Origin of the sequence: Salinivibrio sp. SS3 (assembly GCF_001722105.1) — a bacterium.
GTDB lineage: Bacteria > Pseudomonadota > Gammaproteobacteria > Enterobacterales > Vibrionaceae > Salinivibrio > Salinivibrio kushneri.
The window spans coordinates 230687-288357 of the sequence record NZ_MEBQ01000043.1; the positions used below are offsets into that span (position 1 = coordinate 230687).

Consider the following 57671-nt stretch of genomic DNA (forward strand, 5'->3'; position numbering starts at 1 on the left):
TTACCCACACGATCTCGCGCTAATCTGCGTAGATATTGATAACATAAAAGAGATCAATGATTTATATGGACAAGCGGTGCATGATCAGCTTTTAGTTGAATTAGCACAGCGTCTACAGCGCGTCAGGCAAACCGATGACTACATTGCCAAAATCAGCGATGACCAATTCGCGATTGCCGGCAGCGAGCTTTCACCGCTGAAAGCGGAGATCTACGCGAAACAGATCCGCAAAACCATTGAGCAACCTTTCTTCCATCACGCAGAGGAGATTATTGTCACCTGTGCCGTCGGCATTAGTTACCGTTACGATGCGTCCATGCCGGCTCAGGAACTGTTACGTCACGCAGACACCGCGGCCCATCGCGCTCGTCAACTCTCTCATCACAGAGTCGTGGTGTTCCAAATGGCCATGCGAGACCATCTGCATCAGAAAAAAGATACCGAGTACGCCATCCGCAAAGCGATTCAAGGTAACGAGTTGAGCTTACATTTTCAGCCGCAAATCGATTTAAACGATCACAGCATTGCTGGCATTGAAGCCTTGGTACGTTGGCAAGATACAGAGGGCGCGGTAATTTCTCCTGATACCATCGTTCGTACCGCAGAAGACACCGGGCTTATGCGGCAGTTAGGCACTTGGGTAGTTAATGAGGCGCTAGAAACCTATGCAACCTTGCTGGCGCAGCACTGCGCCCCTCCATTTATCGCGATAAATATCTCTGGGCATGAATTCCAAGACAGCTTCCTCGCCGATACTATTCTACATGCCATCGAACGCCATCAAGTCCCACCCGAACGAGTGCAAATTGAGCTGACAGAACAAGTTTTCATTGAAAACCTCAGCCAAAACCAACATACCTTACACACGCTCGCGGCAGCAGGCGTCTCCTTAGCAATTGACGATTTTGGCACGGGGTACTCCTCCCTCGCCTACCTTAAGCATTTCCCGGTGGACACCGTCAAAATCGATCGCAGTTTTGTCGCCGATCTGCCTCATTGCAAAGACGATATCGTGATTTGCCAAGCCGTCATTAAGATGGCGCAATTGCTGAAATTAAAAGTGGTTGCAGAAGGAGTGGAACGCGAAGATCAGCGTGACTTTTTGCTTGATCTGGGCTGTCGCTACGCACAGGGGCACCTTTACCATCCCTCAATGAATATCCATCAGTTAACGGCGCTCCTCACTCAGTCACAACCTATCACCCGCTTATTTAATTAATCGAAACTGTCACGCACACCATCAAAGCGCGCGCATAGCGCTTCCTTGCGCTGCTTCGGCCATTGCTTTATTTGCCATTCGCGCTGCATCGCCGTTCGCTTTTCCATCGGCTGCGATTGCCACGCCAGTGACAGCGGTCCTTTCCCTCTTAGCGCTCGCGCGCCTTTACCTTGGCGATGTTGTATCAACCGTCGGCTAACATCCGTGGTGACGCCACAGTAAAGCTGCCCTTGGCGCGTTCGAATCAAATACACAAACCAAGGCTTATTCATTGGTGTTATCGCTCCAAAACAGCCTCTAACATCTGACGTAGCTCCGCCACTTCTTGCTCTAACGCACTCACTCGCATCACCAAAGATGCATCAGTGGTAGGTTCTGACTCCTCCTGCGGTACTGAGTGACTCGGCGTATTCACACCGTCAGTAAATAAATGTTGATAACGCGACTCGCGCTTCCCAGCCTCACGCGGCAATTTTTTTATCCAGTTTGACGCAATCATGTCAGCCAGTGTGCGCTCAACATCTTCGACACGATTAAAAGCACAGAGGCGCTGTGTACGGGTTCTCAACTCCCCGGGCGTCTGAGCACCTCGCAATAACATGACACACAGGATCGCTTTTTGTGGCTCGCTGAGAGTGAGATCGCCAAATTGTGTATTACAGAAACGATGTTGATACTTGGAGACACGACCACCACTGCCCTCTTGCAGGCTCACCAGACGCCTCTCAATCAAGCTCTCTACGATGTCTAATACCTCTGAATCGGCCATCTCATAGACAGGCTCACGATTGCTTTTTTGATTCACGGCAGTGGTCAGCGCATTGAGTGTGAGCGGATACTGTTCTGGAGTGGTCACTTCTTTTTCAAGCAAACAACCAATGACACGTTGCTGATACGCTGAGAGTGTCCTTGACATAACGATGGTCCCATATAGTCGGTTTCATCGAGTTATATCAACTGAATGTCACGCAAGCAATCACTGCGCCGATAACCGCGCAATAATCCATCCAAGGCGACGATCACCAATACTGGTAGCGGGATCACACCTTAGTCATCGGGTTGTGCACCAGAGCGCCACCATCGGCGCACAGCTAATGATATACTTGACCAAAATGATGTATGTGGAGTGCACGACATGGGTCTGTTTAGTTCAAAGTCTACCCCGAGTCATGGCTTATCGATCGTCGCCAGAAACTGTAAAGTGGTCGGTGATATTGATCTTGAAGGGGATATTCAAATTGATGGGTTTGGGGAAGGGAATATCACCCAGGCTAACGCCGTTGTTATCTCAGCGTCTGGCCACTTTCGCGGTACCATCAACGCGAAGCATATCACCATCAACGGCTTGGTCGAGGGACAGTGCGATGCAGACGCTATCGATATTCTCTCTCAAGGCAAGATGAAAGGCGTCCTGAACACCGAGCAATTGACCATTGAAAAAGGGGGACTGCTTGCTGGTGAGAACCGTGCCACCCTCTCAACAGACACCGTGGTGCCATTGGCGGAGCAAGCAAGATCACACGATAAAACAAGCAACGACAAAAAAACACATCCATCCTCCTCAAAACAGTCGTAAGGAAGCCTGTGAATGCCCGACGCTAACCAACCAACGGTCAGCTTTGATAGCTTTTCTCCTGAGCTACAATGCGTGATCCGATACGAGCAAGCCCCTGAAGCCATGTACGCGATGATCGCTTCTGTCCATGACGCGTCCAGTGCCAGTGTCAAAGAGGCGTGGGAAAAACTGCCTGCCAGTGCGCAAAACATTCTCGACAACTATGATCAATTTCATGCACTCGTCGCCATAAGCCAAAGCTATGCTGGTATCGATGCACTGAGCGAGCTGGAAAAAGTGGATTTAAGTGATATGTCTGACGAAGAGCGTGATAACTACAAAGCGCAAATTCTTGATGATGTGCTCAGCTCTTGTGTTAAAGATTTATCGAAGCAACTGAAACAAGCACGCTTAAAGCCAGGATTAAAACGCGAGTTTCAAGCCATTTTCCAAAAATAAATAGGGCCAGTGACACGCACTGACCGCTATGATTCGCCCCCAAGCGTTGGGGGCTTTTTGTAGATTAAGCGGATTCACTGAGTGGCGTGGCCTTTTCGCGGCGTGCTCGCACAGAGGCGGCCAACTGATGGAGGACGCGCTCGGTATCTTCCCAACCAATACACCCGTCCGTAATGCTTTGGCCATAGGTTAGTGACTGACTGTCAGTTAAGTCTTGGCGACCTTCGACGAGATGACTCTCAATCATCACCCCAAAGATCGCTTTGTTACCGGCTGCAATTTGCCCCGCCACATCTTCGCTGACTTCTTTCTGCTTTTGATATTGTTTGCTGCTATTGGCATGGCTCAAATCAATCATCAATTTTTGTCGTAATCCAGCATCGGCCAACGCGCCACAGATCTGATCGACATCACCCGCGTAATAATTAGGTCTTTTGCCCCCACGTAAGATCAGATGACAATCCTCATTACCTCCAGTTGCGACGATCGCAGAGTGCCCATACTTGGTCACCGATAAAAACTGGTGCGGTGAACTCGCTGAGCGAATCGCATCCGTAGCAATCTTGATATTCCCATCTGTGCCATTTTTAAACCCAACAGGACAAGATAGCCCAGAAGCGAGTTCGCGATGCACCTGAGACTCTGTCGTGCGCGCCCCAATCGCGCCCCAACTAATTAAATCTGCCATATACTGTGGCGTGATCATGTCGAGAAATTCACCCGCTGCTGGCAAACCAGAATCTGCGATGTCTAACAGTAAGTGGCGTCCTAATCGCAGGCCATCATTGATTTTAAAACTGTTATCTAAATACGGGTCATTAATCAGGCCTTTCCAACCCACTGTTGTGCGCGGCTTTTCAAAATAAACCCGCATCACCACTTCCAGGTCGGCACTCAATGTCTCACGCAGCTGCTTAAGTTTTTTGGCATAATCACGTGCCGCATTAGGATCGTGAATAGAACAAGGCCCCACAACGACAACCAAACGATCGTCTTGGTCGTTTAGGATCTGATGGATCGCCTGACGCGCCGCAAAGACAGTCTGTTCCGCCGCGTCAGTTGCGGGAAACTTTTCCAATACAGCAATAGGCGGAAGAAGTTCTTTTATTTGCTCAATTCTTACGTCATCCGTTGGGTGTACACTCATGGGCTAATCCTGTGTTTGCATGTCGCGGGTTCACGTAGCTGATTACCACGTTTTCTTTGTTGAACTCTTACGCTAACCTGCCATATTCTTTTGTGCAAATATTTTTTTACGCAAAACACAAACATCAAATCAACAAAAATATTGACACAATCAGACCCGTGGATTAAGCGAACAACAATGTGCGCCGTAACTTAAATATGGGTGCAAGATCGGCGAAGTGATTGCACTGGTTGCGTTGAAGCTATTACACTGATGTTAAATGCAAATGGAGTAAATGCTGTGATCACACGCCTCAGTCAAGCGGCACTATTGGCCATAACCCTGACCGTACCCGCTGTCCATGCGACCAATTTTGATTACAACCATATTCAGGTCAACGTCCTTGCAAACCCGAGTGGGATTGGCGGGCTAGGACGCTTTGCATTTACCGAAGGCGCACACTTTGTCGCCAAAGGGGATACGCAGTTTGAAGGAGACTGGTACACCTCAGGCGGTGTGGGGTTTCATGCCCCAATTAACCAGTTTGTCGATGTGTATGGCGAGTTGGAAGGCGCTTGGTTTCGGCGACCAGACGACGACAAGCATGATACCGGTGATTTTGCTACTGTGATTGGTGCCGGATTACGTGGCTGGGTAGCCCCACCGATTGAAGCCAATCTCTATGTCGGTTCTATCATCTTTGATCAGGACGACACCACCAGCTTGGTGGAAATTGGCGGGCGCTTTCACTCCACTGAAACCTTGTCGCTCGGCGCAACGTGGCGTGCCAATGGCTTGGAACAAAATCGCTTGATTTTTTCTGTCAGATACCTGTATTAATAGCAAACGGTAACCATCTCACTCCCTTGTGTTGCCGTCCAGTGTGACCTCTCTCACTGGTTATATTGTCAAACTAAACTAAGTTTAAGGTATGGACGTAACCGCTATCAAAAGGCGGGCGTCTTAGTGCGTGGTGCAACTCCCACAGCGATGCTTGTTGTGATTGTGCGTGGGAACTGTCGGAGGGTATAACGATGGTGATGACTCAACGTATTGATGAATTTGAAAGAAAGATCCAAGAGGCCTATCAAGAAGGCAACATTGAGACTGCTCATCGCTTGGAAGAGCAAGTAACGATGTTACGGCGACGTCAACTCAAGCCTGCTGCTGATTTCCAAGCCGCCAGCCAAGTAGAAGATTTTCATGAAGTGTCAGACGGTGACTATTACGACAGCTGACCCCGGGCATCGGAACACATAAACATAAAAAAGCCTTCTCCACGGAGAAGGCTTTTCGTTTTTGCTGACTAAAACGAGTGTATAAAAGGGCTCAATCAGCAGATTATTGTGCAGCACGTTCACGGCGAACAATCCACGCCGCAGCAGTGATAAAAGCAACGACCAGTGCAGTTTCCACAGCAATTTTCCCAGTTTAAAAATGATAGACAGAGCGATACGTGTTTTCAGCGACTCAAACTGTTCAAAGGATAAGCGCTTTCCAACAGATGGGCGTAGTCTACGGATAACTCACTGTAAAATCAGCCATAGAATCGATCTCACGCAAAGAAAAGTGAGTTTTTTGCTCAACTCGACAGTTGAACGCATAAAATTTCATCACTAAACATTTTGCGGTGCGACAATGCGCAGCTTTCACTACCGCTGACGATTGCGACTAACAATTAAAGAGAAAACAATCGCCGGATAGCGAGGGAACAGATACCGCTGCGCTTATGGCGCAGCGAGCAGGTTAACGATTAACACTAAGTGACAAACGCGTTGTCACCACTGCGAGGTTAGGATTCTGGCTTAGGTTTCTTTTTGACTAAAGGCGCATCACCAGCAGGTACATTGGTGTAAAAGCTTCTATCACGTTTTTTAGGTGCTTTTTTCTGCGCTTTAGCCGGCTTTTTTTTATGTTTAACTGAATCCGACGGCTTTGATTTTTTCGCTTTTTGCTCTTTAAAGCCTTTGAACTTTCCTTCAAAGCCTTCAATCTTGGTGAAATCGAGTTTTTGCTGCAAAAAGCCTTCGATATTTTTAAAACTACGCCAATCTTTAGGTCCAACCAATGAGTAGGCCAACCCTTGCTGTCCAGCACGACCGGTACGCCCTACTCGATGGATGTATTCTTCCGCATGCTTTGGCATGTCAAAATTAATCACCAAAGACACATTCATTAAATCCAGACCACGCGATGCCACGTCCGTGGTCACCAATACCTCATGAAATCCACGCTCAAACTCGTTCATGATTCGGCTGCGTGTGGCCTGATTCAATTCGCCACTGAGTGCAATTGCTTGGTAGCCTGCCTGAGAAAAACGCTCCGCCAAACGCTCAGTATCAGCGCGTGTCGCAGTAAAAATCATGACTTGCTTATGCGCATTGGCTTTGACCAGTTGCTCAAGCAGCGCGTGTTTATGGTCGAGGTGATCACTCAGCACAAAGTGCTGTTCGATATCGCTATGTAACGCTTCAATTTCTCCTACGGCTACACGTTTAGGCGACTTGAGCATCCCGGCTGCGATATCAGTCACTTGCTGATGATCCAAGGTGGCAGAAAACATCAATGTCTGTCTTAAACGGTGATCAGCATGTTGGTTAACCGTGTCGAGCTGTGCTTTAAAGCCTAGGTCAAGCATGCGATCCGCTTCATCCAAAATCAGCATTTCCAGCCCCGACAAAGACAGATGGCGTTGTTCAAGATGATCGGCTAATCGACCTGGTGTCGCGACCACAAAGGTTGGCGATTGACGAAACACTTTCGCTTGCTCGTTAAAATTCTCGCCACCGAGTACCAAAGCCGGTTTGTGGTTAGTGCCGCTAGTCAGCATACGCAGCTGACCATACACTTGTTTTGCTAGCTCACGGGTCGGCGCCAAGATCAAAACACGCGGATCGCGACGACTGAGGGGTTTAGAACGCAACACACGCTGCATAGCTGGCAACAAAAACGCCAGGGTTTTCCCCGACCCTGTTTTTGAAGAGGCCAATAGGTCTTTGCCTGCCATTACAACGGGAATGGCTTGACGTTGAATGTCTGTTGGCTGTTCAAATCCACGGTGGGCAATAAGCGACAGTAAGCGTCTATCGAGTCCCAGATCGTCAAATTGCAAGGTATCACTCCAAAGGTAAATCAAAAGCAAAAGGCGTACACACGCCAATTAAGGCGGCGAATGCTATCATACTTTAGCAAAAAACACTGCACCAAAAATACTGATGGCACCACGAACAAAGGATCATACGAACATGAATGACACGATACGCTACCAGTGGCAAAAGCTCAGCTTGGTGGAGGCGCATACATACACACCTGATGGCCAGTACCACGCACATCACGTTGTGCGCCACCCCGGGGCCGTCGTGGTATTACCCCTGTCAGACGCTGGCAATATACTACTGCTCAAGCAATTTCGTCCGGCTATCAATCAATGGATTATCGAAGCGCCAGCAGGGACACTGGGAGCGAAGGAGCCACCACGAGACGCCGCCAAAAGAGAGTTAGAAGAAGAGACCGGTTATGTGGCAACTCGCTGGCATCCACTCGGCATCGCTCACCCTGTGCCCGGGTTTTGCGATGAAGTGCAGTATTTTTATATTGCCCAAGCGCTCACATCCACCGAGACGCAACTCGATGACGATGAGTTTATCGAGCCTTATTGGGTAAGCCCTTCCCAGTTACAGGCACTCGTTGCCAATGGACAAATCACAGACACCAAAACCTGCGCCATTATTCTTCGTGCCTTATGCAATGGATTAATCCCAACAATGGATGTCGAATGCCTGAAAAAATAAAGCACTAGGCCACAACTTTGTTAACAAGATGTTGACGACAAATTGAGCATCGATGTAGCGTAACAGGTATGACCAGATAACAAGGAGTGTCTATGTTCTCGTCTCCGTTAGCACGCGCTAATCAACATTTGTCGTTATTCGGCTTCTTAAAAGTGCCGATGATTGGCTGGTGTCGTCCTAAGATCCTCTCCATCGACGATAAACATGTCACAATGCAAATCCCACTGGGGCGGCGTACCAAAAACCACCTCAACAGCATGTATTTCGGCGCGTTGGCGGTTGGCGCTGATGTCGCAGGTGGCTTTCTTGCCATGGCGATGGCTGAGCAACGCGGGGTTAAAATTAGCTTAGCGTTTAAATCCGTCAACGCTGATTTTCATAAACGACCCGAGGATGATGTGGTGTTTACTTGTTTCGATGGCAACAAGATTAACCAGATGATCAGTGAATCAATCGAAACAGGTCATCGTGTTAATCAGCCTGTCACCATTGTCGCCACTTGCCCGAGCCTACACGGGGATGAGCCTATGGCGACCTTTGAATTGACGCTATCGGTCAAAAAAATCGACGACTAACCCACCATCAACGCGCTTATCAGTTCATTGTTTGTCACGTCTTCAGCCAGTCTATCTCCACAATAGACTGGCCCTACTTACCCATAAAGTATAATCAATCAGTTACATAACCCCCCAATACCATTGTGATTTTGGTTCTGAATTCACCATTACATTATTGACTTTACGCAACGCCGATAAAATCGCGAGGTTGCGATGAAATTCACCGAGTTATCAACTGTTTTTGTGGATGAAATTCAAGTTATACACAGGCGCTTTTATCTTAAGATTGAAACACAAAAAAAGCACCGTCAACACGGTGCTTAAGGTGGGGTTATTCAGGGTGATAGCGAATTTGATAGAAGATCCGATATAGCACGGGTACCACTATCAATGTCAGCACGGTGGCAAACCCGAGCCCAAACATGATCGTCACCGCCATCGGCCGGAAGAAAACATCCGGCAACAAAGGGAGCATCCCTAAAATAGTGGTAATGGCTGTCATGCACACCGGGCGTACCCGGCTTACCGCCGCATCGACGACCGCTTGATAGCGTTGCTTACCACTGGCCACTTCGATGTTGATCTGATCGATCAACACAATGCCGTTTTTAAGCAGCATTCCACTCAAGCTTAAAAAGCCCAAAAGCGCCATAAAACCAAACGGCGTATCTAACAACAGCAGCCCTGTGGTGACCCCAACCACCGCTAAGGGAACCGTGAGCCAAATGATCAATGACTCTTTCACCGAATTAAACAACAATATGGTGACCAGGAACATAAACAAATAACCAAGCGGCATAATGCTAAATAAGCCTTCTTTGGCCTCTTGGGAAGATTCATGCTCCCCACCCCACTCGATACTGTAACCTTCAGGCAGAGGAATCGACTCAATATCCGCACGCACGCGGCTTAGCAAGGTCGCCGCGGTGGTTTCCCGCAAGGGATCGGGATCAGCCAACACGGTGAGCATTCTTTTGCGGTTTTTACGCATGATAATCGGATCTTCCCAACGCATGTCGTAATCGAGAATAACTTGCTGTAATGGAATGTAGTCTTTCAATACCGGGCTCCATATTTTCATGCCTTCTAAGGTATTGATATTCACACGCTCCTCATCGGGCAACCGCGCAACGATCGGCATAAGGTTGGTCCCATCCCGGTATACACCAATCCGTTTGCCACTGAATGTCATTGTCAGTAACTCGTCGACATCTTTTTTGGTGATACCATAGCGTCGCGCCTGACTTTCATTAAACGCAGGCTCAAGAACTTTGGTGCGATTACGCCAATCATGGCGGATATTCACCGCATCAGGATCCTGATGCAATCGTGCTTCTACTTGTTTAGCAATTGCGCGTAACTTAGTGGGATCTGAACCAAAAATACGCGCTTCAATTTTCGAGCCAGTCGCAGGCCCTAAGGAAATAGGCTTCAGTTTAAGCTGCGCATCTGGATACTGGCTACGAACATGCTCACGCACCATGCCCATAGTGGGTTTAACATGTTCGTATTGGTCAACGCGGACGATCAGCTCGCCATAGGCGGCATATGTTTTCTCCGGTGAATAGGTCAACATAAAACGTTGCGAGCCTTGTCCGGCACTGGTAGAGACATAGTTGACGCCTTGTTGTTTACTCAGCCAGCTCGACACCTCATCCAAGGTGCCTTGTGTTGCACGAATATCAGTGCCCTCTGGCAGCCAAATATCGACCATAAACATGGGCGTGGTAGAGTCTGGGAAAAACGACTGCTTGAGGTGGCCAAAGCCATAAATACTGGCCCCCAATGCCACTACCATTACCAACAAGGTGATATAGGCGTGATGCATGCAGGCGGTAAGAAAACGTTTATACACCACAAACAGAATCCCGTTGTAGGGATCACTGCCCTCATCCCCTTCGTCGAGCGGAGTTTCTTTGAAAAACACGCTGGCAAAGAAAGGCGTTAATGTGATGGCGGTAAACCAACTTAACAGTAAGGAGATTAATAACACCGTAAATAAGGTGCCACAGTATTCGCCCGTTGCGTCTTCGGACAAGCCAATCGGGGCAAACGCCGTTACCGCGATCACCGTCGCCCCCAGCAAAGGCCACTTGGTTTGCGTCACAATATCGTGAGCCGCCTGTAGACGGGTTCGCCCTCGCTTTAAGCCCACGAGTATCCCTTCGACCACCACGATGGCATTATCCACCAACATCCCTAAGGCAATGACTAACGCCCCGAGAGACACACGTTGCAGGTTAATCTCAAAGTAGTACATGAATACAAACGTACCCAGTACCGTCAGCAATAACACCAAACCAATTAATAGCCCAGAGCGCAGGCCCATAAAAAAGAGCAGTACGATAATCACAATCGCTACCGCTTGGCCTAAACTAGAGACAAATCCGCTGACTGAGGTATCGACCTCATTGGGCTGGTTGTAGACATGATGGACATTGATGCCCACAGGCTGATCACTGTTTAACGCCGCGAGACGCTTATCCACCTTGTCGCCGACTTCTACCACGTTCACACCATCAGCGAACGATATCCCTACTTGTAGCGCTTGTTTACCGTTATACGAAATAATTTGCCGCGGTACTTCTTGATATCCACGCTTTACCTCGGCAACGTCGCGCAAATAAATTAGCCCTTGTGACCCTGCTTCAGTCAGAATTAAGTTACCCAGCTCATCCACGGAGGAAAACTCGCCAGTTGGGTGAATGCGAATATATTCATCACCCACACGCAAGGCCCCGGCGTTGCTCACGAGGTTTTGTGTCGCCAACAAATTAAACAAGGTATCCGGTGCGATCCCTAGGCTACTTAACCGCTGAATCGAGACCTCAATGAAGACTTGCTCTTGCTGCGTACCGCTGACTTGCACCTTGCCTACGCCATCAACAAGCTCAAGCTCGCGGCGTAAAAAGTCGACGTAGTCTTTCAGTTCGCTGTAGCCGTACCCTTCGCCAGTGACGGCTAACATGATCCCAAACACATCGCCAAAATCATCTTTCACCTGTGGCGGATTGACACCAGGAGGAAGCGCGCCACGTGCATCATGGACTTTTCGTCGCAACTCATCCCAAATCTGAGGCAAATCATCAGAGCGGTATTTGGGTTTCATTTTGACCGTGATCTGGGACAGACCCCGACTGGAGATCGAACGTACTTCATCCACATAGGTCAGCTGCTGAACCGCTTTCTCCAGCGGATAAGTGACTTCTTCCTCCACTTGCTGGGGAGTGGCACCTGGATAACTGGTCACCACCATCGCATCTTTGATTGTGAAAGCCGGGTCTTCCAACCGCCCTAAGCCCAAAAATGCAAGGGTGCCGCCAATCAGGAAAATCAGCGTGATCATCCAGCTAATCACTTTATTTTGAATAAAATATCCGGCTACACCCTGCTTCATGATGCGTTTTCCTCTTTCGATGCCAGCGTCACTTTTTGCCCCTCAGATAGGTGATTGGTTCCTCCCACCACGATACGATCCCCTTTAGACACACCATGGGTGATTTCTAGCCGCTGGCCATGAATACGCCCCATCGTTACCCGCCGTTTCGCCACGGTTTGCGTGCGACTGTCATAAATCCATACATAGCTATGGGCTCTATCCAGTGGATCGCCGTCTTGATTAAACACCGCTTCGATTGGCACAGAGAGCCCGGTGCGTGTCAGTTGTAGTCCTTCCCGAGCGATACTGACCTGTACGGGCATACCATCTAAAATAAACTGCTGCTGCGGCATTGGCATGGTGAGCGTCACCACAAAAGCACCACTGCTCGGATCCGGCTCTGCCGTGTATTCATCGATGGTGGCGGGGTAAGACTGCCCTTGCTGAGTTAAGACGTTCGGTTTGAGTCGCGCTTGCACTTCTTCTGCGCTCGCGCCCGTGTTTTGGGTGAATAACACATCCGGCACTTGTACACGAATATCAGCACGTGAAGCATCATGAATGTTCATGATCCCTTGTCCTGGCGCGATGGTTTCAAATGGCTCAACATTCAGCTTAGATATCACCCCGTCAGCTGGCGCTCTGAGCGCAACATAAGACAAACGAAGATTGGCCAGTGCCAGCTCCGCTTGCGCAATTTCACGCTGCGCTTTTAATTCATCAAATTGTGATTGGGCAAGCATACCTTTCTCTACCAGGGGGGCTGAGCGGCGATACTGCGCATCGGCCACGTCAAAACGTGCACTGGCATTCTCTACCGCTAAGCGGTAATCGGTCGGCTCCAAACGTGCCAATACCTGTCCCTGCGTCACGCGATCACCCGCTTTGACATTGATCGCTTGAATTTCCCCCGGTACGCGAAACGCGAGCGTGGCTTTATCAGCTGCTGCCGCCACCGCGGGGAAAGAGATGCGTTCATTTAATGGTTGTTGGCTCACGGTAAACGTGGACACTACCGGCAAAGGAGCAGGTTGAGACTCGGTCTCCGGTTGGCACCCAAACAGCGCCCCCACCGCAAGGACACCAATCAGTCCATGTATTGCTCTCATAATCCTCTCTCCTTCACCCATGCTTTCACACGGTCACCCTCTTTCAGCGCACTGACGCCAGTTGCCACAATCACCTCACCATTTTCTAGGCCCGAAACGACTTTTCCTTCACGCAAGGTGACTGGGGTTAGCTTAACTTCACCGTTATCACCAACGCGCCATACGGCCGTTCCCTCATTCGTCTCGAGCACGGCAGACTGAGGCACTTGCGTTTGCGACTTAGTAGGAATGGTGGCATGCACTTTTGCTGCCATTCCCGGCAAAACATTGATGGCGTCAGGTCGATTTAAACTCACAGTGACATGGTAAGACGCCGTTTTAGGATCCGCCTCTGTATCAATTTCCTTAAACTGCGCGGGAAACTGGCGTGATGGGTGGGTGTCAAATGATACGCTTGGGACCAAATTATCCGCATGCTGTGCAAAGTAATGGAAATAGCGTTCTGGCAATTGAAAGCTGACATTAATGATGTCTTTGGATTGAATGTGTAGCACTGGCGCTTGTGCTTGTGCGAATTCATTCTCCTCTTTCATTCGGAGTGAGACCGTCCCCGCATACGGCGCTTTTAGTTGCGTATAATTCAGATTTGTCTGCGCTTGCTCTAGACCAGCCGCCGCTTCACTGAGTGCCGAGCGGGCTTCATCGAACCTTTGCTCGGCGATCACTTTATTATTGTGCAGGCGTTCGGCACGGTTAAACTGTACCTGAGCAAGCTGATATTGCGCACGCGCCTTATCCAATTGCAGCTGATATTGCTGGCTGTCTAACGCCGCCAGGACTTGCCCTTTCGCAACATCCATACCTGCTTTTATCGGCATTGACTCAATCACGCCTGATACACGAAATGAGAGCAAGGCTTTATCATCCGCTTCAACTTGGGCAGGAAATTGGCGGGCGAGTCCATCTTCATTCGTCACTACCGCCAGTAATTTTGCTGGCCGAGGCGGTGTTTCAGACGGTGCTGACACCTTCGGCTCACCACAGCCAGCTAGGGAGAGAGCGAGGCAACCGCTCAATACAAAACGCATTATCATCAGTTTTTCCTTACAATAAAACCCAGGGTCCGACAGCGTTTGTCGGGCCCTAGGTCTTTGATGGGTCATTGTTTTTATCTTATCCCGCGCTAACGGCTATGCTAACCAGTGCCGGATAATGTATCAAGATGTTTCAGAGAGGTGCTCTGCCTGTTGAATCACCTGTGTTGTCTGATCCTCTATCCGCTGAAGGTAGGGATGTAGCGCCTCCAACTCATCATGCGGTGACTTTTCTAACTCAAGACATGTTTGTGATAGTGCTTTGGCGCCGATCATGGCGGCCGCTCCTTTCATTTTGTGGCCAAGTTTTTTAATTTTTTCGATATCTTGTTCTGCAAACGCGGCCTTCAAAGCCTCTAAATCATTGGTTTGGTTTTTTACGTACTTATCAAGCAGCATTTTTACCAAGTCCATGCTATCACCGATTTGGTCTTTGACATGCTGGATGTCAATGGGGGGTGAGGTGTCGCTCATTGTATTCCCTCCGGATGGCTGCTCTGGTTCTGGTTCTGGTTCTGGTTCTGGTTCTGGTTCTGGTTCTGGTTCTGGTTCTGGTTCTGGTTCTGGTTCTGGTTCTGGTTCTGGTTCTGGTTCTGGTTCTGGTTCTGGTTCTGGTTCTGGTTCTGGTTCTGGTAAGGAGTTTGTCTCTGTGGACGCATCTGTAAAGTGCTCACTGGCTAAGTCATCCAAGGTCGTTTCCTCTTCGTCAGTGGTTTTATCGCCATAACTGACCGCATCTGGATGAGCATACAGGAGTAACAATTCAATGAGTTGATCTTTACTGAAGGGCTTAGCGAGATGTCCGTTCATCCCTGCCTCCACACAACGCTCTGCATCGCCAGAGAGCGCGTTAGCCGTCACTGCCAAAATGGGCGTGTTTTTGTCGAATTTTCGGATCTCACGCGTGGCTTCAAAGCCATCCATTTCCGGCATTTGACAATCCATTAAGATGATATCGAACGGTGAAGACTTATGAAGTTCTAACGCTTCTTTACCATTGACGGCCAGCGCACGCTGACAGCCTAGTTTAGATAAAATAATGTCAATCAATTCTTGGTTCACCAAGTGATCTTCAGCCACGAGAACGTTAAGGTTGAATTGGATATCATCATACTGCCCAGCCACAGGCTCAGGCTCTGTCAATGCATTCTCATCCTCGTTTAATACACGATACAGTTCAACGTGATAAATCGGACAAGTCAGCGTCGCCATGCCAGTGTCATGATGGCCATCATGGCTAATTGCGACCGATTTTTGCGCTTTGCCCACTAACGCCTGGCAACTTTGCATTTTATCTTGGTCAATCATCAACACAGCGTCGCTGAGATCGCCAACGATTAATGCGTTTCCATCGCTTTTAGCCACTAAACGCAAACCAAGTCGGTCTAAGTAGGCGGATAGCGTATCGATCAAAATAGCATCTTCCGACACCAAGTAGATGGAATCACTCTCTATCCCCGCTTCTAGCTTGGATTGGGCTAATAACTGAGAGTCAGGATCGCTGATCGTGACGGGCACTTCGGCGGTAAAAGTGGTTCCCTGGTTCTCTTGGCTGCGGATGTAAATGTCACCATCCATAAGCCGCAATAATTTACGACAGACTGGTAAGCCCAGTCCCGTGCCTTGATAAGAACGCGAATAGGAGTTGTCGACCTGGGTAAAGTTCTCAAAAATGGCTTCGTGGCGGTCTTCCGGGATCCCGATCCCTGTATCTTCTACTTCCATGACCAATGTTACTGAGCCATCACCCGTTTGCCGTTGGAATAACCGCACAGCAATATGCCCCTGCTTGGTAAACTTAACGGCGTTGCCGACCAAGTTTATGATCACCTGCTTATAACGCGTGGCATCTAACTCAATGTCACAGGGCATATCAGGGTCGATATAACAGTGTATGCGCAACTGTTTTTCCGCTGCTTTTGCGGTAAAAATACTTAAGGATTCGTGAACAAGCTCCGCCAAATCTAATGACTGTTTGGTGAGCGTCATCTTTCCAGCTTCAATCTTAGTTAAATCGAGCACATCGTTAATGATATTCAGCAGCGCGGTCGAAGAGTGCTGTAAGGTATCAACAAAATAGCGTTGCTGCTGATTGAGCGAGGTCTCCATCAAAAGGTTAGACATGCCAACAATGCCGTTCATGGGTGTGCGAATCTCGTGACTCATCATTGCTAAAAAATTGGTCTTTGATTCGTTCGCCCGCTCTGCTTGCTCCTTAGCTCGTGCCATTTCTTTTGAGATCATGTCATTCAACGACTTCTGCTGCACAAAGTGCACCATAGCACTCAGACTTGATAGTATCGGCTCAATCCAGCCTTGAAGCTCTTCATTGTAGGTGGTCGATTCATCAAACAAGCACACCACCCCCACCATCTGGCTCGACATATATAGGGGCGTACCATAAACGTTAATAATCATTTTCTGATTATTTCCTGCCACACTCGCCATTTGCAGACTACGTTTGCTTTGTTTGGTCTCAATGATTTCCTCAATCAGTGCTCGCACAAACTCTTCACCAATAAACTCATTCTTCACCAATCGAGTTTGTGCGAGCACTTTATAAGGCAGATTGGTTTTGATCGGATCATCATCGCTGTGACCCACCTCGACAATAATGCCATGATTACTTTCCCCTATTCGTAATAGGATCTGCAAAACATCTTGGAAACTCTTACCGAAATCTTCCCTGATCAGAAACTTATCTTGTAAGCTTTTCATCGCAGAGAAAAGTTCAGCCCCTTTAGATACTTTTTGTTTATCGAGGTGCTGTTCCGTGATATCGCGAATAATCGCCACGTTCAGTGCTCTCGGGTCTTCATCTTTGATGGGCGTTGATTTGACCTGCACAATACGGACACCTTGATCCGTATCTATCTCGTATGACCGCTGTAACTGCCCTCCAAGACCATAAAGCGCTTGTGAAAAATAGCCGCGTGAATTAGGGCTGACGCGAGAAATAATCGTCGATAAGCTGATCGCTTCGTCGGGCACAGATTCTAATTCGAATAACTTCTTAGCCGAGTCATTAATAGTAATAATACTGTGCTTATCGCCGAGCACTAATAGCGCATCAGTGTAACTATGAATCACTGTATTTAAATACGCACGACTTTGTTCCGCTCGATTGATCTGCTTAGCGTATTTCCAAATAAAAAAACCAACCAACAAGTTCAACAGAATGATTTGCGTGGCAGTACGGAGAATTTCTGTGTTGAGCTCTTTATCTATGTATCGACTATCTTGGTAGATAATCAACCTACCCACATCGACAGATTGGCCTCCCTGATCATAGACCAAGGAAACGTTGATTTCTTTTAACTCATCGCTTGACCGCATGCCTTTAGAGTCAGTCACATAACGAAATTGTTCATTGCTATCCGTCAGCTCAAGGCGATGGATATAACGAGAGCCCATTTCACTGTCTAAATCATTTTGAACATTATTAAAGTCATAATTCCACATCAAAGTAGGAAGACGTTGCTTTAGGCGTTGAGTGATCGAGTTAATATCTTGGCTCATATCAGACTCAAGTCGCTCTTTGGCTACATGATAATTATAGTAACCAAACACACCCAATAGTAAGGTAGCTAGTACAATTAAAATAACAGCGAGCCACATACCTACTTTATTCATCATGATCACACCTGCATTGTCGCCGCCAGGGTTTGAGTTTGGTATCGGGCTTTCTCAAACGCTTTCAAGACCGCACGCTCCCTTAGCGCCATTTTCTCACACAGTGATCCAACCCAATCCCAATTCGCATGCTCAATATGTTTACATAGTTCTAAGAGGTCACCATACGGACCTGATCGTGATAATAATGCTAGTTTTGCCGGTTGGTTGAGGGAAAGCTTTTCTACGACATCCTCCATGGGCACGCCTAACATCGCATCAAGGAGTGAAAACGCGCCCACCAAAAAGGCTTCATCAGGATCCAGGTCGTTCAATAGTGGACCTGCTTGCTGCATAAAAATAGCCCGAAGGATCGCCGCATTCTGCAGGTGTGAGCATTCTTGATGATTCATGTTCGACATAATTAACAGCGAGATCAGTCGCCGCAATGACTCTAACCCAAGATACACCACCGCTTGTTTGGGATTAGTGATCGCTTTCTTTTTTGACTTCGCTAAGATATTCGCACTTGTGACGACTTTGTAGAGTAACGAGACATCGCGAGAAATAACCTCTGTGATTTCATCGATATCGTGGGGGCTGCGATTAATCACGATACACGCATCCAATAAACTAATCACTGAGGGGGCCACATCACTATGGCTTTTAATCACAGGCTGCTCAAAAAAATACCCTTGAAACAAGCTGAATCCGAGTTGTTTGGCCAACACAAACTCTTCGTTGCTCTCTACTTTGCTGGCCAAAAAGCGTATATCCGGGTAGTTAGCAATCCCCTCCGTCCAATCGGAAAGGTTTTCTGTCGCCATACTGACACGGACAACCCCGAACAGGTGTAAGTGCCTTTGCCAGCGACTCGTGAAGACATCACTCTCTCCTAAAATGGTAAAGCCAGCTTTCTGGTAAGACTCCAGTTGCTTCACCAGCATCGGCGTCGCGTTACACTTTGCGGTGACACAAATCACTAGAGATTTAACCGGAATCGAAAAGGGGATCTCATCAAGCAGTGCTGCCTCCGAAAAGCTCACCACGTATCGTAAGCTATCATCGAGCTCTTTCCCTGACAAAAAGTTGGCACTGAGAATACGTGACGTCGCCGTATCTTCATCAATTGAAGGAAACTTATTTTCTTGGCCCTCCCTAAACAGAAGCTCATTGCCCCAATGATTTTGCCCTTCGTTAAAGATGGGTTGGCACGAAAAAAAGATTTCACTCACCACTCACTCTCCCTAAAACAAACCTTTACTACAAACGTAGACCAATGGCGCGGGGTCTGAGCCTTTTTTTTGATGTAACTGAGTGTGTTAAGTCCAACTACTTGGCCCACGTTCGTCTTTTGCTTGGGCAAAATCACGATTTTTGCTAGGCTCTGCGTTAAGCATATTACGAGGTACATTTATGGATATTTTGAATCAACTGGCCGATGACGCCCCCGAGCATGAGCCAGAGACATTGCCCTCACTCGACGAACAAAAAGCGATTGTGGCAAAACTCAAAGCGCTTGAGGAGAAAGGTGAGCTCACTGACGAAATCCTAGCGCAGTATTTTGCCGTTAAGCAAAAAGACACAAGCGACGAAGAAGAGTAGGCTCAACACGATAAAGTGACCGTGTCACTTTTTCAATCTATCCTATTCTACGGCCAAGAGTCGTAAGAAGAGTAAAAGATTGCCGAGAAGTGGTGATGAGATCGCAGGATGGATACTTGCGTGACTGGGATAGATAGCAAGTGAGCGAAAAAGAAACGCCCCGAGATCACACTCAGGGCGTTTTTGGTTTACTCAGGGACAATGCCGTCGGTTTTCGCCGCACAAATAAAATCATTTTTGTGCAGGCCTTTGATCTTATGCGACCACCAAGTCACGGTCACCTTACCCCACTCCAGCAAGATAGCGGGATGGTGTCCTTCTTGCTCAGCCAGCTCAGCCACTTGGTTGGCAAACGCCCACGCCAACTTAAAGTTGCGGAAGGTGAACTCACGTTCGAGCTGATCAATCCCATCTCGTGTTACTTTACGCCACTGCGGAATGTCTTTAAGCAGCGCTGGCATTTCCTCAGCACTGACCAAAGGGGCATCAATATTACAGGCTTCACATTTCAACTCAGTTAGTTCAGACATGTTGCGTTTCCTTTTGCTGTTCTGTCTTTTTCGGTTTGGGCGGGAACAAAGGCGCATGGAGGCCCAGTTCCATGGCTTGATGCACATCAGCAATCAAGTCACGTTGACTGATGGCAAATAAATCGTCAATCGACTCAATGGTAAAGTAAATGGGTTGCATGATGTCAATCCGATAGGGCGTGCGCATGACATCTATCACTTCTAAAGGCTTACGCACCGCTTTGTCGCTATTAAAGGCGTACTCGGTCTCCGCCGGCGACGACAAGATCCCGCCGCCATAAATACTGCGATTGCCTTGCGAATCACTGAGTAAACCAAACTCGACCGTAAACCAATATAAGCGTGCAAGATAGACGCGCTCTTTGGGCGTGGCTTTCTTACCCAGTTGGCCGTACATGTGGGTAAACTCAGCGAACGCTGGGTGAGTCAGCATCGCGCAGTGACCGAAAATCTCATGGAAGTAATCCGGCTCTTGCAAGTAATCAAAGTCTTCTTTGGTGCGTAAAAAGGTCGCCGCAGGGAATTTCTTGTCCGCCAATAAGGCAAAGAAATGGTCGAAATCAATCAATGCAGGCACAGGAGCCACTTGCCAGCCCGTCTCTCGCATTAACACTTCATTCACATCTGGGATCTGTGGCACCGTATCATGCGGCAAGTCGAGCATGCGTAGTCCGTCTAAATATTCCTGACACGCTTTGTCTTTGATACACGCAAGTTGCCGTGTGACTAACTGGCGCCATACATCGTTTTCTTGTGCCGACCAGGCTACTCGGCCCAGCTCATCAACGGGTTTGGATTGGTATTTACTCTGTTTCACGTTCACCGCCTTGTGTCGTTGTCTGGCGTAAAAAATCGCGCGTAAACAGCGGCAGTCAGCCTTACGCATTGTCTCCGTTACCCACAGGTTACGTCGACTTTGCAGAGAAAATCATCTCATTGCCACGGTTTTAATTTTACCTTTGCGTAACATTTATTTTACATTACAGACTGAAAAGGGGGCTGCGACTGATAATGCTTTACCCTCGAGGGATCCGCGTGCTTGCATGGCTCGTAGTGGCTGGGGAAGGCCTAACCGCAAGGACGAGTGATGAATTTACAACTGAGCGAACTGATAAATTGCGACAACATTGACAAGATTCAGATCCGTGGCATTGATGGCATGTTGTATCAAGCCATCGCCTTTTTGCGTCACGGGGATACGGTGGAGCAGAAGCTGATTTATCACGGCGATAAGCCCTACTTATCTCGCAGCTTGCTGGCGGTGAAAGAGGATTTTGAATGGGTTAACGCCGCGCAGTACGTGTTAGTGACCGACACGGCATACGATGAAATGATAGGACTAGGAAGCGAAAAGCCTTTGTCGACCCTAGAGCAGCCATTGCATTGGAAGTGACTCGATAATGCCCCAGTCTACGGGGCAATTTCTTCTCCATCCCATGCAAACAGACGCCCGGTGTGACGACTGTCGAGGCCATCCAATACCGACAATAAGTAGCCAGCCGATTGAGCCGGGCTGAATAGCTTGCCGGGCTTAACATTGGCTTGAAAGGGCGCGGATAGACGACTGTCGACGGTCCCCGGATGCAGGCCAACCACAGTTAATGATTTATCTTGGCGGCCAAGTTCGATGCTCATGCCTTTGATTAACATGTTCACCGCCGCTTTGCTTGCACGGTAGGCATACCAACCGCCCGCACGGTTGTCACTGATACTGCCCACGCGCGCCGACAAGATAGCGAGCTTCGCCTCAGCGTTGCGTTTCAATTTGGCCGCAAGGTGTTTGCTCAACAGCAGCGGCGCCACAGCATTTACATCAAACAGCTGGTGCATCGCCTCACTGCTGCACGCCGCGAGTCGCTTTTCTGGACTGACCGCATCATCATGCAGCATCCCCGAGGCAATGATCACCGCATCTAAATGGTTGTCGTCGATGTGTTCGGCCGCTGCTTGTATTGATGCTTCATCGCGAATGTTCACCGCCACAGGAGTGACCTTTTCACTTATCTCAGCAAGTGGCGCGGGGTGACGCCCCAAGGCAAAGACTTGCTGAATGGATGGCTTGTCGAGCAATGCACGGCAAAAAGCTTCACCGATCGCGCCGCCTACGCCGACAACCGCCACACGCTGCATGGAATCACTGTTCATTCTTTTGGCTCCTAAAACAAAAAGAGATGCAAACTGCATCTCTTTAGTTAGGGATGAGGCGATCCTGTCGATCACCGCACGTTAAAACTATAGCTTACGTAACACAATCATTAGGTAGAGCCCACCTATCAAGGAAGCAATGATCCCAGCCGGCATTTCTTGCGGATACAACCATTGTCGTCCGAGCCAATCGGCAAACAGCATCAATCCCATACCAATCAATCCGGCGGTGACCATATGCGCCCGGGCATTTTTCGCCCCCCAGCTACGCGCAATGTGCGGGGCCATCAGCCCGACAAAACTGAGCGGCCCCACTACCAAGGTGGCACTGACGGTCATGACGGCGACGAGGGCCAGCAACAGCATGCGGGCACGCCCTACCTTAACCCCCAGCGATTGAGCGGTTTCGCCACCGAGTGGCAAAATATCGAGCCAACGCTGGCACATTAATCCTAGCGCCACCAGCACGGCGGTAACCAAGGCCAATGTCGTCACCGTGCTGTCAGTCACATAGTAGGTTGAACCTGAAATCCACGCGAGCACTTGATACGCGCGAGGATCGCCCCCCGCCATCAAGAAGCTTTGCACCGCTTGCATCAGTGCTGCGATGGCGACGCCAGTGAGCAATACCTTTTCTGGCTGAAAGCCAGTTTTGCGATTAAGCAGCACAATCAACGCCAAGGTTGCCCCCGCACCGATTAGACCACCGACATATAAGCTCACCATAGATGCGCCCATGCCAGCAAAGATAGTGACAATCAGTCCCAGCGCCGTGCCGGCACTGATCCCCATCACTTCAGGGCTCGCCATCGGGTTAGCACTTAAACGCTGAAGCACGGCACCGGCAACAGCAAGCACACCACCCGCCAATGCCGCGGCCAGCAAGCGTGGCAAGCGCCACTCCAACAAGGACCAATCGCCGCTGAGCGCCAGCCACTGCCAGCCCTCACTTTGACGCGATACGGTAGCAAAAATCACCACACCCAACACCAGTAACATCAGCGTTCGGCCTAGTGGCCAATCCTGACGTGGTGCAGGCGTCCCGGCATGCATTTGTTGGCGTTGGCGATTCCCCAGTGACACCCGTGGCAACAACCACAAAAGAAGAGGCGCCCCCAACGCTGCTGTCGCTGCCCCCGTGGGGACCATCATGGCCCGACGGCCAGGTAACAGTTGGACAGCCAGATCAGTGGCTGCCAACATCAAGGCGCCTAAAATCATCGCTAGGCTCAATCGGGTGATAAGCTTGCGAGCGCCACATAAACGCGCAATCGCGGGCGCGGCGAGACCGACAAAGCCAATCACGCCAATCAAGCTGACCACCCACGCGGTCAGAAGCACCGATAGCCCCAGCGCAATCACGCGGATTTTCGCCAGTGATACCCCTAAGCTTTTTGCCCCTTCATCAGACAGACTCAGGACGTTGAGCGGCTTTAACAAGGCAAGGATCAACACGACCGCCAGCCCAATACGTGGCAATAAGGCTTGCACACTGTGCCAATCGGTTTGCACCATCGAGCCCGCGCCCCACACCATCATGCCGTGTAGCGCTTCTTGATTCATCAACAGCAGCACGGTGCTGAGCGCACCGCAGTACAGATTTAAAATCAAACCCGCGATCACCACTACGGTGGGCGATAGGCCGCGTCGCCATGCCAGCGCAAACACCACCAGCATGGTCAGCACCCCGCCAGACATCGCCACCATCGCGCTCGACCAAGTCAGTAGCCAAGGGGCATAAAGCGTCGCAAGCATCAGCGCCAAGCTGGCGCCATTCGCCACCCCCAGCGTCGACGGTGAGGCCAAGGGGTTACGCAATACCTGTTGCATCAAGGTACCGGCCAGCCCCAAACACGCCCCCGCCAGCAATGCGGTGACCAAGCGTGGCCACCAGGTTAAATGCATCACCACCCCAATCGACGCGCTGTCATCCAGCGACCACAGCGACTGCCAGAGCATAGATGCATTCACATCCCACTGCCCCAACTGAGTGGAGGCGAGGCTTAACAGTGCGGCCAGTAATGCCAATGGCACCCATAACAGACTCAGTTTCATGACTGCCCTCCTTGCTCGGTCAATGCCGCGGTCACAAGGCGGGCAAATCGTAACGCCGATGGAATCGCACCAAAGCTCCACACCGGGTCAATCATCAATGGTGTGTGTCCCGTGCGTTTAACCAAATATTGCCAAAACATATTAGTCTTTAGGGTTTGCTCGACGCCCGCGGGGAGTGGGCGCACAATCACTAGTTGCGCATCAAGGTCAAGCAGCTCGCGGGTGGAGACCATGCTAAATCCCCAACTGTTGGTGGTGTTTTGCCACGCATTGCTGAGCCCCAATTCACTGATAGCGGCATGATACAAGCTGTTCGTCCCAAACACCCGTACATGGTTGGGGTCGAGAAACTGGATCATCAGCAGCGGGGGCTGTTCGCCGGGAATAGTATCGCGCAAGCTCGCCAATTGCTGTTTCGCATTGGCAATCAGGGTTTCACCAGCATCGGGACGATTGGCTTCGCGTGCAATTTGCCGCGTCACGGTTTTTAGCGATGCCCAGCTTAAGCCACTTTCATACAGAGGAATCGAGCTAACCGGCGCAATGGTACTTAGCTTGGGCTTCATCGCCTTAAAAATGGGTGAAATTAGAATTTTATCGGGGTGAAGCTCGGCCAAACGCTCCATGTTCGGCTGGGTGCGAAGCCCAATATCGACAGTGTCCTCTGGAATGGGCGGGGCTTTCACCCACGAATTGTAATCTGCCTTTTGCGCGACCGCGACTGGGGTAATGCCTAGCGCCAACAAGGTTTCAGTTTGGGTCCAATCCAGCGAGAGAATACGAGGCGACGCGCTGGCGCTAGCCGACATCATGGCCGCGGTCAGCCAGACCATAAGCGTCAAGAACGAAGACTTGATCATACCGGCGATAACTCCCCCGGCATCGCAACCGCATAGCCGGCAGCATGATCGGCAATCGGCATCTCAATGCCATAAATCGATTTGAGCGCCGACTCTTGAAACACATCGCTAACCGCGCCTTGAGTCAGGATTTGCCCGCTATGCAAGGCGACAATCTCATCACAAAAACGCGCCGCCATATTAATGTCGTGCACCACGATAATGATGGACTTATCCAGCTCTCGGCTGAGTTTGCGCACCAAGGTCATCACTTCAACTTGGTGGGCCACATCCAGCGCAGACAGCGGCTCATCGAGCAGTAAGTAACGCGTTTGCTGTGCCAGCAGCATCGCAATCCACAGCCGTTGGCGCTCGCCGCCCGATAAGGTATCGACTAGGCGCTCGGCATAATCTTGAGTGCCAGTCAGTGCCATTGCCTCGTTGATCGCTTGATGATCGGCTTTGGTCAACCGCCCCAGCAAACCATGCCAAGGATAGCGACCAAAACTGACCAACTCATACCCGGTTAAGTTATCGGTTGCCGGTAAATGCTGTGGCAAATACGCCACCTCGCGCGCAAACGCTTTTTCCGACCATTTTGATAAGGGCTTTTGGTCTAATGTGATCTGCCCGCTACTGGTTGCTTGTTGCTGCGCTAACAGTTTTATCAACGTCGACTTGCCCGAGCCATTGTGCCCGACCAACGCACAGATTTTTCCCGGCGTAAACGACAAGCTCACCTTATCGAGTAACACGTTTCCGTTGACGGCAAACGCAACGTCCTTTGCCTCTAACATATCCCGATCCTACTTTCGCAAACACAAGCGCGTGGCACTTGCCCGTTATCTCTGAGAGCGGTAATTTTCCGATGCTTAAAAGGTAAATGCAAACCATTTTGATTTCGCTTTGTACGCTTAGCGCTTGTTAATCAGAGAAATTAGACCTCAACCCCGTCAGCATCAGGGATCCAAGCGCCATTCAGCGTCGTATCGCCAATGGTGAATAAAAGATTGTTGTTACGACTGTCGAGAGCCCTATGTCCGCGCCCATCAGCCTTGTGTGGCTAAAACGCGATTTACGCCTGCGGGATCACGCCCCGTTACAAGCTGCCATTGCCGCTGGGCGCCCCTTGGTGATCCTGTACCTGTTTGAGCCACTGCTGCTTGACGATCCACACCATAGCGAGCGCCATTGGCGATTTGTCTGGCAATCGCTGTGCGATCTCAACCGGCAGCTGGCGCCACTTGGCGGGCAGATCACCATTTGCCAAGGTGAGGCACTCAGCGTTTTCGACGCCATTCACCAGCAACACGTCATTGGCGCGGTGTACAGCCATCAAGAAATTGGCGTCGACGCGACATTTTCGCGAGATAAAGCGGTGGCGAAATGGCTGGCAAGCCATCAGATCCCTTGGCATGAATTTCCTACCGGGGCGGTGATCCGCGGCGCGAAAAGTCGGGTTAATTGGGACGCAGAATGGCAAAAGGTGATGCGCGCTCCCCTTGCCGATCCCGATTGGCAACAAGCGCGCTGGCTAGACACATCGCTCACGCTACCTTCACTCGGTCACCATAACTGGGATTCGCCTGCGCCACGCTTTCAGCCCGGCGGCCCGAGTTGGGCGTACAAAACCTTGCAGTCTTTTTTCCGCGAGCGCGGGCAACGCTATCAACGTCACATCTCTAAACCGCTCGCCAGCCGCAAAAGCTGTACGCGGCTGTCACCCTATCTTGCATGGGGTAACATCAGCGTGCGCGAGATGTATCAAATCACCCTCCTCCATTGGCAAAAAAAGGGTTGGCGGCGTGCGCTGGTCGCTATGGTGTCGCGTTTGCATTGGCACTGTCATTTTATGCAGAAATTTGAAAGCGAGCACCACATGGAGCATCGGCCCGTCAATCGAGGCTACTTACATTTTGAGTACGCGAACGGTCCGCAGAGCGATGCGCACCTGCTCGCGTGGCAACAAGGCCATACCGGTTATCCGCTCGTCGATGCCTGTATGCGTTGCCTACACGCCACCGGCTATATCAACTTTCGTATGCGGGCGATGCTGGTCAGTTTTTTAACCCACCATCTACTGATTGATTGGCGGCGTGGTGTGCATCATTTGGCGCAGTTATTTCTCGATTTTGAGCCCGGCATTCATTACCCTCAGTTTCAAATGCAGGCTGGCGTGACGGGCGCCAATACCTTGCGCATTTATAACCCAGTGAAACAATCGCAAGAGCAAGATCCGCAAGGGGCATTTATTCGTGAATGGTTACCCGAGCTTTCTCCCTTGCCCGATAGCTTGATCCACACCCCGTGGCAAATGACCGATATGGAAGCGATGATGTACGGCGTGGTGCTTGGCGAAGACTACCCGAAACCCATTGTCGATATCGAACAAACCGGCAAACGTGCGCGTGATATTTTATGGTCGTTTCGTCAACAAGACGCGGTTCGTATCGAAAAAGCACGGATCCTCGCCACCCATGTGCGTCCAAGCAGCCCTGAGCCAACAAACAGCCCTGAGCCAACAAAAAACCCTGAACATCGAAAAAGCCCGGGGCACGCAGACAAGCGCACTAAAAAATCACGTTTACCAGCCACTCCATCCACTGGAGGTAACCCAGATGGCGCATAAAAAGCCGCATCTCCCTAGCAAGGTATGTTTGACGTGCGAACGCCCCTTTACGTGGCGTAAAAAGTGGGCGCGCTGTTGGGACGAGGTTAGATATTGCTCTGACCGTTGCCGTCGCGAAGGTCGTCGCCATGCGCGAGCGGCGACGCACTGAACGCATCTAAAAGCGAATTCAATTGCGGATGCACCCACTGACGTTTAATCGATACCGCATAGAACGGCTCATACACACTCGGCAATAAGGCATAGCGGGTGAGCATGCCACTATCTAGCTCATCGCGGACGACCACTTCAGGCATCACCGCTAACGCATCATTGTCGCGGGTTAATAGGCGCAACATCGCCATATCATTGGCCTCTGCCATGATGTAAGGCTTGAGTTGATACTGCGCTGAGATGGCATCAAACCCAGAGCGAATCGGGTTATCGCCATAAGGTAACACCCACGATTGGTGCTGGTAGCTGGCGTCTAAGGTGGGCGATAAGGCTTTACCCGGCCAACCAATCACGGCTACCGGCTGACGTGCCAGTTGCTGATACTGCCAAATTTGTTTATTGGTGCCCCGCACCGCGATATTGGTTAGCGCCAAATCCAACTGGTGATCAGACAGCGCATGAAGCAAGCCGGTTTGATCCATCGACTGCAACACATAACGGCACTCCCGTTGATTGACCAGTGGCTGAATAAACTGCTCGATAAAGTTCCGCGACATGGTGGATAAGGTGCCAATGCGAATCGTGGCACTAGACAACGCCCCGCCACTGGATAACAACTGCTCTAACTCTTCCCCTTGACGAAAAATCTCTTCGGCATAGTTCATCGCTTGATAGCCACTTTCGGTCAACGTCAATGTACGACCTTGCCGCTCAAACAATTGCACCTGCATCGCCTGCTCAAGCTGCTTGATTTGTGACGACAGCGCCGACTGCGAAATATGCAGCTGGCGAGCGGTCTGGGTCAGGTTGCCGTGGCGCGCCACCTGCCAGAAATAATACAAATGATGGTAGTTGAGTCGGCTCATCGTTCTCTAAAACAGAATGAAAAATAATTTATTATGTATTTTACTTAACTGTAGTAAGTTTTCACAATGGTACGCATAACTATTGCTGTGAGGTAAGTCATGTTATCCCTATTTCTTGTTACGCCGCTCAAACTGGTACTGCTGGCACTGGTTGCGCTTCTAGGCGGTGTTATCTGGCGATACAGTGCCACTGCGTTTGCGGGCGAAGCCGACAAACACCGTTTTGTTTCATCCTTGCTGCTCACTTTGTCGGCAGTTTTATTGGTTTTAGTTAGCAATCACCTGTTGCTGTTTTGGCTTGCTTGGGTGGCGGTTAGCCTCTCATTAGGTCGCTTAATTCTTTTCTATCCCCATCGGCCTCGCGCCCAACTCGCGGCGCATAAAAAAATGCTGCTCGCCCGCTTTAGCGAATTGCTACTCGGTGGCGCATTTTTACTGTTGTTTTTCCACTACCAAACCGCGCAGATTGATCAATTGATGTTTCAAGTCAGCCAGCAGCCTCACACACTGACTGTAAGCATCGCCGCCTTTATGTTGGTGGGCGTGGCGATTATCAAGTGCGCGCAACTGCCCTTGCACGGCTGGTTAATTCAAGTGGTGGAAGCGCCAACGCCTGTCTCTGCCTTATTGCACGCCGGTATTGTGAACCTTGGCGGGATCTTATTGATGCTGTTCGCGCCAGTGCTCGCGGCGAGCCCCAGTGCCAGCCTTGCCCTGCTGGTTATCGCAGGCGTCAGTACGCTGGTGGCGGGACTGGTGAGCCTGACACGCGTGAGCATTAAGGTAAAACTGGCGTGGTCGACCGTGGCACAAATGGGTCTGATGTTGGTCGAAATCGCCCTAGGGCTTTACGAGTTGGCACTGCTGCACTTACTGGCGCACTCTTTCTACAAGGCGTTTTCTTTCCTCAACAGCGGCAATGGCGTGAATCATTGGCTCGCCACCCAACTGGCTGACGCCTCAGTCCCGCGTCGTAACCATTGGCTTGCCGCGATGGCTACCGCCGCCGGCTTGATTGTCGCCATGCATCTGAGTGTCGGTATTTTAAATAGCTTAGCCGCCGGTTGGTTGCTGTGGATGGCGATGACCATGCTGCTATTACCGGCCTTCACGCGCCCAGGCGCTGCTCGCCCCACACGCGTGCTGCTCAGTAGCGTGTTTGCACTTGGCTTGCTCGGGCTTTACGCCGCCATTAAACATAGTTTGATTGTGTTTGTCGCGGGTGGAAATGCCACCTATTTATTTGCCGATACCTTTGCGCTGGTGCTGTTTATCGCGCTATTTGCTCTGTCATTGGCGGTCCAGTACTGGCCTCACAAAGCGTGGGTCAACCGCCTGTTTATTTGGCTGAACGCCGGGGCTTACCTTGATGAGTGGGCGACGCGCCTAACGCTCAAATGGTGGCCGAGTGCTTCTTTAATCCAACTACAAACGACCCAATGGCAACCGCATAAGGAGACGCGCTAATGATTGCGAAAACGCCCAACGTATCTGCACACCCTGAGTCCCTCGATGTGAGCGATTTTCGCGATGCCACCCAGCAAGCAGTCGCAGCGATTGCGCCAAGCTGGCCGTTGGATCAAATGATTGCGGTGAACCCATGGTGGCCACAACGCTTTACCCCCATTGAGCACGTCTTTGCTGAGCAAGCGGTGTTAAGCGGCCACTGTCCGTTGATGTCGTCGGCGTACTATCTGTCGCATTGGCAATCGCCCATTAGTGAGGCACATCTTGCCGAGGCCATCTCAACCTCTGACAGCACATTGACAGTCAGTGATTGTCTGCGTGCGCTGCGCAGTCATAGCAGTGATCTCCCGCGTTGGAAGCCATTGGCTGAGTTGTGTGACCGCACTCGAGAAGCACAAGAAGGCTTATCGTGGCAGCAAGAAATCCAGCAGCAAGTGAGCCAGTTTCTCGCGCTTTATCACCAATACCCACAGCGTTTTGATGCCCAAGGCCAAGGCGGTGAGCACCTTTATCAATGCTGGTTGGATGTGGTGAGCCAAGATAAAGGCATTAAAACCCTCACTGGCGTGGATTTGCTTGCCGATTTCGCCGCACTGCCCACTCAAATGGATGCCCTGATCGCGGAAGCGGCCGCCTTTTGGCAACCGATCCTTCACGACCAAGACGGTAACTTGGCCTATTGCCACGCGCTGATGCATGGTTTATCGGGTTGGGCAAGCTGGCAAGCCTGGTTAGATTGGCACCAACAGCTCAGTGACAGTGAACAGCAAGATCATGGTATGGGCCTATTCGCGATTTTACTCGCGTGGGATACAGTGCTGGCACGTTGGCTTGCCAAACACCGTGAAGCAGCGTGGGCAAGCATTCGTCAATCCATGCACCACCAAGCGGTGAATGTGCGCCATTGGTATCACCAAGCACAACAACAGCTCGCGCCACTGTGGATTTGGCAGCAAGCGCTAGAAATCAGTCAGCAGCACCCTTGGGCACACGCCTTGTCCGCGCAGGCCAGTGTCGACACACTCGCTACCTCCCCCACGCTGCAAGCTGTGTTTTGTATCGATGTGCGCTCTGAGCCGATGCGTCGCGCGTTAGAAGCACAATCTGACAGGATTCAAACCCTTGGCTTTGCTGGCTTTTTTGGCTTGCCGATCGCCTATCAGCCCACCGATAGCCAAATTCACCGCCCGCAACTGCCCGGCTTATTAGCACCGGCGGTCACCGCCTCACAAACTCATGCCACTCCCGAACGCTGGTTGCGAATGACCAAGCTCGGCTGGCAGCGCAGTCTCGATGCACCGGCCGCCAATTTAGGCATGGTCGAAGCTGGTGGCATGCTAAAACTGGTGAGCCTATTAAAACGCGCATTACGCATTTCTGGCACCGAAAACCCGTTAAATCGACTCAGCCATACTGACAGTGATTGGGCGCTCACCCGTGACAATACGCCGTTAAGCGCAGCCGAAAAGGCGGAGCTAGGCGCTGGCATCTTGCGCGCAATGGGCATTGCTGATCAACTGGCCGATGCCGTCTTGTTGGTGGGGCATGGCAGTGAAACCTGTAACAACCCTCATGCAGCAGGGCTTGACTGTGGTGCTTGCGGCGGACAAACCGGCGAGGTAAATGTCCGTGTGCTCGCACAATTGCTGAATGATGCCGACGTGCGTGATGCCATGGCACAACAAGGCGTAACCATTCCCGCCAGCACCCATTTTTATGCCGCCATGCACAACACCACCACCGACGCACTGGATGTCTTTCACGCCCCCGAGCATGCTGCGTGGCAAACTTGGCTGGCCGACGCGAGCGAGCATGCACGTGCAACTCGCGCCAACCAGTTTGATCAAACACCAACCCAACCATCTAAACTTAAACGCTTCTTTGCCACACGGGCCAAAGACTGGGCACAAATGCGTCCTGAGTGGGGACTGTGTGACAACGCCGCGTTGATCGTGGGCCCGCGCACCCTGTCTCGACAGATTAATTTGCAAGGTCGCAGCTTTTTACACGACTACGACATGCATAAAGACAGTGACTTTAGCCAGCTTGAAGCCATACTCACCGCGCCCATGGTGGTGACCAATTGGATCAATCTGCAGTATTTTGCTTCTGTCACCGCACCGGAAAAATTCGGCAGCGGAAACAAACTGCTACACAACATCGTGGGTGGCCACATTGGGGTGTTTGAAGGGAATGGTGGCGACTTACGAATTGGCTTATCGCATCAATCCGTACACGATGGCCGTCGATATCGCCACCAGCCAGTACGATTAAGCGTATTTATCGCTGCCCCTCGGGAGGCAATTGATAGTATACTTGCACGCCATGACGATATAGCCGCGCTGGCGAATCACGGCTGGCTGTACTTGATGCAAATTGATGCACAAGGTGCAGTTTGGCAACGCGATCGCTCGGGTCAGTGGTATCACCTGAACGTAGCAACATAAAACGGAGCATGTCGTTGAAAACGCAACTTCTCTCAGCGCAGTGTTCAACGGATCTAACACAAGCCGCCGAGCTGCTGAAAGCCGGCGAACAAGTCGCGGTGCCCACAGAAACCGTGTACGGTTTGGCAGCGGATGCCAGCAATCCAGACGCCGTCGCGGGCATTTTTACCGCCAAAGGACGTCCCGCCAATCATCCTTTGATTGTTCATCTCGGTGACGTCGCATCGATCACCGAGTGGGCAATGCAGATCCCGGATGAAGCATATAAGCTGGCGAATGCCTTCTGGCCAGGGCCGATGACGCTGCTGCTGCCACGTGCTGAGCATATTTCACCAGTGGTTACAGGTGGATTGGATACCATTGGGCTTCGCGTGCCTGCGCAACCTGTGTTGTTGGACCTGCTCGCCACCCATCAGCTTGCCGTTGCCGCCCCGTCAGCGAACCCGTATAAAAAGCTCAGCCCCACCACGGCAGAGCAAGTGATGCATGGTTTAGGCGGAAAGATTGCCGCAGTGATTGATGGCGGCCCTTGCCAACATGGGCTGGAGTCGACCATTGTCGATCTTACCAAGCGTCCATTCCGCGTACTTCGCGCCGGTCCAATCACCGCCAGCGAACTAAGCGCCGTGCTGGGTGAAACGGTCAACGCCCCCGAGCAGCACGACACAGTGGTGCCCGGCAATGTGGGAAGCCATTACCAACCCAACACCCGGTTGCAGATGGTGGCTGCGGACTTGTCTGATCTCCCTGCGCCCCATCCGGAAAAACGCGCGGCCTTGCTTCACTTTGGCGAAGCCCCAACACGGGATGATCTGGTCTGCATTGCCATGCCGGATGACGCCGCACGCTACGGGCAAGCGTTATATCACCAATTAGCGCAAGCCGACCAACTCGGCGTCGATGAAATCTGGCTCGCCCAGCCTCCTCATGGCGAAGCGTGGCTTGCCGTACATGATCGCCTACGCCGCGCCGTTAGCTAGTTTTTGACGCACACGACACGCGTGTTTGCATAAAGCTTGCCGTTGCACTGGCACACACAGTGCCCGCAACGGTCAGCGTTGCCTCCAACCGACTCATGCCGTGTTTCGTTTTCACACACCAAGCACGTACCTCAGCCTCAACCGCAACAGGCACCGGATGGTGGTAGCGAATATTAAGTGACGCTGTCACACTTTGCGGGGCAAACAAAAAGGTACAATGAGTCAACGCCGCATCTAAAAGCGTGGCAATCACTCCACCGTGTAGCTGATCTTGATACCCCTGCCAAGTGCTTTCTAGCCACACCCTTGCGCTGACAGCGTTTTTATCATTTTGATAAAATTTAAGATTAAATAGTCCGTTGTCACTGCAAGCCACACACTGATGATGCGAACGTGGCGGCATCACACGTAATTCAGTCATGGCAACCGCAACCCTGTCCACCGTTACGACCTCGTTGGCCTTGCCGCTTACCACATCCTCGATGTTGATGACCTAAACGGTGGCCTTGCGCGCCACAGCCTTTCCCACGCTCTGAGTAACAAGCGGCGTTCTGTTGTTCTGGTTTTTGCTGCTTCATTCGCTGCAACGCCGCTCGTCCTTGACTGGCATCCGTAAGCGGTTGCCAGTACGCAGGCGACAGCCACTGAGTGGGATTTAAGCGACGATTAGTGAGCTGATACACATGTAAGCCAGCATCAAGTAACCCCGCTAACGCATGTTCACCAATATGACGGGTCACCACGCGCGTTACTTGGTTGGCTTTTAGCATCGCAATCAAGGCGTTTTTGGCACCACAACCTTCCGTTACACGTGGGTTGACGAACTGAGCGAGTGCCTGTCCATCGTCGTCAAACAGCACAAAATGTTCTGCTTTCATAAAATGCCCCGCAGGGCGGTCTTGATTCATCGCAATGGCAATTGTCATCTTCCGTTCTCTCTTTATATAAATGGCATATGCCAAAAATACGCTTGATTTATGGCATATGCAATAAACAAAGTTAGAAGAGGTCAAAAATAATGTGTTGAAGCATCAAGTTTGCCATTCCAAATGCACGACTTGTGAGAGGTGTAAGGTCTGGCCCTTTCAGTTCGATTTTCATTACAGTCACGCATATGTTTGACATATGCCACGCTGAAATTATACTGAATAAAGATTGAACAGATACATAGCGAGGACCTTATGAGAACAATATCCATTTTCAAAAATGGCAAGAACCAAGCGGTACGCTTGCCAAAGGATTTTGAGTTTGACGGTGTTAATGAGCTTGAAATTCATAAAGAGGGGGATGTCATCACCTTACGCCCAGCTCGACCAAGTTGGCTCTCATTTGGCGAGCTCGAAAAGGCTGATAGTGATTTCATGACCCATCGCGAGGAACTGATCAAAGATGAGGGGCGGTTCAACTTTGACTAATAAAATCAACTACATGCTTGATACATGTATTTGTTCATTCATTATGAGAGAGCAACCCAAAGCGGTATTGAAAAAGCTTCACACTGTTGTCGGCAATCAACATCGCATTGTTATCTCAGCCATTACCTATCAAGAAATGCAATACGGGTTGTTAGGAAAAAAAGCATCACCAAAACATGCCGTGCTTGTTGATGCTTTTCTTCAGCGAATCGATGAGATTTTACCTTGGGATAAAGCCGCCGTTGACGCGACAACTGCAGTTAAGCGCAACCTAATGAATAAAGGCACCCCTATTGGCGGAAACGACACCGCGATTGCCGGTCACGCCATTGCGACTGGTTGTGTGCTAGTCACAAACAATACGAGGGAGTTTCAGCGTGTTGAAGGACTGAAACTTGAAGATTGGGCTTAATAGTACTGACGTAACGACGGCTCATGTCGAATTACTCTTCTGACTCAAACACCAGTGCTTTTCCTTCTACAAGGCAGGCGGTGGTTTTGGCGCGGGCGCGTTTAACCAGGTTGGCTAACGTTTGACGAGAGACGCCCATGACTTCCGCCGCTTGCAGTTGCTGCATACCCTGATGATCAACAAGGCGCATGGCTTCGAACTCATCCAGACCAATGGTCACCATCTCTAGCTCACTGAGTGGAATGGCGTTGGGTTTAAAACAGTTGGTATGCGGTTTTCCGCAGATACGGCGGGGCATTTTTGGACGCGGCATAGGGTCTCCTTTTTTGCCTATGCTAAGTGAGTTTTTTGCTTATGCCAACAAAAAGGGATGCCAGCGCATCCCTTTTCTATTTATAGCTATGGACAGTGACTTAGTCTGTCACGTTACACGCCGTACGTTACACATCGTACGTTACACGTCGTACGTCGTCGAGGCGGTGTTACCGCCGGTGCCCGTCCAATTGGTGTGGAAGAACTCACCACGTGGCTGATCAAGACGCTCATAGGTGTGCGCGCCGAAGTAGTCACGCTGCGCTTGCAGCAGGTTCGCGGGCAAACGTGCTGTGGTGTAACCATCCAAGAAGGTCAGCGCCGATGTGGTACATGGCATGGGGATACCGGTTTCCATCGATTTCGCCGCCACTTTCCGCCATGCCGCCAAGCAGTTATCCAAGATCCCTTTAAAGTACGCATCTGAGCCCAAGAAGGCCAAGTTAGGATCTTTATCAAACGCATCACGGATGTTACCTAAGAAGGCTGAGCGGATAATACAGCCACCGCGCCACATCAGCGCGACGTTACCGTAGTTGAGATCCCAGCCGTTCTCATCAGACGCTTCACGCATTAGCATAAAGCCTTGCGCGTAAGAGATGATTTTTGACGCCAGCAGCGCTTGACGCAGCGCATCAACCCACTCGGCTTTATCGCCATCAACCGGTTGAATATGTTTTTCAAATAGCTTCTCTGCCGCGACACGCTGATCTTTCAATGCTGACAGGCAACGCGAGAACACCGATTCAGAGATCAGGGTCAGCGGAATGCCAAGATCCAGCGCGTTAATCCCAGTCCATTTACCGGTGCCTTTTTGACCCGCGGTGTCGAGGATTTTCTCAACCAAAGGCTCACCGTCTTGGTCTTTATAACCCAAGATGTCTGAAGTGATCTCGACCAGATAGCTATCCAACTCGGTTTTGTTCCAGTCGGTAAAGACTTGCTGCATCTCGTCATGGCTCATGCCAAGACCGTCTTTCATGAACTGATACGCTTCGGTGATCAGCTGCATGTCGCCATACTCGATACCGTTGTGCACCATTTTCACAAAGTGGCCGGCACCATCGCGTCCAACCCAATCACAGCATGGCTCGCCGCTATCGGTTTTTGCTGCGATACCTTGGAAGATAGGCTTCACCGCTGGCCACGCTTCTTCTGAGCCGCCTGGCATAATTGACGGCCCAAAACGTGCGCCTTCTTCACCGCCAGACACACCGGCACCGATAAAGTGAATGCCTTTTTCACGCAGTGCTGCCACACGACGGTTGGTATCTGGGTAGTTAGTGTTACCGCCATCGATAATGATGTCGCCTTTCTCAAGCAATGGGGTGAGTTTGTCGATAAAGGTATCGACCACATCACCGGCACGAACCATCAGCATCACTTTACGTGGCGTTTCTAGCTTCTCAACCAACTCTTCCAGTGAATAAGCGCCAACGATGTTAGTGCCCTTGGCTGGGCCTTCAAGAAACTCATCCACTTTGGCCGCGGTGCGGTTATGCGCCACCACTTTAAAGCCGTTGTCGTTCATGTTGAGGATCAGGTTTTGGCCCATGACCGCCAAACCAATTACGCCGATATCACCTTTCATCGTGCTCTCCATTAATTCTGTTCTGGTAATTTTTTTGCTGCCGCGGTATCGAGTACCCATTCCGTGGTGCCTTTGGCACTGCGGATATTGGCGGCAGGATATGGCAGTTGAGTGGGCTCGTGTGAGGCGATCTCATGCACAATCGCTTGCTTGCCTTCACCCAACACCAGATAACTGATTTTCTTCGCCGCGCGCAGCACACGGGCGGTTTTTGATACCCGCTTTTGACCCGACTCAGGATGCGAGGCCACCAGCGCGAGCGCGGTATTGTCATACTGAGGATCGTGCGGGAATAGCGAGGCGGTATGGCCATCGCCACCGACGCCCAGCAAGATCCAATCAAACACAGGCGTGCCGTTTTCGCTTGGGATCAGCGCTTGCATTTCCGCACTAAAGCGCGCGGCTTCCACATCCGGATCGTCTTCACCACGAATACGATGAATGTTCTCTTCTGGAATGCGAATCTGGCTAAACAGCAGTTTGTCGGCTTCGCCAAAGTTGCTCTCAGCATCATCCGGTGCCACGCAACGCTCATCGCCCCACCAAAAATGCAGGTTTTGCCATTGAATCGCCGTGGCATAGTCATCACTGGCTAAACGCTTAAACAGCATTTTGGGCGTGCTACCACCAGAAAGCGAAATGTGTACGGCACGATCTTGCTCACTGAGCGTTTGCATCGCGTCGGCTAAGTGATTGACCACCGCGTCGGCATCATCAAAAATTCGGGCATTTATCATAATTCGCAGTATTCCGTGTCAGTCAGGTTTTTGCAGGGGAAGCGCCACGCATAACCATCACGCTCAAGCAATTGATCCGCTTCTTTCGGCCCCCAAGTGCCACAGGCATAACCATATAGCGCTTTGCCATTATCCTTATATTGAAGAATCGGCTCAACAAACTGCCAGCAAGCTTCCACCGCGTCACTGCGAGCAAACAAGGTCGCATCGCCTTTAAGCGCATCCAGCAACAAACGTTCATAAGCCGTCAGCATCTGGGTTTCTTCCAGCGACGTATAATGGAAGTCCATATTGACCGCTTTGGCGTTAAAGCCAGCACCCGGCTCTTTAAGACCAAAGCTCATTTGAATGCCTTCATCGGGCTGAATGCGGATCACCAAACGGTTCTCGGGCGCGTTTTTACCGAATACAGGGTGCGGAGTCTGTTTAAAGTGGATCACCACTTCGGTCACGCGTGTTGGCAAGCGTTTACCGGTGCGCACATAAAAGGGCACCCCATTCCAACGCCAGTTGTTGATAAACATCTTCAGGCCAACATAAGTCTCGGTACGCGAGTCTTCGGCCACACCTGGCTCATCACGGTAACTGGGTAGTGGTTTGCCCCCAACTTGTGATTCAGTGTACTGACCCAGCACCAAGTTATTGTGCAAGTCGTTTTCAGAGAGCGGCTCGAGCGATTGCAGTGCTTTAAACACCTCATCACGCATCGCATCAGCATTGATTTGTGCAGGCGGCTCCATCGCCACCAGCGATAACACTTGCAACAAGTGGTTTTGGAACATATCGCGCACCGCACCTGATTGATCGTAGTAACCACCGCGGCCTTCCACCCCAAGGTTTTCAGCACCGGTGATCTCAACATAATCGATGAAGTTACGGTTCCAGAGCGGCTCAAACATCGCATTAGAAAAACGGAAAACCAGTAGATTTTGTACCGTTTCTTTGCCTAAATAATGGTCAATGCGGTAAATCTGATGTTCGGCAAAGTGGGCGTGAATGTCTTTGTCGAGCTGGCGCGCAGAGGCAAGATCATAACCAAACGGCTTTTCAACTACCAAGCGTTTCCAACCGTGACTTTCATCATTCAAACCATGTGCGGCGAGGCAGGCAGGGATAAAGTTGTACAGCTTCGGCGGCGTAGCAAGATAAAACAAGGTATTACGCTGGGTGAAGCCATATTGTTCGGACAATTCGTCTAAACGGCCGGTTAGCGCGCCATACTCGTGGGTATCAGAGATATTAAATGATTGATAGTGCACGTGCGCCATAAAGGCGTCGAGCGTGGCAGGATCAGTTTCTTCAAGTTCTTGCATTGAGTGACGTAGTTTATCGCGAAATGACTCGTCACTGTAGAAGGTGCGGCTTGCGCCTAAAATCGCGAAAGACGCAGGCAGCTGTTTGTTCGCATACAAATGATACAGGGCTGGGATCAGCTTACGGAAGGTCAGATCGCCAGATGCACCAAAAATAACAATACTGCTGTTTTCTGGAATTACCATCATCTTTCCTTTGATAATAAAGGTACTGCATGTGATTTGCGCCACAAATTAGCAGCGCAATGGCCAAATTGGTAATTGGCGCTACCTATTGATTTCATCGATGTCACCACTGGAACACGCTGATCGGCTAGCTAATCCCTACATTCGCAGCCAGCACGACACAGACAGAGTGAGACAAAGGCGATACAGTCTAGCACTTTCTTACTCAATAAGCTTTACCCTAACTGGTATGATGACGTGGCGAGATGCCCACCTGCTGGGCAGCCTCACACAGCTGTTGGATCAGCGCGTCGACTTTTTCATTCCGCTCATTGCGCAAGGTATATAAGCCGACGTTACCTCTCTTACTCGGATGAGCACCCAACACGCTTACCCCCTGACTGGCCAGATACATCTGGGCTCGGCTGGTATAGGGCATCACCGCCTGAGTGTCGTGTAATAAGTCGATACCGGGACTGAGAGCATCAACATCAAACACCACTTGGTTGACGTGCGTCGTTGGGCTGATGGGGTTCGCTAGCAAATGCGCATGCCGGGCATGATCAGGCGTGACACGCATCAAAGGCCAATCACTTAGGCGCTGAGGGTCAATGCTGGCGGATGTGTCTGTAAGTAGCGGATGGTTGTCAGCCACATAATAGCTTTCCGCATCCTGAAACAACGGCATAAAGCGCACTTGCTGGCTGGCGACCAGATCATCAATTTCATGACCGATAAACACATCCACATCACCACTGAGCAGCGACGCCATTAATGCCAAACGGTTACCAAATTCAATATGGACGGCACACTGGCGATCCGCTTGATACTCAAGCACTGCCGGTTTAACAAACAAGGGCCACCACGCCTCACCGGTGCCAAGCTTTATTTGTCCCGCTTCACGCGCTTGCAAAGCATGAATCTGGGCATAAAGCCGTTGCCGCTCGGCGTGCAGTGCCGTGGCATGCTGATAATAAAGCTCTCCTGCTGCAGTCATACTGACGCCACGAGGGTGGCGAACCAACAGCGGACACGCGAAACGTTGCTCCAGCTTTTGGATCTGTGCCGTCAATGAGGGTTGGCTAATCCCTAACTGCAACGCGGCCGCTTTAATGCCACCCGCCTCAACCACCGCAATAAAGTAGCCGGCGACTTTTTCTACATCCATACCGCCCTCACTCACAATTTAATGGCTTACTTTATAGCCTAATAGAGATACACAATTCAATGATAACGCGGATTTTTAACCCATTACCACCTTACCTATAGTCAATCGGTTATATCAATAAGCGCCACGCCTATTTTTCTTGGCACCGCTCGCGCGCTAGGCTGTTGCCCACATCTCAAGCGAAGGCTTTGAGGATTTTTATTGTCAATAAGAGGTAATCGGTATGCAGAACGCTTGGTGGCATGATGCCGTTGTTTATCAAATCTACCCACGCAGTTTTTACGACACCAATGGTGATGGCATTGGTGATCTTAATGGAATTATCGAGAAACTCGATTACTTACATTGGCTCGGCGTCAATGTGTTATGGCTATCACCGGTGTACCAATCGCCGATGGATGACAATGGCTACGACATTTCCGATTACTGCGCGATCGCGCCTGAATTTGGCACCATGGAAGACATGACGCGCTTGATTGATAAAGCTGGCGCGCTTGGCATCAAAATCGTGATGGATTTGGTCGTCAACCACACCTCCGACGAACACCCTTGGTTCCAAGCTGCGCTTCAAGACAAAAACAGTCCCTATCGCGACTTTTACATTTGGCGCGATGCCAAACCCGATGGCAGCGCACCCGATGATCAAGGCTCAATTTTTGGTGGCAGTGCATGGCAATGGGAGCCAAACACCGAGCAATATTACTTTCACTTATTCTCCAAACGTCAGCCCGATCTGAACTGGGAAAACCCTGCCGTCCATGACGCCGTGTATAAAATGATGAACGGGTGGATTGATAAAGGTATTGGCGGGTTCCGCCTTGATGTGATTGATTTAATTGGTAAAGAGATCGATAAAGGCATTACTGGCAACGGGCCGCGCCTTCACCCTCTGCTGCAGGCGATGAACCAAGCCACATTTGGCGACAAAGACTTGCTCACCGTCGGCGAAACATGGGGCGCAACGCCGGAGATCGCCAAGCTTTATAGCGCACCGGAACGCAACGAACTCTCCATGGTGTTCCAATTTGAACACATTACCGCTACCTGGAAAGACGGCGATAAATGGCAGCCCGTGCCGCTGGATGTCGCCGCCCTCAAACAGGTACTGTTCAAATGGCAACAAGAGCTGGCCGATAGCGGTTGGAACTCACTGTTTTGGAACAACCACGATTTGCCCCGCGCCGTATCCAAGTTTGGTCATGACGGTGAGTACCGAACCCGCTCGGCAAAAATGCTCGCCACAACCTTGCACTTGATGAAAGGCACTCCGTATATCTACCAAGGGGAAGAGATTGCGATGACCAATGTCGCCTTCCCGTCTATCGACGATTATCAAGACATCGAAACCCGCAATTTCTACGACTTGCGTGTGGCAGAAGGGGTTGATCCCGACACCATGATGGAGGCGGTCTACCAAAACAGTCGCGATAACGCCCGTACCCCAATGCAATGGGAGAACGCATCGCAGGCAGGCTTTACTCAAGGAACACCGTGGTTACCGGTTAATCCTAACTACCCCACCATCAATGTGGCACGGGCAACTGAAAATAGCGGCTCGGTGCTTTATCACTACCGTGAACTGATTAAGCTGCGCAAGCAATACCCAGTGATCGTGCATGGCCAGTTTGCGCCTGTGGAAGAATCACACCCTAACGTGATGGCTTACGAGCGCTTCGACGATACCCACCGTATTTTGGTGGTCAGCAACTTTAGCGAGCAAAAACAAATCATCACCCTCCCCGCGCATTGGCACGATAAGGCCTTAACCTGCCTTAGCTACAACATGGATCCGGTCAAACAGTTAAGCACCACCTACAAACTGGCCCCTTATGAGTCGTTTGCGGTGATGCTGTAGCAAGGACGTTTAGTCGCCGATATCATCACGCGCCTGCAGATAGCTGCAGGCGCCCAGCCAAAGGCGACTCACCCCTCTTACACGCCATAAACGACGTCTACCGAAGGCATTAATACATATACCCCAGCCAATCCATATGCCCTGCTGGCCATGATTTGTCTTTCATCGGTTTTACATACAATTCATCGACATATTCGACCGCAACGCCATAGTTGGTGTGTTCATGGATGCGTAGCCAAGAGGCATATGACTCGACAAGCTGAAAGCCATTAGCCACATAAAAATCGTGCAGCTCAGAGATGAGAATAATGAAATCAACGTCTTTATCGCTGGCATAGTGAGCCAGTTGCGCCAGCATACTCGAGCCAATCCCTTTTCTTTGCCAAGCGCTATCGATGCAAAAATCACTCACCCCTAATACTTTGTATACGTCGCCACCGACATTCACTGCCCTATAATCCAACCCCATATAGCCAATCAGTTGATTATCTTGGTACTGCAATGCCCGCATGTGGAGAAGCTGCTTATAGTAAGAACGGGCAACTTGATGGTCAGGAAATGCTTTGTTTCTAAGCGCTTGAATAGCCTCATGCTGCGCGTTCGACACTTCGATTTCTGGGTAGACTTTCATATTTAAACTATTGATAATAAATCCATTTATTCAATTATTAACGAAGTCGCCATATTAATAGGATTCCAATCATCTTGGCTCATCGGTGACGGGGAAATGTGTTTTGGCTCACACAATAAAAATGGCGGCTTCTACGTAAAGTAAAAGCCGCCATTTCGTAACAACCTCGATTAGCGCTCGATGATAACCAGATCGATACGGCGTAAATCTTCATCTCCCGGCGTATGTCGGTATCCCATTGCCGACATTACAACCGTTTCCTTCGCTGGTTCAACAGCAAGGCTTTTCTCGCCTTCTTGTGGATCTTTAATGCTCTTGATGTAGAAAACACCGAGACTTTGACCTGAGTTACCACCGATAAGGTCAATATCGAGTTCGCCATGGTGTCCGGTTTTTGCAATGACTTTAAAGGTTCGCTCGCGCCCCTCAGGTATTACTTGGTTATTGATGGAAGCGCCATCTTCTTCTACCCAAGAGTCACGCGTCACTTGGGTGGTGATCGACTGTTGGGTAAAGTTCTTGATAGTTACATTGGCTGGACTTGACATGTTTATCTCCTATAAATCTTTAATCTTCATCGAAATGCCTAGTATTCTGGCAATTGACACGATCAAAGCACTTACAGGCGTATCCCTAACGCCCTATACGCCAACCGCTAAGTACTGGTCATCTCAAGTTAAGACCCCAGAACAACAAGCAAGATTTGCCTATAAAAAAACACATTGTCATGACATATCACTTAGGACTGCTGAATAGTCATAAGCTGTTAGGTCACCATCAATCGATACAAATACGCGTCACTCGCCCCATACTGAATCCGTTTGATTTTTTGAAAACCCTGTTTCTCGTAAAACCGCTGCGCGCCGACACTGAACGTGGGAGTTTCTAGTTCGATCACTTCTCCCGGCAGTACGTGTGCCTTAAGAAATTCGAGTACCATCTGACCCATCCCTCGCCCTTGATAATCTGGGGCGATAAACAGCCTTATCAACTGGAGGATGCCGGATTGGTATAAAAAGTAAAACCCGCCCACCCGCTGACTGTTTTGCTTTATCACATAATATTGGTAACAGCTTGCGGCGTATCGTTGATGCTCATAACTATCGTAACCAGGCGGTCCCGACCCACAAAGCGCGCGGTCAGACGCAAATGCGCGTATTTGCAACCGCACGAGTTCATGCATGTCACACTCATTTGCCTTTTCGATCAAGCACACGTCATCACTCACTTCTTTCACCATACCAAGCAGCTGTGGTCACGCCTCTTTGCAATCACGAATGGGACTCATGGTTGCTCTATCTGCTTAAAGTTGAAATTCAATAGCTGAGATTTACTGATTGGCGTGCTCGATTCAGCAAAGAAAACGTGTCGCGCTCCCGCCCCTAGTGTCGCTTCGCGGAAAGCACGTACCTCAACATTAGTAATCCCACCTTCAATTTTCTCGATAAATTGAACAATCGCTATTGGCGATAGAGAAAAAAAACTTTTAGGTAATAGTTCATCAAGTACATCTTTTAAGCAGCGTTCAATGGCAAAAAATTCACCCATTAAGGTTCTTGGATGCGATAGTGCTGAACATGTCCGCACTATCGAACTATCTGTTTCAAGATATATTGCTCTAACTTCACCCTTTTTAATTTGTAGATGCACATGATTTTTTTTGAACACTTAAACTCCTTAGAAAAATGGCACACATCATTTTTAAATATTGGTCTTATCAACATTCTTAATGGTTACCTGCGCACCCGTTTGACTGTTGATTGTCTTATGGTGCCGACCATTAACGAAATGTAGTGCTGAATAATCACTTATCCCATAGCAAGGCATGTTTATATGATGATTGGCGAACTGAGAAAACAGCTCAGCTTTTTCGTCACTCCCCGTATAATGCGCTGATGCAAGACCTTGGACAAAGCTAAGCCCCTCGATAACGGAATACTTCTCAGGATCGCTATCTGTGATCCCGTAGTCGAACCAACATATTGCGCCCGCACTCATACCACACAATATGATGCCACTTTCATAGCAATCTTGAAGTAGTTTATCTATTCCCCACGCTTTCCATACCGCTAACATAGAGCGTGTATTACCACCGCCGACATAAATTACATCTTGCTCTTGCAGATGTGTTCGCCAGTCTAGGTTGGCTTTAAATAATGGAAAATGACTTAAGCGGCGACTGAGTTTGGACTGATAAAAACGGTCGATTGCTTCCTCAGCATCCCCAATGGCAGTGGGAATATAGCAAACTTTCGGATCGCTTTTCCCAGTCAACCTGAATGCATATTGATCTAATTCGCTTTGCTGTTCTCCCATCATCCAACCACCACCGCCTAACGCGACAATATGTTTATCCATGACTCGTCCTGATTATTGACTAAAGTTTCCTGTGTCTTAAAAAGTATCAAGGAAAGACGTGACATCTTCTCTTCGCGTAAAATGAAATTTTACACCATCAAATTTTTCGAATAATTGGCGATGGTAGCTGAGTGAGCTCTTTGATTTTCTAAAATAATACTCGGAGGACCATTGGATTAACGATTGAAAGTTATTTTTCTCTAACTCAGCATTCGTTTCTTCGCTAACATTTTGACCTCTTAAACGTAACGATTCTTCGCATTTGCTCCAGTCTATATCAATAAAAATCAATGTATCAGCAAACTCAAGTAACTCTTCAACGAGCGCACCAAAAACACCTTCGACAACCCAAGCATCCTCTGATGATAATTGTTTTAAATCGTCATCAATAACTTTTGTTGGCCGTTTCTTGCTATATCCACCTGGCTCCCAATAAAAAGTGTCTAGGTTAACGTCTCTAGCACCAATCTTGGCTGACAGCCGAGCTGATAGCCAACTCTTCCCAGCCCCTGAGTTACCTATTATGACAACTCTTTTCATACACGGTTACCCATTTAATTCTTGGCCACCAAAAAAGGAAAACGACAAATACCTCTCGATGTAATCCATCTTAAAATATTTGTCGTCATTGCTATTACGCCCTTGGGTCCGGGATGGTTTTAAAGGTAGCGTCGAAAACCTTGTTGTCACCCTCAGAGAGTTTTAACTGATAACTAAGTGATTTTTCATAAAACTCTATAGCTTGGGCTCGTTCTCCTGTGATCAATAGTGAATGACTTAATACCGCATTCGTGAATGCTTGAATCCAACTCGCGCCTTGTCCGTCAAAGTAGGAAAATGCCGTTTTCGCAAATTGAATACACAGAGGAGAATCATTGATACAAAGTGCTCTTGCTATTGCTAAATTGGCAAGTTCAATATTCTCTTGGGTTCCTACTTCTGACCAATGATACAGAGAGGAAAATGCAACAGTTAAAAGCTTTTTCTTCTCTTCTTGGCTCAGGTCTGACTCCGATAACGACCAAAATTCATTGTTGCTTTCAATTGCGAAGTATCGGTTAAAGCGAGAGATTTCTTCACTATTTGGCTTGGCCATAAACATCCTTATTAATATAAATGATATAATTATACCCCACCCAATGCTTAGCAATAGGTGGTAACAATATACACTTCATAGTTATTAGTTACAATTCAGAAGCGTATACACAAACTTCCCTTTCCTGTCCTTGTATACGATACGACTCCCTACCTATGTATGTGATACCCAATTTTTTAATCACAGATTTTGAGCGCGAATTTCCAACTAGATGTGTCACTTTTAAGCGCTTCAATCCATAGTGTTTTTTAGCAGATTCTATTAAACAACGTGATGCTTCTGTGGCATAACCTTTTCCCCAGTAAGGTATACCCAACCAATAACCAAGCAAGCCAGTACCCTCCTCCAATTTTGGAAAGCTCACCGCCCCAATCAGTTCCAGCGTGGTTTTTAACGTGATGGCATAAACCACACCTTGACCACTTAAAAGCAACGACTCGTGGGTTCGTATCCAACTTTCGGCATCAGAAATATTATATGGATGGAGGATATTTGCGGTCATTTCCGATACTTTCTTTTCCCCAACCAGTTCGGCGACACGTTCCGCATCATTGAGAGAAAACGGCCTCAATATTAACCTGTCACTTTCGAAGATTTTTTGCACTATACCTCCTTAAAAAATTAAACGAGAATTATAAAAGGTCAAAGCGCATGATTTCTTAATGAAATTTAATTGTCCAAATAGATTTAAACCTAAATGTTACTATTGAAATTCGTCACCCTGATTTTTTAAGGTTTTATGCCCGCACCTTGTACAAAATTCATATCGATCGATTAAGTCCAACGATGCACCAACAGGACTGGCAACACCACCAAAGATACCGTCGAGAAAAGCCTTAAACTGTTCTTTTTTACTCTTCCCATATTTTGAAGGCTTTTGCTTTATGATTTCTTCATGTTCAGTTTCTTTCCCGCATTTATCACAAAACCTAGCGCTCACTTTATACCTCTGACCAACTGATAAATTCGGTTGAAATTACCATATAACGGCATAGAAAAGGTTGACCGATTTCAAAGTTAACGTATAAACGATTCGTCGCGGGCGCAAGGCTAACAGAATAAGGAGAATGGCATTCACTTAAACACAGGAGTACAAACCGACAAAAACCACATCGTTAACGTGACGTATTGAAATGAGTCCTTATCTGCTCACTTTTTGGCTGCGCTCGCGCTAAAAAAGTGCCAGACGCAGCGCCTACCTATCCGCATTCGAGCTATTTACTTAATAAAGCAACGGGCTTGTTCAACACCCAAATAAAGTGTCGGCTGCGCGACACTTATTCTTATTTGTTATGCCTGTTATTTTTTCTCCACAGCCTTTGCACTTGCAACCCCAACACCGGCACACGCAACGGCAACACCTAGAATTTTTCCCCATTTAGGTTTTTCGGAAAAAAGCGCTGTAGCCAAAGCACCGGTTGAGCCAAGAGCCATTCCCGTTTTTACTTGTTTTGATGTGATACCAAATCCAAGAACAAAGTTAATAAATTGCTCACAGTTTCTATCAGTAATTGAATATTTCCAGATATCAATTTGAGCACGAGCATTTTGAATAGCGAGTTCAACTGGAACGGGTAAGCTTATGTCTGCAAGGTATGTTTTTGCACCTTGAGTAACTAAACCAACGCTTTCCTCTTTTACGGTACCGGTTCTTTCTGAAGCCGAAATTAACATATAAAAACCTTCAGAACATTTTCGGTCAGAAACCAATGCCCAATGCTGGTATGGGAATGGCCCCATACTAAAATTGGAAACTAGAACATCACCAGGTTTAATCGTCGAAAAATCCATTTTTTACTCTTCCATTGATATAACCACTCCGATCAGGATGAGGGTGGATATTTTTATTTCAAGGTCGATTAAGGCATAACACCACACCTACCTCTCTAATCTATTGATTATATAGCCTTTCTTCTTAAGCGATCTGGGATAGTGTGAATGCGCGTCGACAAAGCGTGCACTCAAATGGCGTGCTTCCACGGATAAGCTGGTTATCCAGCTAGTATTTTCCACGCTACCGACGATCAGTTCTCGGTACCTAACACACCTTTTCGTCAACGTTGTCAGGCTAGCTTATCAAAGCCATGCTGATTTTTTCGTGCTCAATTGTCCAAAATGTTAGCGAAAGCAGATTTTGTGGGGGAATGGCTGGATCGGCAAAAAGCGCTGAAGGCATTCTAGTCCGTCACCCACAACAACCTGTAATCGCCGCGTACTACGTGCCCCCATTCTAGAAGGGTAAGGTCGCCAGTTATGCGATGGGAGGTTTATCACACAGTGTCTATGTGGAATATGACCGCAACTTATTTTGGCTGTTCACCAAGCTGGGGCCAGGCAGTGTAGCAATAAAATCCATGCTTGCCGTCGCCAAGTCAACGCATTGCAGATGCGATCTAAACACACTTTTTCTTCCCCCTATTCATTCCCTCTTGTAGACTACGCGCGCGTTGACTATCGACTGATAAGAAAATTGATTTATGCCTGCGATTACACCGGCCTTTAAAGTGATAGATGGTTTCTCTCTCTGTGCCACTGACACAGAGCGCCTTGATGTATTCTTTACCTACCTGCGTGAGGGTGCGCCCGAGTTAGCAGAGTTGCGTCTTGAGCAGCTTGTCTTAGCGTTAGCCAACTCCCCCTCTCAAGCCGCGCTCTTTGCCAATAGCGTGTGCAATGAGGCCAAGAAAATAAAGCTATCGCCGGCGTTTGTGCAGCTGGGGATTTTCTCTAAAAACGGCCTTGTGACTGACATTTTTCGTCGGCTTTATAACAAAGTGAATCCGCCGCCTAAACGCTGCAACGACATCAATGATCTGCTCAGTTACTTTGTCGGTGGTGAAGATAAAGCGTGGGTAAAGGCCATCTCTCATAAGTGCTGGTTTAAGCTATACCGTCTACTAGTCAAAAACGCCGCCCCGGAAGCAATCCGCTCAACCGGAGCTTATATAAAAAGCGAGTTGTGTTATTCGCTAGAAATGCTGTCTATCTGGATCGCCGCCGAGGAGCTTGATCCTGAGCTACTTCGGATCGATCGCCGTTTGAGCGAGGTCGATTCCCCCTTCATCGCTCTACAGCGTGAAACCCATCAACTCGTTAATGCGATTAGATACGATACGTTGGATCCCAAAGACAGGGCACATTTTTGGGTGATGATTGAGCAATGCCAGCAGCAGGTCAAGCGGATTCGAGCCCGTGGTATCAACCAAATGGGCTTCTCCGCGCACGCTTCACGTATGCTTGAGCGCTTGGATCAAACATTAAACCGCATGGTGCTGTTGATCCAAATTCTTGATTTTCGTCACCCGCATCAAAAGGCACGCTGTGTATTCAACCTCTGGCGGCAATTGCTTATTTCGGTGACGGAACGCAACAGTGTGCGCGCGATTTATCGCAAAAGTACCCGCACGTTTGCTCAGAGTGTGACACAAAACAAAAGCAATCACGGCGAGCACTATATCGCCAAAACCAAAAAAGATTACTTTAAGATCCTGCGCGGCGCTTGCGGGGCTGGAGTGATTATTGCCCTGTTAGCATGGGTAAAAATGTATATCGAGACCCTGCAATTATCACCACTTAATAATGCATTGCTGGTCAGTTTAAACTACGGTGTCGGCTTTATGCTGGTGCATATTTTGCACTTTACCATTGCTACCAAACAGCCGGCGATGACAGCCGCAAACTTTGCCGCGCACGTAGAAAAGAACAAAATGGGGCGTACGCGCAGCAAAAAACTCGCGCGCCTGCTGATTAATGTAAACCGCTCTCAATGGTTTGCGGTATGGGGAAATATTACCGCCGCAATTACTATGAGTGTGCTGGTGAGCCTGGTGTTTAGCCACTTTTACCACAGCCCGCTACTCAGCAGTGAGCAAGCGGCCTATCAAACCTCAGCCATTCATCCGATCCATGGTTTAGCCTGGCTTTACGCTGCTATCGCCGGGGTCTGGCTGTTTTTGTCGGGTATTATTACCGGCATTCTTGATAATCGGGCGGACTACATTGAGCTCAAAGATCGCTTAATCGGCCATCCATTATTCCGCCCAATCTCGCTTCAACGACGAGAGCGGATAGCACTGTACATCCATCAAAACTATGGTGCATTAGGCGGTAACTTTATTTTTGGTGTGCTTTTAGGCATGACAAGCTACGTCGGCTATCTTATTGATATTCCGCTTGATATTCGCCACGTGGCCTTTTCTTCTGCCCACGCGGCCTATGCGCATATGAGCGATTACTCGTCGTGGTTGTCTGTCTTATCCAGCCTGTTTTTTGTGTTGATGATTGGCTTTATTAATCTGTGGGTCAGCTTTGGTCTCGCATTATTCGTTGCGCTGCGCTCGCGTAACTGTGAGTTGGATATGAAGTCGGTAAGAACCGCGGTACTGACACAAATCAAGCAGCACCCTTCTAGCCTATTTTGGCCTAAAGACCCAGCGCCTATGGCCAAACCGCAAGGTGCAGGTCAACGCCGTGCGCCATAAAACCTAACGCGTTTGTCGCTGGCCAACGGATGGCCGGCATCACACCTTTAGCTTTCCGCCCTGCGCTCATTTCATTGAGGCTTTCTACGCACTCGCAGATCCACCAAAATGACTAGAAACAAATGCAAACCATGCCACGCTTACCTTTCATTCACTGAAAGGAGAAGATACCATGAAACGTCTACCCTTCCTTGCTATTGCATGCCTCATTGCTACCTCACCGGCTGCGAAGGCGCATACCTTAATGGCTAATCACGCTCAATTACGCCCGGTCACCACACTCGAAAATGTCAACATAACTAGTCAGAAACTGACTGAGTCGGATCTGGTTTTCCAGCCACGTCGTCATCCGTTCAATATCGAACGTTTTTTACGCGCCCAACTGCCACATTGGCAGCCAGTGAGTGAAGCAATTATGCACTGGAGTGGCGCGTCAGGCATCGACCCGCGTATATTAATCACCACCTTGGTCACCAATGAACCAGCGTTCGCACAGGCGGTGACACTCGATAGGATAAGTGAGCTTAAATTGCAGCAAGCTGCCGAGCAAACGTCGGCTACCCTCTCATCCTTGCTGTATCACTCCCAACCACCATCGACGCAACACGCAGCGCATGTATTAGTGAGCGCCCTGGATGATCCTAAGGACTGGCAAGTCTGGCAGACGCGTTATAAAGCGTGGTTTGGCGGTCAAAAGCCCTTAGGGCAGCAACGGCGCGCAACGCGAAGCTTGGCGCTGCCAAATGAGTTTATGCAGTGGCCATGGCGGCAAGGGTACGCTTGGATACCAAACGGCCCTCATGCTCATTCAGGCTCTGGGTATCCTCTCTCTTCAATCGACGTGTCGTACGACTGGCCCCGCTGGGGAAACACCACCTATAGTGTGACCGCCGCACATGATGGTTATGTCACTGTGCTATCTCGTTGCCAAGTAAGAGTCACTCACGACAACGGCTGGGCAACCAATTATTACCACATGGACGGTATTCAAGTACGTAATAATCAATGGGTTGATAAAAATACCAAAATAGGCACCTATGCTAGCCAGCGCTCGGTCGCCTTATGCCAAGGCGGCTCATCAACCGGCCCCCATTTACACTTTTCTCTGTTGAAAAACGGGCGGTTCACCTCTCTACAAAACAAGAGCTTGGGCCGTTTACAAATACAAACAGGCCGCTATAGCTATGATGACGATTGCCGTTACGCTTGGTTAACCAACACCCAAACAGGTAATAAAACCTGTTTATGGCGACGCATCAGCAACCCCTAGGCCAATAATGACAACAAGGTCACTTGTTTTGTGGCCTTCACCTCTTTTCTTGTTGGCATGCGTATTCATCAATAATGCGGTCAATCTCTCATAAATAAATAGTCATTTATTCTGTAAAGAATAATGGTCACTCATTAGTAATTAAGCCGCACTATTGTAAAATAAGCTAGTCACGCCACGTTTTCTATTTGATTATCGTTTGAAACACGCCTATGTCGTAATTCTCTGTTTACGCGACAAATTGTAACAAGCTTGTAAATGATTCTATTGATAGGCCACGTTAAAGATGCGAACCGACATGGTCGCCTTCCTATTGTGCAGTTGGGAAGAAAGGAATCTTTCAACAACAATTAGGGCAATAAAATGAAACTCTCTAGATTAACTTGGCTTATCGCCTCTAGCGTTGTCGCTAGTACTCCGGCAATGAGTGCCGAACTGGTTAATATCACTGATGATGCCATGCTAAGTCAGGTATTAGATCAACCCGCTGGCGTTTACGCGCCATCAGGTTCACAAGCCAACCCACTAGGGTTTAAAGAAGTGAAGCGCGTCACTTTGCCAAATGGCAAAGTCAAAGTGCGTTATCAGCAAACCTATCAAGGTGTACCCGTTATTGATACCGCTGTCGTTGCGACAGACAAACAAGGACAGCGTAGCGACGTCTACGGCACGATGGCGCAAGGTGTCGCGAACGATATCACCTCTGTCTCACCCGCGCTCAACAGCCAATCTGCCTTAGAAGCCGCTAAAGCCGCTTTCACGCAGAACCAGCAAACCATCACCGCAGCGCCATTTGAAAACGAGAATACACGTTTGGTCGTCAAACTAGACGATGAGCAAAACGCCCAGCTCGTCTACATCGTCGATTTCTTTATCGCTGGAGACGATCCAAGCCGTCCTTTTTATATGATTGATGCCGACACAGGTGAGATCTTGAAGCACTGGGATGGTATTAACCATGCTGCTGCCGTTGGAACAGGCCCTGGTGGGAACGAAAAAACGGGCCAATATATATATGGCACGGACTATGATGGCTTGCCTATCGATAAAACCGGGACCACGTGTACGTTAGAGAACGACAAAGTGAAAACGGTCGATTTAGAGAACGGGACAACAGGCAGCACTGCCTTCACCTACCCGTGTACAGATAGCAGTAACTACAACGACGAAAGATATGTTAACGGCGCTTACTCTGCACTGAACGATGCGCACTATTTCGGTAACGTTGTTTTTGACATGTACCAAGATTGGATGAACACCGCACCCCTGACGTTCCAGCTCACTATGCGCGTGCACTACGGCAACGATTACGAAAACGCATTCTGGAATGGTCGCTCAATGACATTCGGGGATGGTAAATCAACCTTCTACCCACTCGTCGACATCAATGTGAGCGCCCACGAAGTAAGCCATGGTTTTACTGAGCAAAACTCTGGCCTTATCTATGCTGACATGTCGGGCGGGATCAATGAGGCATTTTCTGATATTGCCGGTGAAGCTGCTGAATACTACATGCATGATGAAGTCGATTGGGTGGTCGGTGCCGACATCTTTAAAGGCTCTGGTGGGCTGCGCTATTTTGACCAACCCTCACGCGATGGCAAATCCATTGACGATGCCAGCCAATACCGTGACGGTATGAATGTGCACTATTCTAGCGGTGTATATAACCGTACTTTCTATCTCCTCGCTAACAAAGCGAACTGGGATGTTCGCAAAGGTTTTGAAGTATTCACCACCGCGAACCAACTATATTGGACCGCCAGCAGCACATTCGACCAAGGTGCGTGCGGCGTAGTCAAAGCCACGAAAGATCTAGCTTACAATGAGCAAGACGTGATCGATGCATTCAATACTGTAGGCGTCGATGCCAGTTGTGGTGACAACGGTGGAAACGTGCTCCAGCCCAACCAGCCCGTTACCGGTTTAAGTGGTGGGAGTGGTAGTGAAACCTTCTTTACATTCACTGTCGACAGCAGCCGCAACGTCAATGTCGTGATGAGTGGTGGTACGGGTGATGCCGACCTTTATGTAAAAGCAGGCAGCCAACCTACTACTAATAACTGGGACTGTCGTCCTTATGACTACGGCAACGATGAAACCTGTCGTATCAGTGCTCAAAAAGGTACCGAGTACCACGTTATGGTGCGAGGCTATCGGAGCTACGCTAACGTCAGCCTTGAGCGTGATTAATCACTCCCTGACGAGCCGCTGTTAAAACAGCGGCTTTTTTGCCTACCCAAAAGCCAAAAACAGCTAGGTTTATAGACAAAATCAGACGTTGCCCTTTTCTTTCCGGCGAGTCACCGTCTTCCCCTCCTCTGGCCAGACTAGAAAATTGTTTATTTTCATCACATTATGACGATAAAAACGCATATTTTTCGACAAATAAACGATCACTGCACCCACCTATTTTTATCTCGTCTACTCTTATAAGAACGATGAATAAATTGGAGGCATTATGCTCAAGCATCTGTTCGCCATCGTTTTCTCGGCCCTTCTTCTAGCAACACCAGCTCGAGCCGATGTTCTCACCATGCCATCTCTCGAATGGCCGCCTTATTCTGGCAAAAATTTGCCTGATCAGGGCGCATCAGTGGCGGTGGTGCGTGCGGCGGTGCAAGCCATGGGGCACGAGCTTAACGTCGAATTTTACCCGTGGTCGCGCACCGTGTATTTGGTCAAGAATGATGCGCAGTACGCTGGCTATTTTCCAGAATATCATTACGAGACAGACGAACTGGTTTTCTCTGACCCCATAGGAACTGGTCCGCTCGGGTTCGTTGAAAACGTCAATCAGCCTATCGAGTGGTCAACCCTTGATGATCTTACTCAACATACCATTGGTGTGGTGCGTGGCTATGTCAACACGCCAGAGTTAGATGAGCGTATTGCCAACGGCACACTTAAATCGTCTGCGGTCACCAGTGATACGCAAAACTTGCAAAAGGTGGGACGAGCAAGGATCCCGCTAGCCGTGGTGGATGCTAATGTGCTGGACTATCTCAAAGAGAATGATCCTGCCCTTAGTGCTGTTAAAGCCAATCTACAAATGAACAAAAAGCTCTTGGTTGATAAAAAACTCTATATTGCGTTTGCCGACAATGCCGAAGGGCAGAAATGGCGTGACATCGTCAATCAAGGGCTCAAGAAAATCGACATTGAACAGATAATGAAAGAACACCTAGGTGAATAGTTTTCGCGTTAGGAGAACAGTGGCCGCAGTTGGGCCGCATGGCAATGTAAACGGAAGAGTAGCGCTATGTTTAAGAGTCTAAAAGCAATATTTGTTACTCAAGTGGTTATTGCTGTTTCTGTCGTATTGGGTATATCCAGTTACATTGATTACCAAAATACCAAGCAGGAGCTGAATAGCGCGCTTGAAACCACGGTGGAAAACGCCACTAACCGAATGAATCTGAGCTTACCCAAGGCGATCTGGGATTTTGATCTTGAAGCAGCCAAGCTATCGATTTCCGCTGAGTTAAAAGCACCTGATATCAAGGCGGTTCGAATACTGGATAATCAAGGGTCTGCCATCGTTTTTCTACGCCTCGGCCCCCTCAATGATGAGGGACAACGCCAGCCGAAAGACATTGGCGACGGCGAAAAGTCGATGTACGAATCCATGCCCAACGAAGAAAGTGAGCTTTCATTTACCGAGTATGGTGAAACCAACAAAGTGGGGACTCTGCAGGTATTTTATAACACAGACAGATTAGAGGCGGAGTTATCCGATACCCTCACCCGAAGCCTGATTGAGCTGCTAGTGCTCGATCTTGTGATGATTGTGTTCCTGATTTTGGCATTGACCGCCACCGTGGTTAAACCACTCAATGATTTAACGTTGCGCGTGCGAGAACTCGCCAGTGGGGATGGCGATCTCTCCACCGTGATCCCAGCCCCGAAATACAAAGAATTCGCCCAGATCACTGAGCATATTAACCACTTTACCGCTTCGTTGCGTGAAATCGTCAATGAAGTGACCCAAGCTTCTATCAACCTCGCTGAAGTCTCGGCAGAGAGTGGACAAATGGCACGGACGAATGCGGAGCGGTTAGAGCAGCAGAAACAAAGTCTCTCGACGGTTGCCGCCGCCGCTACGCAGATGAATCAATCTATTGCCACCGTCGCTGATACAGCAAACGATGCGGCGACTCGTGCTGCAGGTGCCACGGATCTGGTTAACCAAGTGTATGGGACGATTGAGAGTTCAGCCTCTGAAATCATTAATATGCGTTCAGAGATGGAGAATGTGAATGCGGAAATGCATAAACTGCTCGAGGAAGGTGAAAAGATTTCTGATGTCGTCAACGTTATCAACGATATCTCTGAACAAACCAACCTCTTGGCGCTGAATGCGGCGATTGAGGCGGCGCGCGCTGGCGAGCAAGGCCGAGGCTTTGCGGTGGTGGCTGACGAAGTGCGTAGTCTTTCAGTCAAAACCAGTGAATCTACCGAGCAAATTCAATCCAACATCAAATCCTTGAGTGAGGCCACTGAATCGGTAGAAAAAGAGATCAAACGCATTGGTAGTATCTTAGAAAATACCGCCGGACGCGTGTCTGAATCACAAGAATCAGTCAGTCAAGTGCGCGAAACCATTACGGATATTTCCGAGCGTAGCGGACAAATTTCGCAAGCCACTGATGAGCAACGTCAAGCCATTGATGAAGTCAGTCAAGCAATCAATGAGGCCTCAGAGGCAACCAATTACGTCACTGAGGGTGCACAAGAAAACGCCGCACGCACCGACAAAGTACTTACCCTGAGTGAAGACATCAAAGTACAAATGGAGAAATTTAAAACCTAATCAAAGGCATAATAACAAGGAGAAGACATGCAAAAGCTGGTTATCGTTAGTTTGGCAATACTCTTACTGGTGCCTAGCACAATGGCGAGAACGCTAACAGCGGCGCAAGATCCGTGGCCACCCTTTGTGACCACTGATCCTGACAGGCCAGGTATTGCTATCGAGCTTGTCAAAGCAGCGATGGCTACCCAAGGCTATGAAGTCGACTTTAAAAATATGCCATGGGCGCGTGCGCTTGATGCCGTTCGCAATGGCAGTATCGACTTATTGCCCGCCACTTGGCATACCGACGAACGCACTCAGTATCTGCGTTACAGCAACCCTTATATGAGCAACCAACTCGCCTTTATTAAACGTGCTGATGACAACTTTCAGTTCTCTGATTTAAATGATCTAGAGGGTAAAGTGGTCGGGGTTGTACGGGGTTATGGCTACGGCGATGCATTTTTAAATGCGACGCATTTTGATAAACCTGCGGCCAACAACTTAGCGACTAA

At 49.4% G+C, this 57671-nt stretch carries 56 protein-coding genes (2 of these 56 running past the window's edge); 23 read left to right on the forward strand and 33 right to left on the reverse strand.

Translation table 11 applies throughout. From position 1 onward, the window contains the following. Window positions 1-1219, forward strand: partial view of a putative bifunctional diguanylate cyclase/phosphodiesterase gene (locus BGL48_RS12850; RefSeq protein ID WP_069363005.1) — the 3' portion only. The gene continues 944 nt to the left of window position 1, outside the view; the window shows 1219 of its 2163 coding nt (coding positions 945-2163); its start codon lies beyond the left edge, outside the window; its stop codon occupies window positions 1217-1219. Here the strand turns inward: BGL48_RS12850 and BGL48_RS12855 are convergent. Both BGL48_RS12855 and BGL48_RS12860 read right to left on the reverse strand, forming a co-directional pair. Continuing rightward, entirely contained in the window at window positions 1216-1491 is a 276-nt protein-coding gene (locus tag BGL48_RS12855) for a GIY-YIG nuclease family protein (RefSeq protein WP_069363006.1), read from the reverse strand. The two genes, BGL48_RS12850 and BGL48_RS12855, sit on opposite strands and share 4 nt — an antisense overlap. Before the next feature lie 5 nt (window positions 1492-1496). After that, complete coding sequence (locus BGL48_RS12860) at window positions 1497-2135, reverse strand: YceH family protein (protein WP_069363007.1); 639 nt, start codon at window positions 2133-2135, stop codon at window positions 1497-1499. A 219-nt stretch (window positions 2136-2354) separates the two neighbouring features. Here BGL48_RS12860 and BGL48_RS12865 point away from each other — a divergent pair, with 219 nt between their 5' ends. Continuing rightward, window positions 2355-2795 (forward strand): bactofilin family protein, encoded by a 441-nt coding sequence (locus tag BGL48_RS12865; protein WP_069363008.1) that lies wholly within the window; start codon window positions 2355-2357, stop codon window positions 2793-2795. 12 nt (window positions 2796-2807) lie between these two features. After that, window positions 2808-3233 carry a DUF3069 domain-containing protein gene (locus tag BGL48_RS12870; RefSeq protein ID WP_069363009.1) on the forward strand — a complete coding sequence of 142 codons (426 nt, stop codon included), beginning with the start codon at window positions 2808-2810 and terminating at the stop codon, window positions 3231-3233. Between the two features lie 64 nt (window positions 3234-3297). Here the strand turns inward: BGL48_RS12870 and aroG are convergent, their stop codons facing one another. Beyond that, window positions 3298-4380, reverse strand: a complete 1083-nt coding sequence (gene aroG / locus BGL48_RS12875) for a 3-deoxy-7-phosphoheptulonate synthase AroG (RefSeq protein WP_069363010.1) — start codon at window positions 4378-4380, stop codon at window positions 3298-3300. Window positions 4381-4659: 279 nt separating this feature from the next. Between aroG and BGL48_RS12880 the strand changes: the two genes are divergently transcribed. Further along, window positions 4660-5199, forward strand: coding sequence for a hypothetical protein (locus BGL48_RS12880; RefSeq protein ID WP_235607568.1), 540 nt, complete (start codon window positions 4660-4662; stop codon window positions 5197-5199). A 200-nt stretch (window positions 5200-5399) separates the two neighbouring features. Beyond that, window positions 5400-5597: a hypothetical protein gene (locus BGL48_RS12885; RefSeq protein ID WP_131825180.1), complete on the forward strand. Its 198-nt coding sequence runs from the start codon at window positions 5400-5402 to the stop codon at window positions 5595-5597. Between the two features lie 554 nt (window positions 5598-6151). Here the strand turns inward: BGL48_RS12885 and BGL48_RS12890 are convergent. Beyond that, window positions 6152-7471 (reverse strand): DEAD/DEAH box helicase, encoded by a 1320-nt coding sequence (locus tag BGL48_RS12890; protein ID WP_069363013.1) that lies wholly within the window; start codon window positions 7469-7471, stop codon window positions 6152-6154. Between the two features lie 133 nt (window positions 7472-7604). Here BGL48_RS12890 and BGL48_RS12895 point away from each other — a divergent pair, with 133 nt between their 5' ends. Both BGL48_RS12895 and BGL48_RS12900 read left to right on the forward strand, forming a co-directional pair. After that, window positions 7605-8150: an NUDIX hydrolase gene (locus tag BGL48_RS12895; RefSeq protein ID WP_069363014.1), complete on the forward strand. Its 546-nt coding sequence runs from the start codon at window positions 7605-7607 to the stop codon at window positions 8148-8150. A 92-nt stretch (window positions 8151-8242) separates the two neighbouring features. Continuing rightward, window positions 8243-8725, forward strand: coding sequence for a PaaI family thioesterase (locus BGL48_RS12900; protein ID WP_069363015.1), 483 nt, complete (start codon window positions 8243-8245; stop codon window positions 8723-8725). Between the two features lie 313 nt (window positions 8726-9038). Here BGL48_RS12900 and BGL48_RS12905 read toward each other — a convergent pair whose 3' ends face one another. From BGL48_RS12905 to BGL48_RS12925, 5 genes are all read right to left on the reverse strand, one after another. After that, a complete protein-coding gene (locus BGL48_RS12905; RefSeq protein ID WP_069363016.1) occupies window positions 9039-12104 on the reverse strand; it encodes an efflux RND transporter permease subunit in 3066 nt (1021 codons plus the stop codon). Beyond that, window positions 12101-13195 carry an efflux RND transporter periplasmic adaptor subunit gene (locus tag BGL48_RS12910; RefSeq protein ID WP_106406597.1) on the reverse strand — a complete coding sequence of 365 codons (1095 nt, stop codon included), beginning with the start codon at window positions 13193-13195 and terminating at the stop codon, window positions 12101-12103. Before BGL48_RS12910 ends, BGL48_RS12905 begins: the two co-directional genes overlap by 4 nt. Then, window positions 13192-14229 (reverse strand): efflux RND transporter periplasmic adaptor subunit, encoded by a 1038-nt coding sequence (locus BGL48_RS12915; protein WP_069363018.1) that lies wholly within the window; start codon window positions 14227-14229, stop codon window positions 13192-13194. The genes BGL48_RS12910 and BGL48_RS12915 overlap by 4 nt, the downstream gene beginning before the upstream one ends. A 123-nt stretch (window positions 14230-14352) precedes the next feature. Then, complete coding sequence (locus tag BGL48_RS12920; RefSeq protein WP_069363019.1) at window positions 14353-17865, reverse strand: hybrid sensor histidine kinase/response regulator; 3513 nt, start codon at window positions 17863-17865, stop codon at window positions 14353-14355. 2 nt (window positions 17866-17867) lie between these two features. After that, window positions 17868-19076 carry an EAL and HDOD domain-containing protein gene (locus BGL48_RS12925; RefSeq protein ID WP_069363162.1) on the reverse strand — a complete coding sequence of 403 codons (1209 nt, stop codon included), beginning with the start codon at window positions 19074-19076 and terminating at the stop codon, window positions 17868-17870. 181 nt (window positions 19077-19257) lie between these two features. Between BGL48_RS12925 and BGL48_RS12930 the strand changes: the two genes are divergently transcribed. Then, window positions 19258-19446, forward strand: a complete 189-nt coding sequence (locus BGL48_RS12930) for a hypothetical protein (protein WP_069363020.1) — start codon at window positions 19258-19260, stop codon at window positions 19444-19446. A gap of 188 nt (window positions 19447-19634) precedes the next feature. On the opposite strand, the gene BGL48_RS12935 is transcribed toward BGL48_RS12930, so the two are convergent. Further along, on the reverse strand, window positions 19635-19976 hold the full coding sequence (locus BGL48_RS12935; protein ID WP_069363021.1) for a 4a-hydroxytetrahydrobiopterin dehydratase: 342 nt from the start codon (window positions 19974-19976) through the stop codon (window positions 19635-19637). Then, entirely contained in the window at window positions 19969-20862 is an 894-nt protein-coding gene (phhA, locus tag BGL48_RS12940) for a phenylalanine 4-monooxygenase (protein ID WP_077599460.1), read from the reverse strand. Before phhA ends, BGL48_RS12935 begins: the two co-directional genes overlap by 8 nt. Before the next feature lie 201 nt (window positions 20863-21063). Here phhA and BGL48_RS12945 point away from each other — a divergent pair, with 201 nt between their 5' ends. Beyond that, window positions 21064-21369, forward strand: coding sequence for a DUF6482 family protein (locus tag BGL48_RS12945; protein ID WP_069363022.1), 306 nt, complete (start codon window positions 21064-21066; stop codon window positions 21367-21369). Window positions 21370-21386: 17 nt separating this feature from the next. Here the strand turns inward: BGL48_RS12945 and BGL48_RS12950 are convergent, their stop codons facing one another. The 4 genes from BGL48_RS12950 to BGL48_RS12965 all read right to left on the reverse strand — a co-directional run bounded on the left by BGL48_RS12950 (window position 21387) and on the right by BGL48_RS12965 (window position 25812). Beyond that, the gene (locus BGL48_RS12950) at window positions 21387-22121 is read right to left on the reverse strand and encodes an SDR family NAD(P)-dependent oxidoreductase (protein WP_069363023.1); all 735 of its coding nucleotides are present in this window, start codon (window positions 22119-22121) and stop codon (window positions 21387-21389) included. 87 nt (window positions 22122-22208) lie between these two features. Continuing rightward, complete coding sequence (gene fhuB, locus BGL48_RS12955; protein ID WP_069363024.1) at window positions 22209-24176, reverse strand: Fe(3+)-hydroxamate ABC transporter permease FhuB; 1968 nt, start codon at window positions 24174-24176, stop codon at window positions 22209-22211. After that, complete coding sequence (locus tag BGL48_RS12960; protein WP_083238603.1) at window positions 24173-25036, reverse strand: iron-siderophore ABC transporter substrate-binding protein; 864 nt, start codon at window positions 25034-25036, stop codon at window positions 24173-24175. Before BGL48_RS12960 ends, fhuB begins: the two co-directional genes overlap by 4 nt. Next, window positions 25033-25812 carry an ABC transporter ATP-binding protein gene (locus BGL48_RS12965; RefSeq protein ID WP_069363026.1) on the reverse strand — a complete coding sequence of 260 codons (780 nt, stop codon included), beginning with the start codon at window positions 25810-25812 and terminating at the stop codon, window positions 25033-25035. Before BGL48_RS12965 ends, BGL48_RS12960 begins: the two co-directional genes overlap by 4 nt. 239 nt (window positions 25813-26051) lie before the next feature. Here BGL48_RS12965 and BGL48_RS12970 point away from each other — a divergent pair, with 239 nt between their 5' ends. Next, the gene (locus tag BGL48_RS12970; RefSeq protein WP_069363027.1) at window positions 26052-27644 is read left to right on the forward strand and encodes an FAD-binding domain-containing protein; all 1593 of its coding nucleotides are present in this window, start codon (window positions 26052-26054) and stop codon (window positions 27642-27644) included. Continuing rightward, window positions 27634-27795 carry a DUF2256 domain-containing protein gene (locus BGL48_RS16060; RefSeq protein WP_077458369.1) on the forward strand — a complete coding sequence of 54 codons (162 nt, stop codon included), beginning with the start codon at window positions 27634-27636 and terminating at the stop codon, window positions 27793-27795. The genes BGL48_RS12970 and BGL48_RS16060 overlap by 11 nt, the downstream gene beginning before the upstream one ends. Here the strand turns inward: BGL48_RS16060 and BGL48_RS12975 are convergent. Beyond that, a complete protein-coding gene (locus BGL48_RS12975; RefSeq protein WP_069363028.1) occupies window positions 27731-28663 on the reverse strand; it encodes a LysR family transcriptional regulator in 933 nt (310 codons plus the stop codon). The two genes, BGL48_RS16060 and BGL48_RS12975, sit on opposite strands and share 65 nt — an antisense overlap. Window positions 28664-28762: 99 nt before the next feature. Between BGL48_RS12975 and BGL48_RS12980 the strand changes: the two genes are divergently transcribed. Genes BGL48_RS12980 through BGL48_RS12990 form a run of 3 tightly spaced genes read left to right on the forward strand, consistent with a single transcriptional unit; the run spans window position 28763 to window position 33557 of the window. Further along, window positions 28763-30130, forward strand: coding sequence for an NADH-quinone oxidoreductase subunit L (locus BGL48_RS12980; protein WP_069363029.1), 1368 nt, complete (start codon window positions 28763-28765; stop codon window positions 30128-30130). Next, window positions 30130-32577, forward strand: a complete 2448-nt coding sequence (locus BGL48_RS12985) for a DUF2309 domain-containing protein (protein ID WP_083238604.1) — start codon at window positions 30130-30132, stop codon at window positions 32575-32577. The genes BGL48_RS12980 and BGL48_RS12985 overlap by 1 nt, the downstream gene beginning before the upstream one ends. Before the next feature lie 8 nt (window positions 32578-32585). Beyond that, window positions 32586-33557, forward strand: a complete 972-nt coding sequence (locus BGL48_RS12990) for an L-threonylcarbamoyladenylate synthase (RefSeq protein ID WP_069363030.1) — start codon at window positions 32586-32588, stop codon at window positions 33555-33557. Here the strand turns inward: BGL48_RS12990 and BGL48_RS12995 are convergent. Beyond that, on the reverse strand, window positions 33550-33978 hold the full coding sequence (locus BGL48_RS12995) for a PaaI family thioesterase (RefSeq protein ID WP_077599451.1): 429 nt from the start codon (window positions 33976-33978) through the stop codon (window positions 33550-33552). The genes BGL48_RS12990 and BGL48_RS12995 overlap by 8 nt on opposite strands. Beyond that, window positions 33971-34483, reverse strand: a complete 513-nt coding sequence (locus BGL48_RS13000; RefSeq protein WP_069363031.1) for a NifB/NifX family molybdenum-iron cluster-binding protein — start codon at window positions 34481-34483, stop codon at window positions 33971-33973. The genes BGL48_RS12995 and BGL48_RS13000 overlap by 8 nt, the downstream gene beginning before the upstream one ends. A 255-nt stretch (window positions 34484-34738) precedes the next feature. Between BGL48_RS13000 and vapB the strand changes: the two genes are divergently transcribed. Together vapB and BGL48_RS13010 are read left to right on the forward strand one after the other, a co-directional pair. Then, the gene (vapB, locus tag BGL48_RS13005) at window positions 34739-34972 is read left to right on the forward strand and encodes a type II toxin-antitoxin system VapB family antitoxin (protein ID WP_069363032.1); all 234 of its coding nucleotides are present in this window, start codon (window positions 34739-34741) and stop codon (window positions 34970-34972) included. Continuing rightward, window positions 34965-35384 (forward strand): type II toxin-antitoxin system VapC family toxin, encoded by a 420-nt coding sequence (locus BGL48_RS13010; protein WP_235607571.1) that lies wholly within the window; start codon window positions 34965-34967, stop codon window positions 35382-35384. Before vapB ends, BGL48_RS13010 begins: the two co-directional genes overlap by 8 nt. A gap of 31 nt (window positions 35385-35415) precedes the next feature. Here the strand turns inward: BGL48_RS13010 and BGL48_RS13015 are convergent, their stop codons facing one another. The 5 genes from BGL48_RS13015 to BGL48_RS13035 all read right to left on the reverse strand — a co-directional run bounded on the left by BGL48_RS13015 (window position 35416) and on the right by BGL48_RS13035 (window position 40670). Beyond that, window positions 35416-35697 (reverse strand): DUF134 domain-containing protein, encoded by a 282-nt coding sequence (locus BGL48_RS13015; protein WP_069363034.1) that lies wholly within the window; start codon window positions 35695-35697, stop codon window positions 35416-35418. A 141-nt stretch (window positions 35698-35838) separates the two neighbouring features. After that, window positions 35839-37287, reverse strand: coding sequence for a decarboxylating NADP(+)-dependent phosphogluconate dehydrogenase (gene gnd, locus BGL48_RS13020; RefSeq protein ID WP_069363035.1), 1449 nt, complete (start codon window positions 37285-37287; stop codon window positions 35839-35841). 11 nt (window positions 37288-37298) lie between these two features. Beyond that, entirely contained in the window at window positions 37299-38024 is a 726-nt protein-coding gene (gene pgl / locus BGL48_RS13025; protein WP_069363036.1) for a 6-phosphogluconolactonase, read from the reverse strand. Then, window positions 38021-39523: a glucose-6-phosphate dehydrogenase gene (zwf, locus tag BGL48_RS13030; RefSeq protein WP_069363037.1), complete on the reverse strand. Its 1503-nt coding sequence runs from the start codon at window positions 39521-39523 to the stop codon at window positions 38021-38023. Before zwf ends, pgl begins: the two co-directional genes overlap by 4 nt. 220 nt (window positions 39524-39743) lie before the next feature. After that, the gene (locus tag BGL48_RS13035) at window positions 39744-40670 is read right to left on the reverse strand and encodes a LysR family transcriptional regulator (RefSeq protein WP_069363038.1); all 927 of its coding nucleotides are present in this window, start codon (window positions 40668-40670) and stop codon (window positions 39744-39746) included. Window positions 40671-40893: 223 nt separating this feature from the next. Between BGL48_RS13035 and BGL48_RS13040 the strand changes: the two genes are divergently transcribed. Next, entirely contained in the window at window positions 40894-42525 is a 1632-nt protein-coding gene (locus tag BGL48_RS13040) for a glycoside hydrolase family 13 protein (RefSeq protein ID WP_069363039.1), read from the forward strand. Between the two features lie 109 nt (window positions 42526-42634). On the opposite strand, the gene BGL48_RS13045 is transcribed toward BGL48_RS13040, so the two are convergent. The 10 genes from BGL48_RS13045 to BGL48_RS13090 form a co-directional block, all read right to left on the reverse strand. Beyond that, complete coding sequence (locus BGL48_RS13045; RefSeq protein WP_069363040.1) at window positions 42635-43156, reverse strand: GNAT family N-acetyltransferase; 522 nt, start codon at window positions 43154-43156, stop codon at window positions 42635-42637. Window positions 43157-43326: 170 nt separating this feature from the next. Further along, on the reverse strand, window positions 43327-43704 hold the full coding sequence (locus BGL48_RS13050) for a hypothetical protein (RefSeq protein WP_069363041.1): 378 nt from the start codon (window positions 43702-43704) through the stop codon (window positions 43327-43329). A 218-nt stretch (window positions 43705-43922) separates the two neighbouring features. Then, window positions 43923-44339 (reverse strand): GNAT family N-acetyltransferase, encoded by a 417-nt coding sequence (locus BGL48_RS13055; protein WP_241824190.1) that lies wholly within the window; start codon window positions 44337-44339, stop codon window positions 43923-43925. A 101-nt stretch (window positions 44340-44440) separates the two neighbouring features. Further along, window positions 44441-44824 carry a hypothetical protein gene (locus BGL48_RS13060; RefSeq protein ID WP_069363042.1) on the reverse strand — a complete coding sequence of 128 codons (384 nt, stop codon included), beginning with the start codon at window positions 44822-44824 and terminating at the stop codon, window positions 44441-44443. Between the two features lie 33 nt (window positions 44825-44857). After that, window positions 44858-45514 (reverse strand): peptidase E, encoded by a 657-nt coding sequence (locus BGL48_RS13065; protein ID WP_069363043.1) that lies wholly within the window; start codon window positions 45512-45514, stop codon window positions 44858-44860. Window positions 45515-45550: 36 nt separating this feature from the next. Then, window positions 45551-46054 carry an AAA family ATPase gene (locus BGL48_RS13070; RefSeq protein ID WP_069363044.1) on the reverse strand — a complete coding sequence of 168 codons (504 nt, stop codon included), beginning with the start codon at window positions 46052-46054 and terminating at the stop codon, window positions 45551-45553. A gap of 94 nt (window positions 46055-46148) precedes the next feature. Then, on the reverse strand, window positions 46149-46610 hold the full coding sequence (locus BGL48_RS13075) for a hypothetical protein (RefSeq protein ID WP_069363045.1): 462 nt from the start codon (window positions 46608-46610) through the stop codon (window positions 46149-46151). 88 nt (window positions 46611-46698) lie between these two features. After that, window positions 46699-47214, reverse strand: coding sequence for a GNAT family N-acetyltransferase (locus BGL48_RS13080; protein WP_069363046.1), 516 nt, complete (start codon window positions 47212-47214; stop codon window positions 46699-46701). A 99-nt stretch (window positions 47215-47313) separates the two neighbouring features. Then, a complete protein-coding gene (locus BGL48_RS16530; RefSeq protein WP_069363047.1) occupies window positions 47314-47550 on the reverse strand; it encodes a hypothetical protein in 237 nt (78 codons plus the stop codon). Window positions 47551-47909: 359 nt separating this feature from the next. Next, window positions 47910-48401 carry a lecithin retinol acyltransferase family protein gene (locus BGL48_RS13090; RefSeq protein WP_069363048.1) on the reverse strand — a complete coding sequence of 164 codons (492 nt, stop codon included), beginning with the start codon at window positions 48399-48401 and terminating at the stop codon, window positions 47910-47912. 686 nt (window positions 48402-49087) lie between these two features. Between BGL48_RS13090 and BGL48_RS13095 the strand changes: the two genes are divergently transcribed. The 6 genes from BGL48_RS13095 to BGL48_RS13120 form a co-directional block, all read left to right on the forward strand. Continuing rightward, the gene (locus BGL48_RS13095; RefSeq protein ID WP_069363049.1) at window positions 49088-51091 is read left to right on the forward strand and encodes a hypothetical protein; all 2004 of its coding nucleotides are present in this window, start codon (window positions 49088-49090) and stop codon (window positions 51089-51091) included. Between the two features lie 172 nt (window positions 51092-51263). Continuing rightward, entirely contained in the window at window positions 51264-52361 is a 1098-nt protein-coding gene (locus tag BGL48_RS16575) for a M23 family metallopeptidase (RefSeq protein WP_069363050.1), read from the forward strand. 363 nt (window positions 52362-52724) lie between these two features. Continuing rightward, a complete protein-coding gene (locus tag BGL48_RS13105; protein WP_069363051.1) occupies window positions 52725-54554 on the forward strand; it encodes a M4 family metallopeptidase in 1830 nt (609 codons plus the stop codon). 268 nt (window positions 54555-54822) lie between these two features. Beyond that, window positions 54823-55557, forward strand: coding sequence for a substrate-binding periplasmic protein (locus tag BGL48_RS13110; RefSeq protein ID WP_069363052.1), 735 nt, complete (start codon window positions 54823-54825; stop codon window positions 55555-55557). A 66-nt stretch (window positions 55558-55623) separates the two neighbouring features. Then, window positions 55624-57174, forward strand: coding sequence for a methyl-accepting chemotaxis protein (locus tag BGL48_RS13115; RefSeq protein WP_069363053.1), 1551 nt, complete (start codon window positions 55624-55626; stop codon window positions 57172-57174). A 27-nt stretch (window positions 57175-57201) separates the two neighbouring features. Next, a protein-coding gene (locus BGL48_RS13120; protein WP_069363054.1) for a substrate-binding periplasmic protein crosses the window boundary here: on the forward strand, window positions 57202-57671 show its 5' portion. Its footprint extends 262 nt past the window's final position; only the first 470 of its 732 coding nucleotides appear in the window; the start codon lies at window positions 57202-57204; its stop codon lies beyond the right edge, outside the window.

What these genes read in the sequence shown, in the direction of transcription:
- BGL48_RS12855 (WP_069363006.1), bottom strand. Translation starts at nt 1,491, where the DNA reads ATGAATAAGCCTTGGTTTGTGTATTTGATTCGAACGCGCCAAGGGCAG.
- BGL48_RS12860 (WP_069363007.1), bottom strand. Translation starts at nt 2,135, where the DNA reads ATGTCAAGGACACTCTCAGCGTATCAGCAACGTGTCATTGGTTGTTTG.
- BGL48_RS12865 (WP_069363008.1), top strand. Translation starts at nt 2,355, where the DNA reads ATGGGTCTGTTTAGTTCAAAGTCTACCCCGAGTCATGGCTTATCGATC.
- BGL48_RS12870 (WP_069363009.1), top strand. Translation starts at nt 2,808, where the DNA reads ATGCCCGACGCTAACCAACCAACGGTCAGCTTTGATAGCTTTTCTCCT.
- aroG (WP_069363010.1), bottom strand. Translation starts at nt 4,380, where the DNA reads ATGAGTGTACACCCAACGGATGACGTAAGAATTGAGCAAATAAAAGAA.
- BGL48_RS12885 (WP_131825180.1), top strand. Translation starts at nt 5,400, where the DNA reads ATGACTCAACGTATTGATGAATTTGAAAGAAAGATCCAAGAGGCCTAT.
- BGL48_RS12895 (WP_069363014.1), top strand. Translation starts at nt 7,605, where the DNA reads ATGAATGACACGATACGCTACCAGTGGCAAAAGCTCAGCTTGGTGGAG.
- BGL48_RS12900 (WP_069363015.1), top strand. Translation starts at nt 8,243, where the DNA reads ATGTTCTCGTCTCCGTTAGCACGCGCTAATCAACATTTGTCGTTATTC.
- BGL48_RS12905 (WP_069363016.1), bottom strand. Translation starts at nt 12,104, where the DNA reads ATGAAGCAGGGTGTAGCCGGATATTTTATTCAAAATAAAGTGATTAGC.
- BGL48_RS12910 (WP_106406597.1), bottom strand. Translation starts at nt 13,195, where the DNA reads ATGAGAGCAATACATGGACTGATTGGTGTCCTTGCGGTGGGGGCGCTG.
- BGL48_RS12915 (WP_069363018.1), bottom strand. Translation starts at nt 14,229, where the DNA reads ATGATAATGCGTTTTGTATTGAGCGGTTGCCTCGCTCTCTCCCTAGCT.
- BGL48_RS12920 (WP_069363019.1), bottom strand. Translation starts at nt 17,865, where the DNA reads ATGATGAATAAAGTAGGTATGTGGCTCGCTGTTATTTTAATTGTACTA.
- BGL48_RS12930 (WP_069363020.1), top strand. Translation starts at nt 19,258, where the DNA reads ATGGATATTTTGAATCAACTGGCCGATGACGCCCCCGAGCATGAGCCA.
- BGL48_RS12935 (WP_069363021.1), bottom strand. Translation starts at nt 19,976, where the DNA reads ATGTCTGAACTAACTGAGTTGAAATGTGAAGCCTGTAATATTGATGCC.
- phhA (WP_077599460.1), bottom strand. Translation starts at nt 20,862, where the DNA reads ATGCGTAAGGCTGACTGCCGCTGTTTACGCGCGATTTTTTACGCCAGA.
- BGL48_RS12945 (WP_069363022.1), top strand. Translation starts at nt 21,064, where the DNA reads ATGAATTTACAACTGAGCGAACTGATAAATTGCGACAACATTGACAAG.
- BGL48_RS12950 (WP_069363023.1), bottom strand. Translation starts at nt 22,121, where the DNA reads ATGAACAGTGATTCCATGCAGCGTGTGGCGGTTGTCGGCGTAGGCGGC.
- fhuB (WP_069363024.1), bottom strand. Translation starts at nt 24,176, where the DNA reads ATGAAACTGAGTCTGTTATGGGTGCCATTGGCATTACTGGCCGCACTG.
- BGL48_RS12960 (WP_083238603.1), bottom strand. Translation starts at nt 25,036, where the DNA reads ATGATCAAGTCTTCGTTCTTGACGCTTATGGTCTGGCTGACCGCGGCC.
- BGL48_RS12965 (WP_069363026.1), bottom strand. Translation starts at nt 25,812, where the DNA reads ATGTTAGAGGCAAAGGACGTTGCGTTTGCCGTCAACGGAAACGTGTTA.
- BGL48_RS12970 (WP_069363027.1), top strand. Translation starts at nt 26,052, where the DNA reads ATGTCCGCGCCCATCAGCCTTGTGTGGCTAAAACGCGATTTACGCCTG.
- BGL48_RS16060 (WP_077458369.1), top strand. Translation starts at nt 27,634, where the DNA reads ATGGCGCATAAAAAGCCGCATCTCCCTAGCAAGGTATGTTTGACGTGC.
- BGL48_RS12975 (WP_069363028.1), bottom strand. Translation starts at nt 28,663, where the DNA reads ATGAGCCGACTCAACTACCATCATTTGTATTATTTCTGGCAGGTGGCG.
- BGL48_RS12980 (WP_069363029.1), top strand. Translation starts at nt 28,763, where the DNA reads ATGTTATCCCTATTTCTTGTTACGCCGCTCAAACTGGTACTGCTGGCA.
- BGL48_RS12985 (WP_083238604.1), top strand. Translation starts at nt 30,130, where the DNA reads ATGATTGCGAAAACGCCCAACGTATCTGCACACCCTGAGTCCCTCGAT.
- BGL48_RS12990 (WP_069363030.1), top strand. Translation starts at nt 32,586, where the DNA reads ATGTCGTTGAAAACGCAACTTCTCTCAGCGCAGTGTTCAACGGATCTA.
- BGL48_RS12995 (WP_077599451.1), bottom strand. Translation starts at nt 33,978, where the DNA reads ATGACTGAATTACGTGTGATGCCGCCACGTTCGCATCATCAGTGTGTG.
- BGL48_RS13000 (WP_069363031.1), bottom strand. Translation starts at nt 34,483, where the DNA reads ATGACAATTGCCATTGCGATGAATCAAGACCGCCCTGCGGGGCATTTT.
- vapB (WP_069363032.1), top strand. Translation starts at nt 34,739, where the DNA reads ATGAGAACAATATCCATTTTCAAAAATGGCAAGAACCAAGCGGTACGC.
- BGL48_RS13015 (WP_069363034.1), bottom strand. Translation starts at nt 35,697, where the DNA reads ATGCCGCGTCCAAAAATGCCCCGCCGTATCTGCGGAAAACCGCATACC.
- gnd (WP_069363035.1), bottom strand. Translation starts at nt 37,287, where the DNA reads ATGAAAGGTGATATCGGCGTAATTGGTTTGGCGGTCATGGGCCAAAAC.
- pgl (WP_069363036.1), bottom strand. Translation starts at nt 38,024, where the DNA reads ATGATAAATGCCCGAATTTTTGATGATGCCGACGCGGTGGTCAATCAC.
- zwf (WP_069363037.1), bottom strand. Translation starts at nt 39,523, where the DNA reads ATGGTAATTCCAGAAAACAGCAGTATTGTTATTTTTGGTGCATCTGGC.
- BGL48_RS13035 (WP_069363038.1), bottom strand. Translation starts at nt 40,670, where the DNA reads ATGGATGTAGAAAAAGTCGCCGGCTACTTTATTGCGGTGGTTGAGGCG.
- BGL48_RS13040 (WP_069363039.1), top strand. Translation starts at nt 40,894, where the DNA reads ATGCAGAACGCTTGGTGGCATGATGCCGTTGTTTATCAAATCTACCCA.
- BGL48_RS13045 (WP_069363040.1), bottom strand. Translation starts at nt 43,156, where the DNA reads ATGAAAGTCTACCCAGAAATCGAAGTGTCGAACGCGCAGCATGAGGCT.
- BGL48_RS13050 (WP_069363041.1), bottom strand. Translation starts at nt 43,704, where the DNA reads ATGTCAAGTCCAGCCAATGTAACTATCAAGAACTTTACCCAACAGTCG.
- BGL48_RS13055 (WP_241824190.1), bottom strand. Translation starts at nt 44,339, where the DNA reads ATGCATGAACTCGTGCGGTTGCAAATACGCGCATTTGCGTCTGACCGC.
- BGL48_RS13065 (WP_069363043.1), bottom strand. Translation starts at nt 45,514, where the DNA reads ATGGATAAACATATTGTCGCGTTAGGCGGTGGTGGTTGGATGATGGGA.
- BGL48_RS13070 (WP_069363044.1), bottom strand. Translation starts at nt 46,054, where the DNA reads ATGAAAAGAGTTGTCATAATAGGTAACTCAGGGGCTGGGAAGAGTTGG.
- BGL48_RS13075 (WP_069363045.1), bottom strand. Translation starts at nt 46,610, where the DNA reads ATGGCCAAGCCAAATAGTGAAGAAATCTCTCGCTTTAACCGATACTTC.
- BGL48_RS13090 (WP_069363048.1), bottom strand. Translation starts at nt 48,401, where the DNA reads ATGGATTTTTCGACGATTAAACCTGGTGATGTTCTAGTTTCCAATTTT.
- BGL48_RS13095 (WP_069363049.1), top strand. Translation starts at nt 49,088, where the DNA reads ATGCCTGCGATTACACCGGCCTTTAAAGTGATAGATGGTTTCTCTCTC.
- BGL48_RS16575 (WP_069363050.1), top strand. Translation starts at nt 51,264, where the DNA reads ATGAAACGTCTACCCTTCCTTGCTATTGCATGCCTCATTGCTACCTCA.
- BGL48_RS13105 (WP_069363051.1), top strand. Translation starts at nt 52,725, where the DNA reads ATGAAACTCTCTAGATTAACTTGGCTTATCGCCTCTAGCGTTGTCGCT.
- BGL48_RS13110 (WP_069363052.1), top strand. Translation starts at nt 54,823, where the DNA reads ATGCTCAAGCATCTGTTCGCCATCGTTTTCTCGGCCCTTCTTCTAGCA.
- BGL48_RS13115 (WP_069363053.1), top strand. Translation starts at nt 55,624, where the DNA reads ATGTTTAAGAGTCTAAAAGCAATATTTGTTACTCAAGTGGTTATTGCT.